The sequence below is a fragment of the Ammonicoccus luteus genome (assembly GCF_050880385.1).
Classification (GTDB): Bacteria; Actinomycetota; Actinomycetes; order Propionibacteriales; family Propionibacteriaceae; genus Enemella.
Genome location: NZ_JBNZCI010000002.1, coordinates 396,181 through 452,929, shown reverse-complemented (window position 1 = coordinate 452,929; position 56,749 = coordinate 396,181). Strand labels below are relative to the sequence as shown.

The 56,749-nt window shown below is 67.9% G+C and carries 52 protein-coding genes, 3 tRNA genes and 1 other RNA gene (2 of these 56 running past the window's edge); 34 read left to right on the top strand and 22 right to left on the bottom strand.

All coding sequences use genetic code 11. The features are described from left to right. From ACQ260_RS07465 to ACQ260_RS07445, 5 genes are all read left to right on the top strand, one after another. Positions 1-511, top strand: the 3' portion of a protein-coding gene (locus ACQ260_RS07465; RefSeq protein WP_432558786.1) for a tRNA adenosine deaminase-associated protein. 215 nt of this gene lie to the left of the window's left edge; the window shows 511 of its 726 coding nt (coding positions 216-726); its start codon lies beyond the left edge, outside the window; the stop codon is at positions 509-511. A 4-nt stretch (positions 512-515) separates the two neighbouring features. Then, the gene (gene tadA, locus ACQ260_RS07460; RefSeq protein WP_432558785.1) at positions 516-980 is read left to right on the top strand and encodes a tRNA adenosine(34) deaminase TadA; all 465 of its coding nucleotides are present in this window, start codon (positions 516-518) and stop codon (positions 978-980) included. Between the two features lie 81 nt (positions 981-1,061). Beyond that, a complete protein-coding gene (locus tag ACQ260_RS07455) occupies positions 1,062-2,249 on the top strand; it encodes an amino acid aminotransferase (RefSeq protein ID WP_432558784.1) in 1,188 nt (395 codons plus the stop codon). A 46-nt stretch (positions 2,250-2,295) separates the two neighbouring features. Further along, positions 2,296-2,383: transfer RNA gene (locus tag ACQ260_RS07450), tRNA-Ser, on the top strand. A gap of 208 nt (positions 2,384-2,591) precedes the next feature. Beyond that, entirely contained in the window at positions 2,592-3,506 is a 915-nt protein-coding gene (locus tag ACQ260_RS07445; protein ID WP_432558783.1) for a catechol 2,3-dioxygenase, read from the top strand. Positions 3,507-3,684: 178 nt separating this feature from the next. On the opposite strand, the gene ACQ260_RS07440 is transcribed toward ACQ260_RS07445, so the two are convergent. Together ACQ260_RS07440 and ACQ260_RS07435 are read right to left on the bottom strand one after the other, a co-directional pair. After that, complete coding sequence (locus tag ACQ260_RS07440; RefSeq protein ID WP_432558782.1) at positions 3,685-4,206, bottom strand: LytR C-terminal domain-containing protein; 522 nt, start codon at positions 4,204-4,206, stop codon at positions 3,685-3,687. Positions 4,207-4,276: 70 nt separating this feature from the next. Continuing rightward, on the bottom strand, positions 4,277-4,570 hold the full coding sequence (locus ACQ260_RS07435) for a type II toxin-antitoxin system VapB family antitoxin (protein ID WP_432558781.1): 294 nt from the start codon (positions 4,568-4,570) through the stop codon (positions 4,277-4,279). Positions 4,571-4,669: 99 nt separating this feature from the next. On the opposite strand from ACQ260_RS07435, the gene ACQ260_RS07430 reads away from it, so the two are divergent. From ACQ260_RS07430 to ACQ260_RS07415, 4 genes are all read left to right on the top strand, one after another. Beyond that, positions 4,670-6,313: a helicase HerA-like domain-containing protein gene (locus ACQ260_RS07430; RefSeq protein ID WP_432558780.1), complete on the top strand. Its 1,644-nt coding sequence runs from the start codon at positions 4,670-4,672 to the stop codon at positions 6,311-6,313. Between the two features lie 317 nt (positions 6,314-6,630). Then, entirely contained in the window at positions 6,631-7,038 is a 408-nt protein-coding gene (locus ACQ260_RS07425) for a hypothetical protein (RefSeq protein WP_432558779.1), read from the top strand. Continuing rightward, positions 7,038-7,418, top strand: coding sequence for a PNPOx family protein (locus ACQ260_RS07420; protein WP_432558778.1), 381 nt, complete (start codon positions 7,038-7,040; stop codon positions 7,416-7,418). Before ACQ260_RS07425 ends, ACQ260_RS07420 begins: the two co-directional genes overlap by 1 nt. Before the next feature lie 45 nt (positions 7,419-7,463). Next, positions 7,464-8,792, top strand: a complete 1,329-nt coding sequence (locus ACQ260_RS07415; RefSeq protein ID WP_432558777.1) for a TrpB-like pyridoxal phosphate-dependent enzyme — start codon at positions 7,464-7,466, stop codon at positions 8,790-8,792. 65 nt (positions 8,793-8,857) lie between these two features. On the opposite strand, the gene ACQ260_RS07410 is transcribed toward ACQ260_RS07415, so the two are convergent. Together ACQ260_RS07410 and ACQ260_RS07405 are read right to left on the bottom strand one after the other, a co-directional pair. Beyond that, a complete protein-coding gene (locus ACQ260_RS07410; RefSeq protein WP_432558776.1) occupies positions 8,858-10,297 on the bottom strand; it encodes a GntP family permease in 1,440 nt (479 codons plus the stop codon). 143 nt (positions 10,298-10,440) lie between these two features. Further along, positions 10,441-11,454 (bottom strand): pirin family protein, encoded by a 1,014-nt coding sequence (locus ACQ260_RS07405; RefSeq protein WP_432558775.1) that lies wholly within the window; start codon positions 11,452-11,454, stop codon positions 10,441-10,443. An 85-nt stretch (positions 11,455-11,539) separates the two neighbouring features. Between ACQ260_RS07405 and ACQ260_RS07400 the strand changes: the two genes are divergently transcribed. Both ACQ260_RS07400 and ACQ260_RS07395 read left to right on the top strand, forming a co-directional pair. Then, positions 11,540-12,721 carry an amidase gene (locus tag ACQ260_RS07400; protein WP_432558774.1) on the top strand — a complete coding sequence of 394 codons (1,182 nt, stop codon included), beginning with the start codon at positions 11,540-11,542 and terminating at the stop codon, positions 12,719-12,721. Positions 12,722-12,791: 70 nt separating this feature from the next. Next, positions 12,792-13,559 (top strand): alpha/beta fold hydrolase, encoded by a 768-nt coding sequence (locus tag ACQ260_RS07395; protein WP_432558773.1) that lies wholly within the window; start codon positions 12,792-12,794, stop codon positions 13,557-13,559. A gap of 83 nt (positions 13,560-13,642) precedes the next feature. On the opposite strand, the gene ACQ260_RS07390 is transcribed toward ACQ260_RS07395, so the two are convergent. Beyond that, positions 13,643-13,730 (bottom strand) — tRNA-Ser (locus ACQ260_RS07390). Positions 13,731-13,817: 87 nt separating this feature from the next. Here ACQ260_RS07390 and ffs point away from each other — a divergent pair. After that, positions 13,818-13,913: signal recognition particle sRNA small type (ffs, locus tag ACQ260_RS07385), an RNA gene on the top strand. A gap of 43 nt (positions 13,914-13,956) precedes the next feature. Next, positions 13,957-14,691, top strand: a complete 735-nt coding sequence (locus tag ACQ260_RS07380; protein WP_432558772.1) for a DUF1345 domain-containing protein — start codon at positions 13,957-13,959, stop codon at positions 14,689-14,691. 19 nt (positions 14,692-14,710) lie between these two features. On the opposite strand, the gene ACQ260_RS07375 is transcribed toward ACQ260_RS07380, so the two are convergent. Then, positions 14,711-15,325: a protein-L-isoaspartate O-methyltransferase family protein gene (locus ACQ260_RS07375; RefSeq protein ID WP_432558771.1), complete on the bottom strand. Its 615-nt coding sequence runs from the start codon at positions 15,323-15,325 to the stop codon at positions 14,711-14,713. Continuing rightward, positions 15,322-16,500: a hypothetical protein gene (locus ACQ260_RS07370; protein WP_432558770.1), complete on the bottom strand. Its 1,179-nt coding sequence runs from the start codon at positions 16,498-16,500 to the stop codon at positions 15,322-15,324. Before ACQ260_RS07370 ends, ACQ260_RS07375 begins: the two co-directional genes overlap by 4 nt. A gap of 242 nt (positions 16,501-16,742) precedes the next feature. On the opposite strand from ACQ260_RS07370, the gene ACQ260_RS07365 reads away from it, so the two are divergent. The 3 genes from ACQ260_RS07365 (at position 16,743) to recR (ending at position 20,705) form a co-directional block, all read left to right on the top strand. After that, positions 16,743-19,142 carry a DNA polymerase III subunit gamma and tau gene (locus ACQ260_RS07365; protein ID WP_432558857.1) on the top strand — a complete coding sequence of 800 codons (2,400 nt, stop codon included), beginning with the start codon at positions 16,743-16,745 and terminating at the stop codon, positions 19,140-19,142. Between the two features lie 629 nt (positions 19,143-19,771). Beyond that, positions 19,772-20,089, top strand: a complete 318-nt coding sequence (locus ACQ260_RS07360; protein ID WP_432558769.1) for a YbaB/EbfC family nucleoid-associated protein — start codon at positions 19,772-19,774, stop codon at positions 20,087-20,089. Between the two features lie 16 nt (positions 20,090-20,105). After that, positions 20,106-20,705 carry a recombination mediator RecR gene (gene recR / locus ACQ260_RS07355; protein ID WP_432558768.1) on the top strand — a complete coding sequence of 200 codons (600 nt, stop codon included), beginning with the start codon at positions 20,106-20,108 and terminating at the stop codon, positions 20,703-20,705. Between the two features lie 3 nt (positions 20,706-20,708). On the opposite strand, the gene ACQ260_RS07350 is transcribed toward recR, so the two are convergent. Then, positions 20,709-21,911, bottom strand: coding sequence for a hypothetical protein (locus tag ACQ260_RS07350; protein WP_432558767.1), 1,203 nt, complete (start codon positions 21,909-21,911; stop codon positions 20,709-20,711). A gap of 286 nt (positions 21,912-22,197) precedes the next feature. Here ACQ260_RS07350 and ileS point away from each other — a divergent pair, with 286 nt between their 5' ends. Continuing rightward, positions 22,198-25,359, top strand: coding sequence for an isoleucine--tRNA ligase (gene ileS / locus ACQ260_RS07345; protein WP_432558766.1), 3,162 nt, complete (start codon positions 22,198-22,200; stop codon positions 25,357-25,359). Between the two features lie 108 nt (positions 25,360-25,467). On the opposite strand, the gene ACQ260_RS07340 is transcribed toward ileS, so the two are convergent. Continuing rightward, complete coding sequence (locus ACQ260_RS07340; RefSeq protein ID WP_432558765.1) at positions 25,468-27,639, bottom strand: MMPL family transporter; 2,172 nt, start codon at positions 27,637-27,639, stop codon at positions 25,468-25,470. A gap of 38 nt (positions 27,640-27,677) precedes the next feature. On the opposite strand from ACQ260_RS07340, the gene ACQ260_RS07335 reads away from it, so the two are divergent. Next, positions 27,678-28,217, top strand: a complete 540-nt coding sequence (locus ACQ260_RS07335) for a MarR family winged helix-turn-helix transcriptional regulator (RefSeq protein ID WP_432558764.1) — start codon at positions 27,678-27,680, stop codon at positions 28,215-28,217. A 75-nt stretch (positions 28,218-28,292) separates the two neighbouring features. Here the strand turns inward: ACQ260_RS07335 and pta are convergent, their stop codons facing one another. Next, a complete protein-coding gene (gene pta, locus ACQ260_RS07330; RefSeq protein WP_432558763.1) occupies positions 28,293-30,416 on the bottom strand; it encodes a phosphate acetyltransferase in 2,124 nt (707 codons plus the stop codon). A gap of 1 nt (position 30,417) precedes the next feature. Continuing rightward, positions 30,418-31,638 carry an acetate/propionate family kinase gene (locus tag ACQ260_RS07325; protein ID WP_432558762.1) on the bottom strand — a complete coding sequence of 407 codons (1,221 nt, stop codon included), beginning with the start codon at positions 31,636-31,638 and terminating at the stop codon, positions 30,418-30,420. 312 nt (positions 31,639-31,950) lie between these two features. Between ACQ260_RS07325 and ACQ260_RS07320 the strand changes: the two genes are divergently transcribed. From ACQ260_RS07320 to ACQ260_RS07305, 4 genes are read left to right on the top strand one after another with little or no spacing between them, the layout of a single operon-like run. Further along, complete coding sequence (locus ACQ260_RS07320; RefSeq protein ID WP_432558761.1) at positions 31,951-33,240, top strand: aspartate kinase; 1,290 nt, start codon at positions 31,951-31,953, stop codon at positions 33,238-33,240. A 2-nt stretch (positions 33,241-33,242) separates the two neighbouring features. Further along, positions 33,243-33,647, top strand: coding sequence for a hypothetical protein (locus ACQ260_RS07315; RefSeq protein ID WP_432558760.1), 405 nt, complete (start codon positions 33,243-33,245; stop codon positions 33,645-33,647). Between the two features lie 25 nt (positions 33,648-33,672). Then, positions 33,673-34,173, top strand: a complete 501-nt coding sequence (locus tag ACQ260_RS07310) for a hypothetical protein (RefSeq protein ID WP_432558759.1) — start codon at positions 33,673-33,675, stop codon at positions 34,171-34,173. Then, positions 34,170-34,466, top strand: a complete 297-nt coding sequence (locus ACQ260_RS07305; protein WP_432558758.1) for a hypothetical protein — start codon at positions 34,170-34,172, stop codon at positions 34,464-34,466. The genes ACQ260_RS07310 and ACQ260_RS07305 overlap by 4 nt, the downstream gene beginning before the upstream one ends. Before the next feature lie 92 nt (positions 34,467-34,558). Here the strand turns inward: ACQ260_RS07305 and ACQ260_RS07300 are convergent. The 3 genes from ACQ260_RS07300 to ACQ260_RS07290 all read right to left on the bottom strand — a co-directional run bounded on the left by ACQ260_RS07300 (position 34,559) and on the right by ACQ260_RS07290 (position 38,166). Next, positions 34,559-34,635 (bottom strand) — tRNA-Pro (locus ACQ260_RS07300). Positions 34,636-34,746: 111 nt separating this feature from the next. Then, a complete protein-coding gene (locus tag ACQ260_RS07295; RefSeq protein WP_432558757.1) occupies positions 34,747-35,658 on the bottom strand; it encodes a metallophosphoesterase in 912 nt (303 codons plus the stop codon). A 3-nt stretch (positions 35,659-35,661) separates the two neighbouring features. Next, positions 35,662-38,166 carry a transglycosylase domain-containing protein gene (locus ACQ260_RS07290; protein WP_432558756.1) on the bottom strand — a complete coding sequence of 835 codons (2,505 nt, stop codon included), beginning with the start codon at positions 38,164-38,166 and terminating at the stop codon, positions 35,662-35,664. Between the two features lie 305 nt (positions 38,167-38,471). On the opposite strand from ACQ260_RS07290, the gene ACQ260_RS07285 reads away from it, so the two are divergent. Then, complete coding sequence (locus ACQ260_RS07285; RefSeq protein WP_432558755.1) at positions 38,472-38,753, top strand: WhiB family transcriptional regulator; 282 nt, start codon at positions 38,472-38,474, stop codon at positions 38,751-38,753. Here ACQ260_RS07285 and bagB read toward each other — a convergent pair. Further along, complete coding sequence (gene bagB, locus ACQ260_RS07280; protein ID WP_432558754.1) at positions 38,712-39,875, bottom strand: ArsA family ATPase; 1,164 nt, start codon at positions 39,873-39,875, stop codon at positions 38,712-38,714. The two genes, ACQ260_RS07285 and bagB, sit on opposite strands and share 42 nt — an antisense overlap. Beyond that, on the bottom strand, positions 39,872-40,861 hold the full coding sequence (gene bagA / locus ACQ260_RS07275) for an ATPase BagA (RefSeq protein ID WP_432558753.1): 990 nt from the start codon (positions 40,859-40,861) through the stop codon (positions 39,872-39,874). The genes bagB and bagA overlap by 4 nt, the downstream gene beginning before the upstream one ends. Before the next feature lie 239 nt (positions 40,862-41,100). Here bagA and ACQ260_RS07270 point away from each other — a divergent pair, with 239 nt between their 5' ends. The 4 genes from ACQ260_RS07270 to ACQ260_RS07255 all read left to right on the top strand — a co-directional run bounded on the left by ACQ260_RS07270 (position 41,101) and on the right by ACQ260_RS07255 (position 43,875). Next, complete coding sequence (locus ACQ260_RS07270) at positions 41,101-42,300, top strand: 4-hydroxybenzoate 3-monooxygenase (RefSeq protein WP_432558752.1); 1,200 nt, start codon at positions 41,101-41,103, stop codon at positions 42,298-42,300. A gap of 135 nt (positions 42,301-42,435) precedes the next feature. Then, positions 42,436-42,600, top strand: coding sequence for a Sp36 family protein (gene sp36 / locus ACQ260_RS07265; RefSeq protein ID WP_502219704.1), 165 nt, complete (start codon positions 42,436-42,438; stop codon positions 42,598-42,600). Beyond that, entirely contained in the window at positions 42,597-43,055 is a 459-nt protein-coding gene (locus ACQ260_RS07260) for a RidA family protein (protein ID WP_432558750.1), read from the top strand. The genes sp36 and ACQ260_RS07260 overlap by 4 nt, the downstream gene beginning before the upstream one ends. Before the next feature lie 13 nt (positions 43,056-43,068). Beyond that, the gene (locus ACQ260_RS07255) at positions 43,069-43,875 is read left to right on the top strand and encodes an MBL fold metallo-hydrolase (protein WP_432558749.1); all 807 of its coding nucleotides are present in this window, start codon (positions 43,069-43,071) and stop codon (positions 43,873-43,875) included. Here the strand turns inward: ACQ260_RS07255 and ACQ260_RS07250 are convergent. Further along, complete coding sequence (locus ACQ260_RS07250; RefSeq protein WP_432558748.1) at positions 43,835-44,515, bottom strand: Crp/Fnr family transcriptional regulator; 681 nt, start codon at positions 44,513-44,515, stop codon at positions 43,835-43,837. The genes ACQ260_RS07255 and ACQ260_RS07250 overlap by 41 nt on opposite strands. A gap of 131 nt (positions 44,516-44,646) precedes the next feature. Here ACQ260_RS07250 and nth point away from each other — a divergent pair, with 131 nt between their 5' ends. The 4 genes from nth to ACQ260_RS07230 all read left to right on the top strand — a co-directional run bounded on the left by nth (position 44,647) and on the right by ACQ260_RS07230 (position 48,486). Next, a complete protein-coding gene (nth, locus tag ACQ260_RS07245) occupies positions 44,647-45,375 on the top strand; it encodes an endonuclease III (RefSeq protein WP_432558747.1) in 729 nt (242 codons plus the stop codon). Beyond that, positions 45,372-46,013: a TlpA family protein disulfide reductase gene (locus ACQ260_RS07240; RefSeq protein ID WP_432558746.1), complete on the top strand. Its 642-nt coding sequence runs from the start codon at positions 45,372-45,374 to the stop codon at positions 46,011-46,013. The genes nth and ACQ260_RS07240 overlap by 4 nt, the downstream gene beginning before the upstream one ends. Before the next feature lie 122 nt (positions 46,014-46,135). After that, entirely contained in the window at positions 46,136-46,705 is a 570-nt protein-coding gene (locus ACQ260_RS07235) for an NUDIX hydrolase (RefSeq protein ID WP_432558856.1), read from the top strand. Positions 46,706-46,752: 47 nt separating this feature from the next. After that, entirely contained in the window at positions 46,753-48,486 is a 1,734-nt protein-coding gene (locus ACQ260_RS07230) for a glycerol-3-phosphate dehydrogenase/oxidase (RefSeq protein ID WP_432558745.1), read from the top strand. Positions 48,487-48,608: 122 nt separating this feature from the next. Here the strand turns inward: ACQ260_RS07230 and ACQ260_RS07225 are convergent, their stop codons facing one another. Further along, positions 48,609-50,495: an MFS transporter gene (locus ACQ260_RS07225; RefSeq protein ID WP_432558744.1), complete on the bottom strand. Its 1,887-nt coding sequence runs from the start codon at positions 50,493-50,495 to the stop codon at positions 48,609-48,611. Positions 50,496-50,868: 373 nt separating this feature from the next. On the opposite strand from ACQ260_RS07225, the gene ACQ260_RS07220 reads away from it, so the two are divergent. Beyond that, positions 50,869-51,243 carry a hypothetical protein gene (locus tag ACQ260_RS07220; protein ID WP_432558743.1) on the top strand — a complete coding sequence of 125 codons (375 nt, stop codon included), beginning with the start codon at positions 50,869-50,871 and terminating at the stop codon, positions 51,241-51,243. Between the two features lie 10 nt (positions 51,244-51,253). Here ACQ260_RS07220 and ACQ260_RS07215 read toward each other — a convergent pair whose 3' ends face one another. Continuing rightward, positions 51,254-52,126, bottom strand: a complete 873-nt coding sequence (locus ACQ260_RS07215) for a CPBP family intramembrane glutamic endopeptidase (RefSeq protein WP_432558742.1) — start codon at positions 52,124-52,126, stop codon at positions 51,254-51,256. Between the two features lie 116 nt (positions 52,127-52,242). On the opposite strand from ACQ260_RS07215, the gene ACQ260_RS07210 reads away from it, so the two are divergent. Both ACQ260_RS07210 and ACQ260_RS07205 read left to right on the top strand, forming a co-directional pair. After that, positions 52,243-53,406, top strand: coding sequence for a sensor histidine kinase (locus ACQ260_RS07210; RefSeq protein ID WP_432558741.1), 1,164 nt, complete (start codon positions 52,243-52,245; stop codon positions 53,404-53,406). Beyond that, positions 53,403-54,071, top strand: a complete 669-nt coding sequence (locus tag ACQ260_RS07205; protein WP_432558740.1) for a response regulator — start codon at positions 53,403-53,405, stop codon at positions 54,069-54,071. Before ACQ260_RS07210 ends, ACQ260_RS07205 begins: the two co-directional genes overlap by 4 nt. Positions 54,072-54,096: 25 nt before the next feature. On the opposite strand, the gene dprE2 is transcribed toward ACQ260_RS07205, so the two are convergent. The 3 genes in view from dprE2 to ACQ260_RS07190 are tightly spaced (at most 20 nt apart) and all read right to left on the bottom strand, a layout consistent with a single transcriptional unit that may run on beyond the window. Next, positions 54,097-54,858 carry a decaprenylphospho-beta-D-erythro-pentofuranosid-2-ulose 2-reductase gene (dprE2, locus tag ACQ260_RS07200; protein ID WP_432558739.1) on the bottom strand — a complete coding sequence of 254 codons (762 nt, stop codon included), beginning with the start codon at positions 54,856-54,858 and terminating at the stop codon, positions 54,097-54,099. Between the two features lie 20 nt (positions 54,859-54,878). Continuing rightward, positions 54,879-56,300, bottom strand: coding sequence for a decaprenylphosphoryl-beta-D-ribose oxidase (gene dprE1, locus ACQ260_RS07195; RefSeq protein WP_432558738.1), 1,422 nt, complete (start codon positions 56,298-56,300; stop codon positions 54,879-54,881). Positions 56,301-56,310: 10 nt separating this feature from the next. Continuing rightward, a protein-coding gene (locus ACQ260_RS07190; RefSeq protein WP_432558737.1) for an ROK family protein crosses the window boundary here: on the bottom strand, positions 56,311-56,749 show its 3' portion. 410 nt of this gene lie beyond the right edge of the window; the window shows 439 of its 849 coding nt (coding positions 411-849); its start codon lies off the right edge, out of view; the stop codon is at positions 56,311-56,313.

Below are 56,749 nucleotides of genomic sequence, written 5' to 3'. Positions count from 1 at the left end.
CGATGATGACGACTTCGACGACCTCGAGGACGCCGGGGAGGACGAGATCGACCTCGTGGTCGCGATCTATCGCGAGGACGGCCTGCCGATCGCGACCGCGCTGACCAAGGATCTCGCCAACGATCTCGATGAGCTCATCACCCAGTTGCGGCGCCAACCGGCGGATGCGGGGGCGATCGGGATGGTGTCGCTGGTCGGCGATCTGTTCGTCATCGTGCGCGTCCGCGGCCGCAACGTGCAGGCCATGCTGTCCGACGCCGCCGCGGCGGGCGACTGGCCGATTGCTCGCGATGTCGCCGACTTCCTCGGCGTGGACGAGATCCCGGATCCGGATGACGACTCCGAGCCGATGGGTGACTTGGGCCTGCTGGCGGATCTCGGGGTGAGTGATCTGGCCATGGAGGCGTACTGCAACAATTTCGACGACAACTCCGACGAGATCCTCGCCCAGATCGCCGAGCGGATCGCGGTCGGCCAGGCGTTCCGCAAGGCGGCCGATTCGTTCGGCTGAGGCCATGACGCGATGGGACGCGGCGTTCGATCGGGCGTTGGTGGAGGCGTACGCAGCGTCTGCGCATGGTGACGTCCCGATCGGCGCCGTCCTGCTCGATCAGGCCGGCAACATCGTCGCCGTCGGGCACAACGAGCGGGAGCTCACCGGGGACCCGACGGCGCATGCCGAGGTGCTGGCCCTGCGGCGCGGAGCGGCGGCGGTGGGCGAGTGGCGGTTGACGGGGCATACGTTGGTCGTCACGCTCGAGCCCTGCACGATGTGTGCCGGCGCGCTCGTCCTCGCGCGGGTGGAGCGCGTGGTGTTCGGGGCGTACGACCCGAAAGCGGGCGCCATCGCCTCGCTCTTCGACGTCGTCCGGGACCCCCGGCTCAACCACCGTCCCGAGGTGATCGGCGGGATCCGGGCCGACGAGTGCGCGGCACCCCTGCACGAGTTCTTCGACGGACAGCGGGGCGTGCCTTCTTGACCCGCCCCGCGGGTCAGAACGCGAGCGCGATTCCCTGAGCAGGAGCAGCGCCCGCAGGCGACGGGTGAGAAGATCAGCAGTGTGAGTGTGCTGACCAATATCGAACTTGCCCCCCGCGACCCGATCCTCGGCCTGACCGAGGCCTTCAATGCCGACGACCGTGCGGCCAAGGTGAATCTGGGGGTCGGGGTCTATACCGACGAGAACGGCAAGGTGCCGTTGTTGGAGTGCGTACGCCGCGCCGATGAGCTGATCGCCGAGAGCCGCAAGCCCTGGGGCTATCTCCCCATTGATGGGTTGAAGACCTATGACGACGCCGTTGCCGAACTGGTGTTCGCCGACACCGTGCCGCGTGAGCGGGTTGCGGTCGTGCAGGCGCTCGGTGGCACCGGTGGCCTGAAGGTTGCCGCGGACTTCCTCCACCAGGCCGATCCGAGCGCGCCCGTGCTGATCTCCGACCCGAGCTGGGAGAACCACAAGGCGCTGTTCACGCGGGCGGGGTTCACGGTGGCGAGTTATCCGTACTATGACGCCGCGACCCGGTCCGTCAACTTCGCCGGCATGCTCGACGCGCTCAAGGCCGCGGACGCCGGGACGATCGTGATCCTGCATGCGTGCTGCCACAACCCGACCGGCTATGACCTGACGCCGGAGCAGTGGGAGCAGGTCCGGGACGTCGTCGTCGAGCGCGGTCTCGTGCCGCTGCTGGACATGGCCTATCAGGGCTTTGCGCACTCGATCAGCGAGGACGGCGCCGCGGTGCGCATCTTCGCGGGCGCGGGCATCCCGGTCTTCGTGACCACCTCGTTCTCCAAGACCTTCAGCCTCTATGGCGAGCGGGTCGGCGCGCTGTCGGTCGTCTGCGCCGACGCCGACGAGGCGAAGCGTGTGCTGAGCCAGCTGAAGATCATCGTCCGCACGAACTATTCGAACCCGCCCACCCATGGCGCGCAGATCGTCGCGCACGTGCTCGGTGACGAGGAACTCCGTCAGCTCTGGGAATCCGAGCTCGGGGCCATGAGGGATCGCATCAAGGCGATGCGCGCCGGCCTGCGGGACGGTCTGGTGGCAGCGAATCCGGGTGCGGATGCGGACTACATCGTCGCGCAGAACGGAATGTTCTCCTATTCCGGTCTGAGCAAGGATCAGATGGTGCGGTTGCGTGAGGAGTTCGGCATCTATGGGCTCGATTCCGGCCGCATTTGCGTGGCCGCGCTGAACGAAGGCAACTTGCCCGGTGTCGTCGAGGCCATCGCCCAGGTGTGGTGATTCGCCGATTGGCGCAACACGGTCCCCGCTTGCTACCTTTGTCGGCGGTGACGTGTCTGAGCGGCCGAAAGAGCTCGCCTCGAAAGCGAGTGTAGGGCGACCTACCGCGGGTTCAAATCCCGCCGTCACCGCCAAGTGAAACTCCCCGGGACAACAATCCCGGGGAGTTTCTGTGTCCGGCGTCACTTCCGTCTCACGTTCCGGCACGCGGAACGGGCCGCCTTGTCAGGCGATTGTGTCGTGAGGATAGAGTCATAGTTCTGAGGGGGCAGAAGCCCGCTACGAAGAAGAAGCAGTGGGGTCCTGCCGGGCCTCAGAGAAAACGGGCAAAGGAGCTTGAGTATGGGCATTCTTCGAATGGGGTACGCGGAGATCCGCGTCACCGACATGGAGGAAGCCAAGTCGCATTACGAGCGCACCTTGGGCATGCGTCACGTTGAGGACAAGGACGGCAAGGCCTATTACCGGGGTTGGGACGAGTGGGAGCACCACAGCGTCGTCCTCGATCCCACGGGCGTTGGCGTGACCAAGTTCGGTTTCAAGGTGAAGACGCCTGAGGACCTCGACTATTTCGAGCAGAAGGCCAAGACCTTCGGCGCGAGCGTCGAGCGCATGAGCAAGGGCGAGACCCATGAGGTCGGCGACGGCATCCGCATCACCTCCCCGAGTGACCACGTCTTCGAGCTCTACAACGAGATGACCGTCACCGGAAACGATGTCGGCTTCATCAACCCCGAGGTCTTCCCGCGTGACTTGGTCGGCGTCGGCGTTCCCGGCATCGACCACGCGCTGATCTCCTGCGAGGACCCGAACACGACCAACAAGTTCTTCGAGGACGTCTTTGACTTCTTCGCGGCTGAGCAGGTCGTCACCAGCCTCGACGACGATGCCGACATCATCGGCTCGTGGCTGTCCACCTCGATGAAGGTCCATGACATGGCCATCATCAAGGGCCCGCAGGGCAAGCTGCACCACTTCGCCTTCCAGCTCTCCGACTGGAGCGCGGTTGGCCGTGCGGCTTCGCTGTTCTCGATGGACGAGGTCTCTGTCGACATCGGCCCGACCCAGCACGGCATCACCCGTGGCACCACCATCTATTTCTTCGACCCGTCGGGCAACCGCAACGAGGTCTTCGCCGGTGGCTACCACGCTTATGCCGACCGTCCGTGCGTCAAGTGGACCCCGGACATGCTCGGCAAGGGCATCTTCTACATCGACCGCGAGCTCAACGAGCGTTTCACCACGGTCTTCACCTGATCGGCCGCGTCGGCAAGTCCGGCGCCAGGATCCAGACACCCGGAGGGCGTCACCGCGACAGCGGTGGCGCCCTTTGGCGTTCGGAGCACTCGGGAGACGTCAGCGAATCCGACGAGCAGCGACGAGTGAGCCCTTGGAACTCAGGATGTGCGACCCGGGTTTTGCGCCGGCTGTCGGATCAGACGGGCGCGGCAGTCGGTGCCTGCGGGAGACAGATCGTCGTGCCGTCGATCTGGAGCTCGGTCGGCGCATCGCCGATCATCGACTCGTAGTTCTGCCCGATGCGGACCTCGACGCTGCGGTCCTTGCGGTTGTCGCCCTCGGTTTCGAAACCACTGAACTGGGCCGCCACCAGCTCGACTTCAGGCGAGTCCGCGGAACCGCCGATGACGACGGACTTCGCCTGGTTCTCATCGGCGTTGCCCACCCGGGTCACCTTGAAACCCTGCCGCTTCAGCTGCTGGGAAACCTCGGCGGCCTTGCCGCGCTTGTTGCTCGCGTTGAGCACGCGCACGGAGATCATCTCGGACTTCAGTTTGCCGTCGGGCACAGGTTGTTCCACGCACGGCGCGACGTAGGGCGGCGGCAGCGGAGCGGTCACGGCCCGATAGCCCCAGAACCAGGCCACCGCGACCAACGCCAGGAGGGACAGCAGGATCACGGGGGTCTTGGCAATGCGCCAGATCCGGCCATAGTCCACGATGCGTTCTCCCTCGGTCCGCTGGGCAGGGCGGAATTCCCGCGTCGAACGACGCGAATGCCCGTCGATCCTACTTCAGTTCCAGCACCCGAGCGTGCATCGTCTGCCGTTGCTGCAGGGCGGCTCGGAGTGCACGGTGCAGACCGTCCTCCAGATAAAGCTCACCGCGCCAGGCCACGACATGGGCGAACAGGTCGCCATAGAAGGTGGAGTCCTCCTCCAGCAGCGCTTCGAGATCGAGAGTGCGCTTTGTCGTGACCAACTGGTCCAACCGCACCTGGTGCGGTGCGATGGCGGCCCACTGCTTCTGGACATAGCCATGGTCCGGGTATGGGCGGGTGTCGCCAACACGCTTGAAGATCACGTGGCCACTGTAGGTCAGAAGCAGCGCCGGTTCCCCGGCCACCGCATTACGATTTGGCTCCGAAATGCTCGGCACAGGCGGATATGTCAACCTTGTGCCATGACTGACACCGCGCCCGAGGCCCTGTCGACCCACGCAGCCGCGATTCGTGACGGATATTCCTTTGATGAGCCGGCGATTCAGTTGGGGGTGTTGATGGCGGACGGTACGCCCCAGCCCGACGTCCCGGTGCGCATTCCGCTGAGCATGCTCAATCGCCACGGCCTGGTCGCCGGCGCCACCGGCACCGGAAAAACCAAGACCCTGCAGGTGCTGGCGGAGCAGATCTCCGCGGCTGGCGTACCCGTCTTTGCCGCCGACATCAAAGGCGACCTCTCTGGGATCGCCTCCCCGGGCGACGGCAACGAGAAACTGCTCGCCCGAGCCGGCGCCCTCGGTCAGGACTGGCAGGCCACCGCGTGCCCGACGGAGTTCTATGCGCTTGGCGGCAACGGCATCGGTGTGCCCGTCCGCGCGACCGTGACCGCGTTCGGGCCGATCCTGCTGGCCAAGGTGCTGGGGCTGAACGCCACGCAGGAATCGTCGCTGCAGTTGGTGTTCCACTACGCGGACAAGCTCGGGCTGCCCCTGCTGGACCTGTCGGACCTGCGGGCTGTGCTGACCTATCTGACCTCCGATGAGGGCAAGGCGGAGCTCAAGGACATCGGCGGCCTCAGCGCGGCCACCGTGGGTGTCATCCTGCGGAAGCTGATCGGTTTCGCTGATCAGGGCGCCGAGGAGTTCTTCGGTGAGCCCGAGTTCGACTCCGCCGATCTCATGCGCGTGACGACCGACGGGCGCGGCATCATCTCGCTGCTGGAACTGCCGAACCTGCAGGCCCAGCCCGCGGTGTTCTCCACGTTCCTGATGTGGCTGCTGGCCGACCTGTTCTCGACGCTCCCTGAGGTCGGCGACATCGACAAGCCCAAGCTGGTGTTCTTCTTCGACGAAGCGCATCTGCTGTTCAACGACGCATCGAAGACGTTCCTCGATGCGATCGCCCAGACCGTCCGGCTGATCCGGTCCAAGGGCGTCGGTGTGTTCTTCGTGACCCAGACGCCGAAGGACGTCCCCGACGATGTCCTGGCCCAATTGGGGTCCCGCGTGCAGCACCAGCTCCGGGCCCACACCCCGAACGATGCGAAGGCGCTGAAGCAGACCGTCGCGACCTATCCCAGGTCCGACTATGACCTCGGCGAAGTCCTGCAGTCCCTCGGCATCGGCGAGGCCATCGTCACCGTCATGGACCCGGACGGCGCGCCGACCCCGGTGGCGTGGACCCGCATCCTGGCGCCGCAATCACTGATGTCCCCGACACCGGAGGACCAGCTCCGGGCCGGGGTGGCGGCGTCGCCGCTGATGGCGAAGTACGGTGAAGCCATCGACCGCGATTCCGCCCGCGAGATGCTCGCGCGGAAGCTCGAGGAGGGCGCGCGTGCCGCGGAGGCCGAGGCGGCCGCGGCGGAGCAGGCCAAGCTCGAGGAGGCCCGCGCCAAGGAGGCCGCGAAGGCCCAGGCCGCTGCGGAACGGGCCGCTGAGCGGGAGGCGCAGGCGGCCCAGCGCTCGCGATCGACCAGCCGGAGCCGCTCCAAGGACAAGGGGTTCCTGGAGCAGGTCATGGGGTCCCCGGTCGTGCGGGACATGGCTCGGACCGCCGGGCGCGAGATCGTCCGGTCGATCTTCGGGACCGGGCGTCGTCGCTGAGTCCTCGCCATCACTCACACGGAAACCCGTGAGCTATCCCTTGGACTTTGGGGAAGGCGTTCGGGCACTCACCCTTTGACCCGTGGGGCGGGTCAAGTCCTCACCCTTTGACCCGTGGGGCGGGTCAGGTCCTCACCCTTTGAACCCGTGGGGCGGGTCAAAAGGTGAGGACGTCGACCCACTCCCCAAAGGGACGGCATCCTTACCAGGCGTGAGGTCGGTGATCTTGGAAATCAGGTCGCGCCCGACTGCGACTCCGGAGCGCTTGAGCCTGACGCATCCGCCGAGCAGCCGTCGGCACCAATAGAGTGCTGTCCATGAAGATCCTGAAGGGCCTCTTGCTCGTGGTCGGACTCGTCGTCCTGGCCGTGGGCGGCTATTTTCTCTTCGACGCGTGGCTCGAGGTGCGCAACATCTGGGCCATCGCCAACTCGATGCGCAGCACCACCTCCACCAACCCGGTTCCGACCGTGTTGATCGCTGCCGCCGTGGCCGCTCTCGGCGGGCTCATCCTCGGCATCGGCATCGGTTTCCCCACCAGATCGCAGCGGTCGATCCGCAGGCAGGCCCTGCAGGACGCCAGCGACATGCGTGAGGCAGCCATCCGCCAGCGCGTTGGCGGCTCGGACTCCGAGGTCGAGCGCGCGGCCGAGCCGAAGTCGATTGACTCTGGCGACCGCCACGATCCGGGCGGCTCCAGCTCGTCCGACAGGGGGCAGAACTGATGGGGCTGAACTCTGCTGAGCACATCCTCCTGACGACGTTCAACCCGGATCTCAAGTCCGTCGAGCGGGTCGTGCGGCTCGCCGATGGGCGGATCGGCGTCTGGACAGCGGACGGCACGGACCTGCAGAAGCGCCTGCCGGCCGCGGCGACCGTGATCGTCCGCATCTGCGATCGCGGCGGCAAGGTCGATCTCGAGCAGCCGCTGTTCGAGGGGCGCGCCGAATATGTGGCTTCGGGATCGGTGTTCGACGAGATCAAGGCGCTGACGGCCGAGAAATACGGCCGCAAGGTCGTCATCGCGAACGTCGTCGATCGTGCCAAGGAACTGTTCGGGGGCAAGACCCCCGAGGGTGCGGTGGTCATCAACATCATCGGCTGAGCGCGTGGATAGGCTCTCGCTGTTGCCTGACGAGAGGACCCAACGATGACCTCGATTGACGCCGTTCCGAACCTGGTGAAGGCTCAACTGCCGGAATCGGAACTGCCGCGGCGGTGGTACAACATCGTGCCCGACCTGCCCGAGCCCCCGGCGCCGCATCTGCACCCGGGCACGCGCGAGCCGCTCACGGTCGAGGACATGCTCGGGATCTTTCCGCGTGGCCTGGCGGAGCAGGAGCTGTCGACCGAGCGCTGGATCGACATCCCCGAACCGGTCCTGGACGTCTATCGGATCTGGCGGCCGTCTCCGCTCATTCGCGCCCGCCGGTTGGAGGCGGAGCTCGGCACGAGCGCCCGGATCTATTACAAGTACGAGGGCGTGAGCCCCATCGGCAGCCACAAGACGAACAGTTCGGTGCCGCAGGCGTACTTCAACTCCATCGAGGGCGTCCAGCGACTCACCACCGAGACCGGCGCCGGCCAGTGGGGCAGCGCGCTCGCGTTCGCGTGCGCGGCGTTCGGCATGGGCTGCGAGGTGTGGCAGGTGGCGGCGTCGTTCGAGGGCAAGCCGTACCGCCGGATGCTCATGGAGACATTCGGTGCGACCGTGCATTCCAGCCCGTCGGAGCTCACCGAGGCCGGGCGGAAGATGCGCGCCGACTTCCCCGACACCTCCGGCAGCCTCGGCATGGCCGTGAGCGAGGCAATCGAGGCGGCGGTGGGTTACGGGGACGCGAAGTACGCCCTCGGCAGCGTCCTCAACCATGTCGTGCTGCACCAGAGCGTGATCGGGCTCGAGGTGCTCAAACAGCTCGCGATGTTCGGCGAGGAGCAAGCCGATGTGGTCTATGGCTGCGCCGGCGGCGGCTCGAACCTCGCCGGCCTTGCGTTCCCGCTGCTGGCGGAGAAGCTGGCCGGTCGGGCCACCACGCGCTTCGTGGCGACCGAACCGGCGGCCTGCCCGTCGCTGACGCAGGGTCGCTTCGACTACGACCACGGCGATGTGGCGGGGCTGACGCCGCTGCTGAAGATGTATACCCTCGGCAACGACTTCGTCCCCGACCCCATCCACGCCGGTGGACTGCGTTATCACGGGATGGCGCCGCTGCTCTCGCACACCGTCCACCTGGGGCTCATCGAGGCGGCCGCGGTCGGCCAGGTCGAGGCATTCGAGGCCGGTGTCCTGTTCGCCCGCACCGAGGGGCTCGTGCCCGCGCCGGAGTCGTGCCACGCGATCGCGGGCGCCCTCGCCGATGCCAGGGCGCGGAAGTCAGAGGACGAGTCCGCGTCGATCGTGATCGGGCTCTCGGGGCATGGCCAACTGGACCTGCCGGCGTACTCCTCTTATCTCGCCGGAGACCTCGCCCACACCTGATCGCCGAACAGAAGAACGCGCCCCTCCTCCCTGGCCGGGAGAGGGGCGCGTCGCGTTCGAGGGGCTCAGAACCCGCCGAACAGGGTGCCCAGGATGATCACGACGATCGTCGCGAGGACCGGGATCGCCAGCGAGACGATGCCGACGTCCTTGTAGGACTGGCGGTGGGTCAGCCCGCAGATGGCGAGCAGCGTGATCACCGCGCCGTTGTGGGGAAGCGAGTCGAAGCCGCCGGAGGCCATCGCGGTCACGCGGTGCATGACCTCGAGGCTGATGTTCTGCTGTTCGGCGATCGTGCGGAACTGCTCGCCGAGGGTCTGCAGGGCGATGCTCATGCCGCCGGATGCGGAGCCGGTGATGCCGGCGAGGACGTTGACCGCGACGGCGAGGTTGACCAGCGGGTTCGGGGAGATCGCGAGCACGGCGTCGCGCACGATGCGGAACGCCGGCAGTGAGGCGATCACGCCGCCGTAGCCGACCTCGGACGCCGTGTTGAAGATCGGCAGCAGGGAGCCCATGGTGCCTGCGTTGAGGGACTTGACCTTCGACTCCAAGAACTTCCAGCACGTCAGGATCAGCACGATGATCGCGACCACGAGTGCCACGATGATCGCCCAGATGCCACCGACGGTGGCGATGTCGGTGTTGCCGTAGGCGTCCTCCGCCAGATAGGCGAAGTCCAGCCGCGGGAACACCAGGCGCACGAGGACGAAGTTGATGGCGATGACGAGGACGATCGGGAGGTACGCCAACACCACCGGCGGCATGTTGGACCGGTCAGTGACGATCTCGTGGTCGGGCTTGGGCCCGCCGTCGGCGCCCTGGATGGGGGTGCCGCCCTTGCCCGGCTGCATCAGGGGTCCATCGGAATAGCCCTCACCGCCGGCCATGGCCTTGCGGGACCGCATGGTCAACCACGCCATGCCGCCGCCGAACATGATCAGGCCGCCGATGATGCCGAGGACGGGCGCGGCGAACGCGTTGGTGCCGAAGAAGGGGTTGGGGATCGCGTTCTGGATCGCGGGGGTGCCGGGCAGCGCGGTCATGGTGAACGTGAACGAGCCCAGCGCGATGGCACCGGGGATGAACCGCTTCGGCACCTTGGCTTCACGGAACAGTGCCGCGGCGATCGGGAAGACCGCGAAGGCCACGACGAACAGGGAGACGCCACCATAGGTGAGGATGCCGCAGGCGAGCACGATCGCGAGGATCGCCTGCTTCGAGCCGATGCGGTCGACGATCGAATAGGCGATCCGCCGCGCAGCGCCCGAGTCGTCCATGAGCTTGCCGAAGATGGCGCCCAGGAGGAACAGCGGGAAATAGGTGACGATGTATTTGCCGAGCGCCGGCATGAACACCTGGGTGTAGGTGGCCAGCAGCGGCCCCGCCGCGAACAGTGTCGCCACCAGCGCCATGATCGGCGCGAGGATCAGAACGTTGATGCCCCGATAGGCGAAGAAGATCAGCAGGGCGAGGGACAGGATGATGCCGATTAGACCCAGCACGTGCTCTCCTTTGAGTCGTCGCGGGTGGGGTGGATCGCGCGCAGGTTGCGCGAGAGTGATCCTGTCACAAGGCGCCGACGCGGGAGCGGTTCATCGAAAATCCGCAAAATCCGCGCCCGGCTGGGTGCCGGGCGCGGTCCGCCTCAGCTCTGGGGCGTGCGGACGGTTCCATCGGGATAGCGGGCGAACCGACCGTGGTCGCGCGGCAGGACCGGGTCGGGCTGCGGGTGGATCCAGCGCCCGAACACTCCGTTCTGATAGTCGGTGAACGCGGCGATGACATCGTCGCGGGTGTTGCCGACGAACGGGCCGTGCTGGACCACCGGCGCACCGATCGGGCGTCCCTGCAGCAGCAGGAACCGCACCCGGCCTGCCTGGCCGGCGGTCACCGGCAGGGATTGCGTCGGGTCGATCACGACACCTGAGTCGGTGATCCCCTGACCGTCGACGTCGAGGGAACCCTCGTAGACGTAGAGCGTGCGGATCGCGGAGGCGTCCCCCGCAGGCAGTGTCAGCGTCGCACCGGCGTCGAGCTCGGCGTGCCAGATCGCCACGTGGTTCTCCGGTCGCGCGGCCCAGGAAGCTGGCGGCGGGGACGGCGGCGTACTCCCCTCGAACTCCCCGGCCACCACCTTCACCTTCGTCGTCCGGCCCGACTCGTCGACCTGCTCGACGACCGGGGTCTCGTCGGCCCACAGCATCGTGAAGTGCGCGGGCGCGGTCTTGTCCTCGGGCGCGAGATTCAGCCAGATCTGGAACAGGTGGAGCGTGTTCGGCGCATCGGTGTTGACCAGGGGGAACATCTCGGAGTGGGCGACCCCGTTGCCGGCGGTCAGCCACTGGGTGTCGCCGCGGCCATAGCGCGCCTCCGCGCCCTCGGAGTCCGCATGGTCGACCAGGCCCTCCTCGACGACCGTCACGGTCTCGAACCCGCGGTGAGGATGGGCGGGGAAGCCGGGGACGGTGGCGCCGTGATACATGTTCCACCCGTCGCGGCCGGCAAAGTCCTGCCCGATCTCGCGACCGACAAGGTCGGCCTTGGGCGTCATGTCCGGGTTGGCGACCGGGTAGCGATCGAGGTGATGGGCGATGAACAGGAACGGATCCGCACCGGGCCACTGGGGGCCGAGCGGGAATTGCTGCAGGATCGCGGACATGGCGTGCTCCTCACGATTTCGGTAGTTGACGCCTCATGCAACAGCGCGGACGACGACTTTAGTCCACCGTGGTTGACTGCGGTCCATGACCACGCCCCCGCCGGATCCGCTCGCCCGTGACGCAGGGATTCGCGCTTTCGTCCACCTTCCTGCGGCCGCCGCAGCCGCCCCAGCCGCCGCAGCCGCCCCAGCCGCTGCGGGCGAGGCCGGACTGACCGCCGGCATCAAGGACGTGATCGAGACCGCCGACATGCCCACAGCGCTCGGGTCGGAGCACTATCGGGGACGCGGGACCGGACGCGATGCGGCGGTGGTCGCGATGCTGCGGGCCGCGGGAATCCGGATCGTGGGCAAGACAACGACCGCCGAGTTCGCCTATCGCGATGCGCCGGCGACGATCAATCCGCTCGATCCGGGCCGTACGCCGGGGGGCTCGTCCTCCGGGTCGGCCGCGGCGGTGGCGGCCGGGCTGGTCGACTGTGCGCTCGGCACCCAGACCGGTGGTTCGATCATCCGTCCGGCCGCGTACTGCGGGGTGGTGGGATTCAAGCCGACCTTCGGCCTGGTGCCGACCTCGGGGGTCATGCAACTGGCGCCGAGCTTCGACACCGTCGGAGTGCTGGCCAAGAACGTCCCGCTCGTCGCGCGCCTGGCCGAGATCATCGCCGGCCTGCCCGCGCTCACCGTTCCGGAAGGACCGCCACGGGTCGGCGTGCTCCCGGAACACGAGCTCACCCGCTGCGAACCGGAGATGGTCGGGGCGCTGAGCCGTGCGAACGAGCTGATCAGCGCCGCCGGCGGTGAATTCATTGCGCTTGAGCTGCCGGTGGGGCTCGACCGGTTGCGGGAGCTGCATGCGCTGATCAACGCCTATGAGGGGGCCCGCTCGCTCGCTGCCGAGGTGGCGCACTGCCGCGCGCAGACTGCCGGGCTGATCGAGCGCGGATTGCGGCTGGAGCCGGCTGATTATGCCGCGGCGGTGGCCGAGCTGGAACAGCTCCGGCCGCTGTTCGATGACGCCCTGCGCGCTGTGGACGTCGTGCTGAGCCCGGCGTCCCTCGGCCTGCCTCCGCTGGGGCTGACCCACACCGGCGGCTCGGACTTCTGCCAGCCGTGGAGTGCCGCTCGCGTGCCCGCGGTCACGATCCCGTTGCGTCCGGCGCGGGAGGGCCTGCCGCTCGGCATGCAATTCACTGCGCCGCGCTGGCAGGACGCAAGCCTGCTCGGCTGGGCGGCGTGGTTGGAGCAGGTGTTCGCGGGCGCCTGACCTCCCGGTGGCGGCCCGCGGAGTGTAGCGTTTTGGGTGTCGGTGCCGGCGTCGTCGATCGGACTGTGCCATGACGGTTGAGCCTCTTGCAGCCCTCGATAGCGGAGGTGACCTGCCCGCCATCCTTTTCGTGCACGGACTCACTTTCGCGAAGGAAACCTGGGACCCGATCTTGGCCCGGCTGGCCGATCGATTCCGTTGCTTGGCGGTCGACCTGCCCGGTCACGGTGGGTCCGGGGGATCCGGGGCCGATGCGCTGGAAGTGGTGGACCGGATCCACGCGACCGTGGTCGCCCACGACGTGGTTCGGCCCGTGGTCGTGGGCCACTCGTTCGGGGCCCTCCATGCGACGTTCTATGCGGCCGCCCATGACGCCGCCGGCGTGGTCAACGTCGATCAATCCTTGCTCGTGGGGCCCTTCATGGGCCTCGTGCAGCAGTTGGCGCCCGCGCTTCGGGGGCCGGACTTCGCCGCCGCCTTTGCGCCGTTCGTCGCCAGCATCGGGGTTGGGCAGTTGCCCGAATCCGAACGGCAGCGAGTGCTCGGGACACAGCGCATCGACCAACAGCTCGTCCTCGACCACTGGAGCCGACCGCTGAACGACAGCCCTGCCGACGTCCAGGCCGAGATCGACGGACTGCTTGCTCGCGTCACGGTGCCCTATCTGTGGCTGACCGGGAACGCGGTGGGGGAGGCCGACAAGGACCACCTCATGGCGCAGGTCCCGCGAGCGCGCGTCGAAACCTGGCCCGGTCTGGGTCATATGGTCCACCTGGCGAACCCCGACCGGTTCGCTGAGCGAGTGCAGGCGTTCGCGTACGCTGCGGACCCGCCCTGACAACGCCCCGGGGTCCGTTCGGCAGTTCGGCGGGGGGGCCGGAAAAGGCGAAATCCCGCCCTGATCGGAGCGGGAATCGCGGCTGGCGGAGGATGGGGGATTCGAACCCCCGAGGGCTTGCACCCAACCCGCTTTCCAAGCGAGCGCCATAGGCCACTAGGCGAATCCTCCGCCGATGACCTTAACAACAACGGTGGGTAAACGCCAAACAGTTCACGCCGGGTTTGGGCGGCGGCCCGGGAGGTGGGTATGCTCACCGGAGGTTCTCCGCGCGGCGTTATCTCGCCCAACCCCCCAGGGCCGGAAGGCAGCAAGGGTAAGTGAGCTCTGACGGGTGCGCGGGGAACCCCTTTTTGTCTCCGCGGGCGGTGGCCTGCCGATCGGCACAATGACCCCCATGCGAATCCTCAAGCGACTCCCGGTCCGCTGGCGCTCATGGCAGCGGACGGAGGACGGCCGGGCTTGGGCGGCCACGGGGGGCTCCGTAGTTGTCGCCGCAGTCATCCTGAGCATCTGGCTCCCCGGCCCGTTCACGCCGTGGCAGATCGGGTGGGTCTCGACGCTGCTGACGTGGTCCCTGCTCACCGGCTTCCACGCGCTGCTGACCTGGCTGGCCTGCCGCAACCTGCGCGGTCGGCAGCTGGCGACCGCCTTCGTCCGCGACGTTCGAAAGCTGCGCCGCTCCTCGCGGGCGGCGACCTGGTTCTCGAGCGGCTATTCCGGCGCGATCTCCTTTGCTGCCCAGATGGCAGGGCTCGCGCTGATCGGAGTTCTCGGGCTCCTCGTCTTCGGTGAGCTGCGGAGGACGCCCGTGCTGCTGATCCTCGGTGCCGTGCTGGTGGTGACGTCGTGGTTGGACGTGCTGATGGTGTACGCGGTGCACTATGCCCGACTGGATCATCATCCGGGGAACCTGAGCGCCCGGGTCGTCTTCCCGGATGATGACGAACGGGCCTTCTCCGACTATGTCTATTTGGCCACGTCGCTGCAGACCACCTTCGGGCCGCCCGACCTCGTCGGTGCCGGGCGGGACCTGCGCCGTGTGATGACCGCGCACGCGCTGCTGGCGTTCGTGTTCAACACGGTGATCATTGCGGTCATCGTGTCCCTTGCGTTGACGGTCAACACCTGACGCGTCGCGCGCGCCTGTCCTAGTCGGTGACCAGCGGCACGAATCGATAGCGGCCATAGCGACGCACCCGCAGCTCGATCTCATCCGGGTCGTCGCGCTCACTGCGGATGACCCGCACCATCCGCCCATCGACGGGGATCACCATCACCCCACCCGGAGCGAGCTGTTCGACCAGTTGGGGCGGGAGTTCGGTGGCCATCGCGGAGACCAGGATGCGGTCGAACGGCGCGTGCTCGGGCGCGCCGAGGATCCCCGGTCGGGCGGGTTCGATCCGGGCCCAGTCGCGACCCGATGCGGCCAGGTTCGCCGCCCCCCACTCCGCGAGTTCCGGCACGCGCTCGACGCCGAGCACGCTCCCGCTCGGGCCCACGAGATGGGCGAGGATCGCGGTCGTCCAGCCTGATCCGGCACCGACATCGAGGACGCGGGCGCCGTCGGGCACGTCGAGCAGCTGCAGCATCGTCTCGACCGTGGACGGCTGCGAGTTCGTCTGGCCGCTGAACAGCGGCAGCGGCAGGTCGTCGTCGGCGAAGGCGCGATGATCGGGGGTCAGATGGCGCACCCGGGGCGAGGCGGCCATCGCCTCGGTCACTCGACGTTTGTTGGCCATGGCCCGATCCTGCTGGAGGGTCAAGCCGAGGTGGTCGTCGATGCGGCCTCGATCAGCGCAGTGTCCGCGGCAAGCAGCTGATGGAGCCCGCGGCGTTGCTCGGTCGACATGTGCAGGACGTCGAGGCCGAGGCGTACGTCCGCGGCCACCGCGCGCGCCTGCTCCGCCCGGATCAACCCGAGCCGGAGAGCGTGGGCGGCGGCGCCGGCATAGGTGTCGAAGACGTGTACGCCTTTCGCCGCCCACTCCTGCTTCGCTGTGTCGTCGAGGCCGGTGACGTTGTGCAGGAACGTCCCGACGATGACCTTCGGGTCGCGGGCATGCATCTCGGCGCCGACTTGGCCGTCCGCCTGGCCGCTGTCGCCGATGAAGACCATCCGCGTCTCGGGGAACAGCAGCCGGTCCCGTTCCATGTTCTGGATCTTGCGCTCGGCGATGGCCGGTTTGGTGTGGATGTTGAGGAAGGAGCCACCCATGACCGTGTGGGGCGGCAGGCCGAGCCCCGAGAGCCGTCCTCGCGTATAGCCCTCGATCAGGCCGCGCGGCCCGCTCGGCCGCGCCGTCACGAACGTCAGGTCGCCCGCGCGATCGGCCTCTTCGGCGGCGCCGTGATCGAGCGCCTTCAGAAGTGCGATCGCACCGGGATAGATGGTGCCCCGCGGATAGCGGCGGTCGTGGAGCATGCACTTCACGGTGTCGTCGATGTCGCACAGGATCCGTGTGTCCGCGCCGCTGCCGTCGTCGGCCTGGTCGGCGATGTGCTCCAGGAGCCGGTCGCTCAGGTCTTCATCGAGGTCCTCGAACACCAGATGCTCGAGGTCGTGCAGGTCGCCGGTTGAGTTGAGCCGGTATTTGAGTTCGTTGAACCCGCTGCCCGTGCGCGCGGTCATGACCTCCACGATCGCTTCCTGCGCATAGCGGGACGTGCATCCGCGGTGGAACGCGGAGATGGTCCGGGCCAGCGAATCATCGGAGAGTTCCCCGAGGCGTTCGCGCAGGAGCAGGTCCACGGCGCGATGGCGCCCCCCAGGGCTGTTGCGCACGCCGGCGATCACGCGCGGCACGTCCACGATCGACAGCACGTCATCGAGGTCACCGGCAGGGGTGTGGGCCAGCAGGTCGAGGACCCGGTGCCCCTGGCGGGGGAGCGTACGGATCCCTTTGGTGAGATGGCTGATCTGGGCGGCTATTGCATGCATTGATGAGGCCCCGGGGTGGCGGCAGGACCGCAGGAACGCTCCCGCTGGGTGGACGATGGAGCTCCACCGTATCGACAGGGCCGTTGTCCACAGACTTCACGGTCAGGGCGACGTTGTCAGTGGCACCTATTAGGGTCGAGATCGTGGACGCAGAAGACACGCACGTGGCGCTCGGCGACGGCGCCGATGGGGACGTCGAGGGCTATGGCTTCGAGCCCTTCGACCAGGAGGGGGAGTCCCTGCTGGGCGACGATGAGCCTGCCGACGCGTCCCCCGGCCCTCCGCCCGCCCCGGAGCGAGGGCCTCGTCCCGATCTGCCGACCGCCCCACTGGCGCTCTATCGCCGTTATCGCCCGGACACGTTCGCCGAGGTGATCGGGCAGGAGCACGTGACCGACCCGTTGCAGCGGGCGCTGACGAACAATCGGGTCAATCATGCGTATCTGTTCTCCGGCCCCCGCGGCTGCGGCAAGACCACGTCGGCCCGGATCCTCGCGCGCTGTCTCAACTGTGAGCAGGGGCCGACGCCGACGCCGTGCGGGGAGTGCCAGTCCTGTCAGGATCTCGCCCGCGGTGGCCCGGGATCGATCGATGTAATCGAGATCGACGCGGCCTCGCACGGCGGCGTGGACGATGCGCGCGATCTGCGGGAGCGGGCGTTCTTCGCGCCGGTGCACAGTCGCTACAAGATCTACATCATCGACGAGGCCCACATGGTCACCACGCAGGGCTTCAACGCCTTGCTCAAGCTCGTCGAGGAACCGCCGCCGCACGTGAAGTTCGTGTTCGCGACCACGGAACCGGACAAGGTGATCGGCACCATCCGCTCGCGCACCCATCACTATCCGTTCCGGCTGGTGCCGCCGAAGACGCTGCAGGGATACCTGGCGGCGCTGTGCGAGGCGGAGGGCATCGCGGTCGAGTCGACGGTCCTGCCGCTCGTCGTGCGGGCCGGCGCCGGCTCGGTCCGCGACTCGCTGTCCGTCCTCGACCAGTTGCTCGGGGGTGCGGCCGAGGCAGGGGTGTCGTACGCGCAGGCGGCGGCTTTGCTGGGATATACGCCGGAGTCGCTGCTCGATGAGATCGTCGATGCCTTCGCGGCGGGGGACGCGGCGGGGGTGTTCGCCTGCATCGACAAGGTGATGGAGGTCGGCCAGGATCCGCGGCGATTCGGGGAGGACCTGCTGCGCCGCCTGCGGGATCTGGTGATTGTCGCGGCGGTCCCCGACGCCATGGCGTCCGGGCTGGTGGACGTCGCCGGTGACCAGGCCGAGCGCCTGATGACTCAGGCGGGCGCGCTCGGGCGTGGTGAGCTGACCAGGGCGGCAGAGGTGATTGCGACCGGTCTGACCGAGATGCGGGGCACCACCGCGCCCCGACTGCATCTCGAGCTCATGTGTGCCCGGGTGCTGTTGCCCGGGGCGGATGTGGACGAGCGTGGCTTCCATGCGCGACTCGACCGGCTCGAACGCCGTCTTGCCGGGCTGCCGGCCGCCCCGCCGGGGGATGACCGGGCAGCGCCGCAAGCGAACACTGCAGCCTCCGGCCAGCCCGGGAGGCCGACGGCGCCGGAGATGTCCGCGCCGGAATCGCCGACAGCGTCGGCACCACCCGCTGCGTTTGCGCCCGCAGCGGTTGCGCCCGCAGCGGTTGCGCCCGCACCGGGTCTCGCCCCGCCGCTGGCGGCGTACTCCCAGACGCCCCCACCCAGCGCGCCGCCTCCGCAGAGCCCCCCTCCGCAGACGGCGGCCGGATCCGGTGGCCCCGGCAGGGGCGCACCCTCCCCGGGTCGTGGAGACGCCCCCGCTGCGAGTGGCGGGCTCAAGGTTGCCGATGTGCGCCGCATGTGGCCGGATGTGCTCGAGGAGGTGAAGAAGCGCCGCCGCTACAGCTGGATCCTGATCTCCCAGAATTCCCAGGTGGCCGACGTCCACGACGGTGTCCTCGTGCTCGCCATGAAGAACGAGGGCGCTCGCGACAACTTCGCCAAGGGCGGCAACGAGGACGTCCTGCGTGACGCGATCGTCGAGGTCCTGCGGGTGGATCTGCGCATCCAGACGATGGTCGACGGCGCCCAGCCGCCGGCGAACCGTCCCGCAGGCCAGGTCCCGCCGTCGGGTGGGGCTGCATCCGGCCAGGTTCCGCCGTCGGGTGGGACTGCATCCGCCCAGGCTCCGCCGTCGCCTCCGTCCACCGGCCCCGAGCCCAGGCCCGCTCCACCCAGACCCGCAGCTGCCCCCGACACCGGACCTCCGGTGGGGGAGGGGCCGGCGACGGCCCCGGAGGAGATAGCGGCGGAGCGTCCGGCACCGAGTGCCGCCCCACCGATAGCGCAAGCGCCGCCGCCGCGCGGTGTGCCCGGCGGTCCGGCCTCGCCGCCGAGTGCCGCCGAGCGCCCGTCGCCCGGCAGCCCACCCTTGGCCAATCCGACGGTGGCGGAGCGTTCGGCCGCGGCGCTCGCGCGGGATCGGATCATGCCGACCCGCGGGCACACTCCCGACGAGCCGCCACCGGAGGACGAGCCGCCGTACGACCCCTATGACGACATCGATGAGGGTGAGGCAGATGCCGACCCACACGTGCTGCTGACCAAGCATCTCGGCGCCGAGCAGATCGCCGAGGAGGGCGAGGGCGAAGCCTGACCGGAACCGGCTGAGCAGGGTGCCTGCGCACCCGCTGAACGACTGGTGTCGGCGTAGTTGGCCGGCTGGCGCCATGTGGACGCGGCTGGGGTAGGCGTACCCGGAGTTCCTTGGGCCGCGCCGTCGCGTGTTGCGGCCCCCACCCGCAACAAGAACGTGGATGCTAGCCCGAGCGCATTCCCCGGCCTCGCGCGGGCCGTTGAGCTGTTTGCTCCCTGAGATGTACCCGTGCATCGGGTGCCAACACGCATGGCGACCTCGCACCCCTTCTGGTGGTACATCCCAGGGACTGAGACGCTGCGAGCCCGCCCGAGCGCATTCCCGGCCTCGCGCGGGCCGTTGGGCTGTTTGTTCCCTGAGATGTACCCATGCATCGGGTGACAACCCGCATGGCGACGTCGCACCCCTTCTGGTGGTACATCCCAGGGACTGAGACGCTGCCAGCCCGCCCGAGCGCATTCCCCGGCCCCGCGCGCCGGAAACACGTGGTCCGGCCAGCCCAACAAGGCAGGCGGCCCAGCCCGACAAGGCAGCCGGCCCAGCCCAGCAGGCACATTGGTCCGGTCCATTAGGCTGGGAGCTCGACTGCTCGGCGTACCCCCCACTTCCACCGAACCCAAGGAGCCCGAATGATTCCCGAAGGCATGGACATGAACATGCTGCTGCAGCAGGCGCAGCAGATGCAGGCGCAGATGCAGCAGGCCCAAGAAGAACTGGCGAACTCGGAGTTCACCGGATCCGCGGGCGGTGACCTCGTCACCGCGACGCTGTCCGGCACCGGTGAGCTCAAGACCGTGACCATCAAGCCCGAGGCGTGCGACCCCGAGGACACGGAGTCCCTCGCCGATCTGATCGTCGCGGCCGTCCGCGACGCGCAGCACAAGGCCAACGCGATGACCGAGGCGAAGCTCGGCGGCATGACCCAGGGTCTGGGTCTGGGCTTCTAGTTCGAGTCCAGAAGACGTGTACGAAGGTCCAGTCCAGGATCTGATCGACGAGCTGGGTCAGCTCCCGGGCATCGGTCCGAAGAGCGCCCAGCGCATCGCGTTCCACATCCTGTCCACCGAAGCCGGCGAGGTGCAGCGGCTCATCGACGCACTCCAACGGGTGAAGCAGACCGTGAAGTTCTGCGAGGTGTGCTTCAACATCGCGGAGGAGGCCCGCTGCCGGGTGTGCCGCGACCCGCGTCGCGATCCGACGACCATTTGCGTGGTCGAGGAACCCAAGGACGTGGTCGCGATCGAGCGTACGCGTGAGTTCCGCGGCACCTATCACGTGCTCGGCGGCGCGATCAGCCCGATCGACGGCGTCGGCCCGGGAGACCTCCACGTGCGCGAGCTCTGCCAGCGCCTCGCCGACGGCTCCGTCACCGAGGTGATCCTCGCGACCGACCCGAACCTCGAGGGCGAGGCGACCGCCACCTATCTCTCCCGTCTGCTTCTCCCGATGGGGGTCAAGGTCGCGCGGTTGGCGAGCGGGTTGCCGGTGGGCGGGGATTTGGAGTACGCCGACGAGGTCACGCTCGGTCGCGCGTTCGAGGGTCGGCGCTACGTGGAGGCGTGACAGTCAGCGGCGGGTGAAGGGCGACACCGGGTGCCCGAGGTCCTTCCAGACGAACGACGGGACCCGGGCGAAGAACTGCTCGAAGAACTCCAACGTGTTCGCGACGTTGCGGACTCCGTGTGCGACCACGGGCCGGATCCGACCCCCTTCGATCGAGAACGCGGGTGGGCGCCTCGCCTCCAGGAATTCCATCATCCGGGGATGGATGACGTCGTGGGCGAACTTCGGGTGGGGACTGCGCACCTTGAAGTCCTGGTTGAACCGGATGCCCTCGAACCGGATCACGCCGCGCATCGACCACGCATTGATCGACAGGTCCAGGAACCCCGCGGGAGCGGTGATCTCGAACAGATCCTCGTTATGGGAAAGGATCACCGTGCGGGTCTCGCCCTTCGAGTTGGTGCGCGTGTGCCGCGTCTTCCAGTGGTGGCTGAGGGCGACGAACGGCAGCGGCCCGTCGATGCGGAAGATCACGCGCCGCGCCTGATGGTCGAAGCCGTCGGTGGTGTGCCGGACGCGGTGGAGCAGCGCATCGTCCCGCTCCCGGAACGTCCATTCGGGGTGCCGGTGGACGCTCAGCTCGCGCGGGACCATCGGCACGGGGAACCGGGCCAGCCGATCCGCGCGGCGGTCGATCGCACGGACGACCGCGGCCCCCGTGCGCAGGACGGGCTCCATGTCCTCGGCGCGGTCGGGGAGACGCGTGATCGTGAGGTGCTCACCGTCGACGGTGAGCACCGCGTCCGGGGGAAGGGTCGGGTGCGCATCGAGCACGGGATCCACGATGGGGGCGAACGCCGCGCCGAACCGGAGGTCGCCGCTCATCCCGCGGCCCACAATCCCGGGCGTACCGACCCCGGAGCCCGCTGCCAACTCTGCCGCATCCGCCACCTGCAGCGCCGGATAGGCGCGCGGGAGCCGGAACACCGCGACCCGGCCCCCGAACCGTCCCGCGTGATAGTTGAGCACGCGGAACCCGACCCCATCGATTTCTCCCGTGACCATGTCCTTGACCACCCGGGTATTCCCGAGCCCGAAAGGGGGTGAGTTGAGACCGTACGCCGCAGAGATGTCGACCCCGTCCTGGAAGGACCAGCCCCGGTCGGTGAACTCCTTGATCCACCGACCGCGGAGGCTGAACCAAGCACATCCGCCGGCGATCACCAGGGCCAGGATGAGGATCAGCGCAATTGTCCCGGGTTCCATGGGCCGCATGGTCGCAGCCGCGCACGTGGCTTCCGGCGTCCATTCGAGCCACGGTCAGCGGGTCGGATTGCCGTTCCCCATCGGCTATCATTCCTGCGTCGCAAGGCGTGGATGGGGCCATCACCCCGGAGTTGCCGGAAGAACGGCGGAGCGATCCGCTCATTAGAACCGGCCGCGGCGGAGAACGAAGTGGGTCGGCACGGCCGGCCAATGAGGGTGGTACCGCGGGCATCGTCGCTCGTCCCTCGTCCCGAACACTGAACTTTTTCGCGTGACGAGGATTGCCATGACCACCGACCCGACCCCGAGCACCCGCGCCTATCGCGCCGTGCCCCCGCAGGTGAACCTGTCGGAGATGGAGCACGGCATTCTCGAGCTGTGGGCTGACCAGGACACCTTCGCCAGGTCCGTCGATCAGACCTCCGACGGCGAGCCCTGGACCTTTTATGAGGGTCCCCCGACGGCGAACGGCATGCCGGGCACGCACCACATCGAGGCCCGCGTCTTCAAGGACGTCTTTCCCCGGTTCCGCACGATGCAGGGCCGCTATGTGGGCCGCAAGGCCGGCTGGGACTGCCACGGTCTGCCGGTCGAGCTCGCGGTCGAGAAGGAACTCGGGATCAACGGCAAACCCGAGATCGAGGCCTATGGCGTGGAGGCATTCAACGCCCAGTGTCGCGAATCCGTGAAGCGGCACGTCGGTGCGTTCGCCGAGCTCACCACCCGGATGGGCTACTGGGTGAACATGGACGACGCCTATTGGACGATGGACGCCAGCTATATCGAGTCGGAATGGTGGGCGCTCCAGCAGATCTTCAACGCCGGCTGGCTGACCGAGGACCAGCGGGTGGCGCCCTATTGCCCGCGCTGCGGCACCACACTGTCGGACCACGAGCTCGCCCAGGGCTATGAGGACGTCACCGACACGACCGCCTATGTCCGGTTCCCGCTGACCTCCGGCCGGTACGCCGGCAAGGCCGACCTCGTCATCTGGACCACCACGCCGTGGACGCTGCTGTCGAACGCGCTCGTTGCGGTCGGCGCGGACATGACCTATGTCACCGCGACCGACGGCACGACGACCGTGATCGTGGCCGAGGACAACGTCGAGTCAGCGCTCGGGGACGGCTGGGAGATCCAGGACCGCTTCTCGGGTTCGGACATGGTGGGTTGGGAATATCAGCGCCCGTTCGACGTCGTCGACCAGCCGGGCAGGGCGTGGTTCGTCGTGACCGAGGACTATGTCACCGCCGGTGACGGCACGGGCCTCGTCCACCAGGCGATGGCGTTCGGTGAGGACGACTATCAGTCCTGCAAGCGCCACGGGGTCGAGTTCGTCAATCCGATCGGTCCGGACGGCCGGTTCCACGAGGGCATCGGCCTGATCGGCGGCGAGTTCTTCAAGGACGCCGACGCGATCGCGCTCGCCGACCTCACCGACCGCGGCCTGCTGTTCCGCGCGGTCAAGCACGAGCACTCCTACCCGCACTGCTGGCGCTGCCACACCCCGCTCATGTACTACGCGCAGCCCTCCTGGTATATCCGCACCACCCAGTTCAAGGACGCCCTCCTGCGGGAGAACGAGGCGACGAACTGGTACCCCGACAACATCAAATGGGGCCGCTACGGCGACTGGCTCAAGAACAACGTGGACTGGGCGCTGTCCCGGACGCGTTATTGGGGTACGCCGCTGCCCATCTGGCGCAACGACGAGGACCCGAGCCTCATGGTCTGCGTCGGGTCGCTCGCCGAGCTGTCGGAGCTCGTCGGCGCCGACGTCACGGACATGGATCCCCACCGCCCGTTCATCGACGACGTGACGTTCACCAAGCCGGGCGTGCCCGGCACGTTCCGGCGCGTACCCGAGGTCATCGATGCGTGGTTCGATTCCGGCGCGATGCCGTTCGCGCAGTGGGGCTATCCCTGGGCGGAGGGCTCCAAGGAGAAGTTCGAGACCCACTTCCCGGCCGACTTCATCTGCGAGGCGACCGACCAGACCCGCGGCTGGTTCTATTCGCAGATGGCCGTCAACACGGCTGTCTTCGACCAGAACAACTATCGGAACGTGCTCTGCCTCGGCCACATCCTCGCCGAGGACGGCCGCAAGATGTCGAAGCACCTCGGGAACATCCTCGAGCCGATCCCGCTGATGGAGCAGCACGGCGCCGACGCGGTGCGGTGGTTCATGGCGTGCTCGGGCTCGCCGTGGATGGCGCGTCGGGTGGGCCACGCGTCGATCCAGGAGACCGTCCGCAAGGTGCTGCTCACGTTCTGGAACTCGGTCAGTTTCCAGGCCTTGTACGCCGGCGCGAACGGCTGGACGCCCAATGGAGAGGCGCCCCCCGTGGCGGACCGTCCCGTGCTCGACCGCTGGTTGGTCTCGAAGACCCACCTGCTGGTCCGGGAGGTCACCGCGGCGCTCGAGGTCTTCGACACGCAGCGAACGGGCGCGCTCATTTCGGAGTTCGTGGACAGCCTGTCGAACTGGTACGTCCGTCGCTCCCGCCGCCGCTTCTGGGACGGCGATCCCGCCGCGCTCTGGACGCTCCACGAGTCGCTGCACATCGTGACCCGCTTGATGGCTCCGCTCGTGCCGTTCATCACCGAACGTGTCTGGCAGGACCTGTTCGTCGCCACCGACCCGGAGGGCCCGCAGTCGGTCCACCTCGCCGCCTGGCCGGTCCCCGAGGAGGCACTGATCGACGAGGACTTGGACGAAGCGGTGGCGCTGACCGAGCGACTCGTGGAGCTCGGCCGGTCGGCGCGGGCCGAGGCGAAGGTCAAGGTGCGCCAGCCGCTGTCGCGGGTGTTGCTCCCGAGCCGGGCGTACGCGATCCTCAGCGACGAACTCCGCGGGGAGATCGCTGCCGAACTGAATGTGCAGGGTGTCGAGTCCTTCGCGTCTGCCGGCGACCTCGTCGACTATTCGGCCAAGGGCAACTTCCGCAATCTCGGCAAGCGGTTCGGCAAGCAGACGCCAGTGGTGGCCAACGCGATCGCCGCGGCTGATGCGGCGGCGATCGCGGAGGCCCTGCGGGCCGAGGGCAAGGCCGTGGTCGAGGTGCCGGTCGTCGACCCGAACGGGGTCGAGGTGACCGCGGATGATGTGTTGATCTCCGAGCGTCCGCGCGAGGGCTGGTCGGTCATCAACGATCAGGGCGAGACCGTTGCGCTCGATCTCGAGATCACGCCGGAGCTGCGCCGTGCCGGTCTTGCCCGGGAAGTCATCCGCCTGGTCCAGGAGACGCGCAAGAACTCCGGTTTCGAGGTGTCGGATCGGATCGATCTGACGTGGTCCGCCGAGGGCGACCTCGCAGACGCGGTGCGAGAGCACGCAGCCCTGATCGCGGACGAGGTGCTTGCGGTCGAGATGGCCGAGGGCGATATCGGCCCGGACTGGGTCCGCGACGAGGATCTCGGCCTGGCGATTCAGGTGGTGCGCCACTGAGCCCTGCTGCTCATATCGTCTTCGGGCGAACGAAGCGGCCCTCCCCTTTGGTCGATCCGGGGAGGGCCGCTTCCTGCATGGCCCAGGGCCATCAGCGTGCGCTGACGGTCACGCGGTTTCGGGCATCTCGGTGTCCGCGGTGCGCCCGGTGTGCTCCGGGTCCCGGACCCGGGCGAGTTTGGACGGCCACCAGACATGGCGCCCGACGATTGTGAACAGGGCGGGGATCACGATGGTCCGGACGACGAAGGTGTCGAGCAGGATGCCGATGCCGACGACGATGCCGAGCTGGGTCAGCGTGATCAGGGGCAGGACGCCGAGCACGACGAACACCGCCGCGAGCACAACGCCGGCACTGGTGATCACGCCGCCGGTGACGGCCACCGCTCGGACCATGCCTTGCCGGGTGCCGTGTGCAGGTGTCTCCTCCTGGGCCCGGGTGACCAGGAAGATCGTGTAGTCCACGCCCAACGCGATCAGAAAGAGGAACGCGAACAGCGGCACCGAAACATCGAGTGCGGGGAAACCGAAGATCCGGGTGCTGACGAACGTCCCGGCACCCAGGGCGGCGAACGAGCTCAGCGTGGTCGTGATGATCAACAGCAGCGGGGCCCACAGCGCGCGCAACAACAGGAACAACACGATCAGCACCACGCCGAGGATCATCGGCAGGATGACGAACAGGTCGCGTTGAGCGGCATTGCGTGAGTCGAGCTGTTGGGCATCCGGCCCGCCCACGAGGGCCTCCGCGCCGGCGATCGGGGCCAGATCGGCTCGCAACCGTTCGATGGTCTCGAAGGCCTCCGTGGAAGCGGGCTCGCCCTCCAGCACGACCCGCCAACGCGTCAGGCCCGTGTCCGACTGCCCGCTCTGCTGGGCCTGCTCCACGCCCGGTGCCGCGCCGAGCACGCTGTCCACCTGCGCTGCGGCGTCGGTGCGCGCCAGCACTGTCGTGGGGCCCGAGAGGCCCGGCGGATAGTGGGTGCGCAGAGTCTCGAATCCCTTGGCGGACTCCGCCTCGACGCGGAACTGTTCGGTCTGCTCCAGGCCGATGCGCGTGCCGAGAATGCCGGCCGTCAGCACGGCGAGGATCGGAACGGTCGCCAGCAGGATGAGCACCGGCCGGCGGGACACCGCCGAGGCGAGTCGGAACCACCCGCCGGACACCGATCGGTCCTTGTCACCGGGGCGCGGAATGAACGGCCAGAACAGCCCACGACGGCACAGTGCCAGCGCGGGGGGCAGGACGAGGAGACCGAAGGCCAGTGCGACGAGCAGCCCGACGGCGCCCGCGAAGCCGAGCACCCGCGTGTTCGGCAGGGTGGCCGCCAGCAGCGTCAACAGCGCGAGCACGACGGTGACGTTGGAGGCGAGGATCGCTGGACCCGCATAGCGGACGGCGATGGCGAGCGCCTTGCGGTGATCCTCCTGCCGGCGCAGTTCCTCGCGATAGCGCGAGACAAGGAGGAGCGCATAGTTCGTGCCGGCGCCGAAGATCAGGACCGAGGTGATGCCGGTCGTGGAGCCGTCCAGGGTGAATCCGAACGGCTCCGCGAGGCGGGTGGCGACGATGGCGGCCGTGCGGTCGGCGATGCCGACCACCAGCAGCGGCACGATCCACAGGATGGGGGAGCGATAGGTGATCAACAGCAGCACCGCGACCACCAGCGCAGCGGCCGCGAGCAGCGTGAAGTCGGCGCCCTCGAAGGCGGCCGCGAGGTCCGCTCCGAAGGCTGGTCCGCCCGTCACCTGGACCGTGAGCTCAGCGGGCAGCCCGTCGTTGGCGGCGGCGCGGACTTCCTGCATGGCTTCGTTGAGCGGTACGCCATCCATCTCCGCGTCGAACATCACCGTCGCAAGCGCCGCCCTGCCGTCCTCCGACGGGATCACCGGCGGACCCTGCGGCTCTTCGGCGACGCCGCGATCGACCCCGAGCATCCGCTGCTTGGCCTCGGCGGCCGCCCCGAGGTCTGCCGGGGTGAGCTCGCCGCCATCGGCGCGGGTGAAGACCGCGAGGGACGGGGCGACACCGGCGTCCGGGAACTGCTGCTGCAGAGCCGTGACGCGCGCGGCTTCGGCGTCGTCGGGGAGAGAGTTCGGGGCTGAGCTGGCTCCGGCGCCGCTGCCGATCCCCATCAGTGCGCCGCTGACCAGCAGCGCTGCAACGAGGAGCAACCACGAGAAGCGGCCGGAGACGAAGCGGCCGAAAGCGGCCCACCCGCTTCTGTCCGTTTCAGTGGACGAATGGTCTGCGCGCGTTGCGCCGGGAGTTCTTAGCACGGCGCGAAATATACCTCAGTGGGTTAACAATCAAAATAATGAATGAACATGTCCGGTCGCTGAGCGAAGAGGACTATCCTGCGCTGGTGGACGATGGTGCGGCACCTCTGCGGGAGAGGATCGAGCTCGAGCGGGAGCTCGGTCAACTCATCCGTGGCCTGACTGCCGTCTCGACGCAGCTGGGGCATGAGTTCGCCGGTCGTCACGATCTGCGCGAGCCCGACATGCGGGCCCTCATGCTCGTCTATATGGCCGATGTCGAAGGCCGGCCGCTCTCCACGACCCAACTCGCTCATGCGCTCGGTCTGACGTCGGCCGGTGGCACCTATCTCGTCGAGCGTCTAGTCACCTCGGGACACGTCCGGCGCGAAGCGCACCCGACCGATCGACGCAAGATCCTCCTGCGGTACGCCGACGCCGGCCTGGCTGTCGCACAGGACTTCTTCGGGCCCTTGTTCCAAGCGAACCACCGCGCCCTGACTCACCACGACGACGACGCTCTGCGCACAGCGCTCGCCGTCCTGCGCGACATCATCACGTCGATGGATGGTTATCGCAGCGCCCTGCGCGACGGCTGACCCAAACCGGTTCGCCGGTCGGCCGCACCCGCAGAGCGGGGCAACCGACCGGCGACTTCGGCGTACGCGAAGAAATCAGGCGCTGACGGTCTCCGGCGTCCGATCCGCGGCGTCCTGGCCTTCACTGTCCTTTGCGGCGGCCTGGATGGCGGTGAGAGCGATCGTGTATTCGATGTCCTCCACCAGCGCACCCCGCGACAGGTCGTTCACCGGAGCCGACAAACCCTGCAGCATCGGGCCGATGCTGATGACGCTGGCGGAGCGCTGAACGGCCTTGTACGTGGTGTTGCCCGTGTTCAGATCCGGGAACACGAACACGGTCGCGCGGCCCGCGACGTTGCTCTCGGGGGCCTTGCTCTTCGCGACGGAGGCGGTGGTCGCGGCGTCGTACTGCAACGGACCGTCGATCAGGATCTCCGGGCGCTTGGCCCGCACGATCTCGGTCGCCTCGGCGACCTTGATGACATCCGCGCCCGCACCCGAGGTGCCGGTCGAGAACGAGATCATCGCGACCCGCGGTTCGATCCCGAACGCTGCGGCCGAGTCGGCCGACTGGATCGCGATGTCGGCAAGCTCCTCGGCGTTCGGGTCCGGGTTGATCGCGCAGTCGCCATAGACGACCACGTCGTCCGGCAGGCACATGAAGAACACCGAGGACACGAGCTTGGCGTCCTGCTTGGTGCCGAGCACCTGCAGGGCCGGACGCACCGTGTTCGCGGTGGTGTTCACCGCACCGCTGACGAGGCCGTCGACCTCACCCAGATAGACCATCATCGTGCCGAGCATCGTGGGATCGGACAGCTGGTCGCGGGCCTTCAGTTCTGTCATGCCCTTGTGCTTGCGGCGCTCGACGAGCGCGTCGACATAGCGCTGGTCGATCTCGTTCGGATCGATGATCGTGATCCCCTCGGGGATCGCCAGGCCGCGGCTGACCGCCGCTGCGGTGACCTCCTCGGGCCTCGCCAGAAGCACACAGTCGGCGATGCCCTTGGTCTGGCAGCTGAACGCCGCCTCGACGGTCCGCGGCTCGGCCCCCTCCGGCAGGACGATGCGCTTGTGCGCCTGCTGGGCCCGCGTGGTGAGCTGGCGCCGGAACGCGGCCGGGCTCAGGCGCAGCGGCGCGTCCTCGGACGGCAGGCTGTGGAGCCACTCCCGGTCGAACGCCTTGCCGAACGTGGCGGTGACGATCCGGGTGCGGTCGACGTCGTCGACAGGGATGCCCTTGTCGCGGTCGATCACGCGGTTCACCGCGGCGAAGGTGGTCTCGTGGGTGAGCAGCACGGGCAGGCCCGCGTCGAGCGCGGGCTGGCAGAGCTGGCGGACCTGGGGATCGGGGCGTACGCCGGCCGTCATGAGCAGGGCCGCCGGCTTGACGCCGGTCATCTCGGACAGACACACGGCCATGATCGCGTCGTGCCGGTCGCCCGGGACCACCGCGAGCACGCCTTCCTCGATCCCAGCGACACAGCCCGGGACGCCCTGGGCAAGGATCTGCGTCGACCTGATGCGACGGTCCTGATGCCCCTCGTGGATCACCTTGAGCCCGAGATCCTCGGCGACATCGCGGACCCGCGGCCACAGCGTCTGCGGGGTCTCCTCCGCGACACCGACCAGGCGCAGGCCTTCGGTGTTGAGCGCCTCGGAGAACTCGTGCATCGTGGCGGAGTTGCGCGACGAGTCGTGTCCGGTCAGGAACACACCGACCACGCGGCTCTGCTCGCCGACCTGATAGAAGCCGGCCGCCCCCGCAACCTTCGAGATCGTGGACGGCAGCGTGGCCGAGTTCACACCGGCGATCAACAGGACCTCGGCGTCGAGCGCCTGGGCCAGATCGTGGTTCACGCGACCGGAATAGGTCTGCTCCTCCGTCGGGAGCACGCCCTCGATGATGACGACGTCGTGGTTGTTGAGGACGTCCTCGGAGGCGGCGAGCACCTTCTCCATCAGGTCGTCGTCCTCACCGCGGGCGAGGTCACGCTCGACCTCCTGGACGCTGATGGGGTCCGGGACGTCGATGTTGGACAGCACGCGCTCCATGAGATCCGCGGCCTGACCGATCCGGCCGTGCTGGATCTGCGCGAGGGGCTTCAGATAGCCGACCTTGGCCCCGATCTCGTCGAGTGCGTGGACCAGGCCGAGGCTGGTCGAGGTGAGATCAGCCTGGTGATTGGTCGGGATGAGCAGAATGCGGCGTGCCATGTCAGGACTCCAGGAGGGACGTGGTGGTTGAGGCAAGTCGATGGGCGTCGCGGGCGATCACGAGCTCTTCGTCGGTCGGCACGACGAGCGCGATCGCGCGCGAGTCCGCGGTGGTGATCGGGCCGCTGAGGCCACGAACCGTTCGTTCGTTGGCGTCGTGGTCGAGCTCGAAGCCGAGGAAGGCGAGCTGCTCGAGCACGCGGGCGCGGACCGGCTGGCTGTTCTCGCCGATGCCGCCGGTGAAGACGAGGGTGTCGATGCCGCCCAGTGGGACCGCGAGCGCGGCGATGTATTTCGCCAGCCGAGTGCAGAACACATCCAGTGCGAGCGCGGCCTGCTCGTTGCCGGTCTCGACGGCCGCGATCAACTCCCGCATGTCGTTGCTCAACCCGGAGAGGCCGAGAAGTCCACTGCGCTTGTTGAGGTCGTTGGTGATCTCGGCCAGCGTGGCGCCGGTGCGGTCCGCGATGTAGCCGAGAATGCCCGGGTCCAGGTCGCCCGAGCGGGTGCCCATGACGAGACCCTCGAGCGGGGTGAGGCCCATCGAGGTGTCGACGCTGACCCCGTCGCGGATCGCGGCGAGGCTCGATCCGTTGCCGAGGTGCGCGGTCACCATTCTCAGCTCGCTCAGCGGCCGACCGAGCAGCTCGGCGGCAGCGCTCGAGACGTAGCGATGGCTGGTGCCGTGGAACCCATAGCGACGGACGCCGAGGTCGGCGTACCACTCGGTGGGAACCGCATAGCGATAGGCGACCGGCGGCATGGTCTGGTGGAACGCCGTGTCGAAAACACCGACCTGCGGGATGTCGGGCAGGGCCGCGCGGGCCGCCTCGACGCCGGCGATGTTGGCGGGGTTGTGCAGCGGAGCGAGAGGGCTGCACCGTTCGACGGCGGCCATCGCCTCGTCGTCCAGGAGCACCGAGCTCGCGAACTCCTCGCCGCCGTGGACCAGCCGGTGGCCGACGGCCGTGATCGTGAGATCGTGCTCGGCGCGCCAGTCCTCCAGCTCGTCCAGGATCCGCGCGAGGACACCGTGGTGATCGGTCTGGTCCAGGTCGCTGATCGTGAGCGGTGCGTTGGGGAACTTGATCGTGATGGCTGCGCCGGGCGTGCCCACGCGCTCCGCCAATCCGTTGAGCAGGCGATCCCTGGACTCCGGGTCATAGAGCGCAAACTTGACAGAGGAACTGCCGCAGTTGAGGACCAGTACAGCTGACGCCACGAGGGACCTTTCGACGTAAGGATCGGCAGGCTTGCAGAACCGCTCCGCCGATGGACCTGTCGATTCCCTTAAAAAGATACCCGCCAGTATCCCTGGGCCACCTTTCGGTTCCATCTCACGGAACGGACAGCTCCTGCCGTTCGGCTGCATGTTTACTGTCGTTCATCTTTCTGTCGATTCCGGGGTCTGTCGACTCCCGGGTGAACGGTTTGCGCTTCCGGGAAACGGTGTGATCGGAACGGCACGCACGACGATCGTCCGACGGATCCTGCCATTAGGGTGTCCCCTGGAGTTCCAGACGTTAGGAGAACCGTGAGCCGCGTAGTCCAGAAGTTCGGTGGATCGTCCGTCGCCGATGCCGACAGCATCAAACGCGTCGCGAAGCGGGTCATGGCCACCAAACAGTCCGGCAAGGACGTCGTCGTGGTCATCTCCGCCATGGGGGACACCACCGACGATCTGCTGGACCTTGCGCTGCAGGTTTCGCCCATGCCCGCCCCGCGCGAGCTCGACATGCTGATCACCACCGGTGAGCGGCAGAGCGCCGCGCTCCTGGCGATGGCGCTGCACGATCTGGGGGTGACGGCGCGGTCCTATACGGGGTCGCAGGCCGGCGTGATCACCACCGGCAAGCACGGCGACGCCCGCATCATCGACATCACCCCGGGCCGGATCGAGTCCTCGCTGGACAGCGGCGACATCGTGATCGTGGCCGGCTTCCAGGGCGTCTCCCAGGACACCAAGGACGTGACCACGCTGGGTCGCGGCGCCTCCGACACCACGGCGGTCGCCCTGGCCGCGGCGTTGGGCGCGGACTATTGCGAGATCTACACCGACGTCGACGGCATCTTCACCGCCGACCCGCGCATCGCCCCCAAGGCTCGCCAGGTCCCCGAGATCTCCTATGAGGAGATGATGGAGTTGGCCGCATCGGGGGCGAAGGTGCTGCACCTGCGGTGTGTGGAGTACGCACGCCGCGAGAACGTGCCGATCCACGTCCGTTCCTCGTTCTCCGAGCGCCCCGGCACCTGGGTCAAGGACTTGGCCGACATCAAAGCTCCCACCGACAAGGAAGGCAACCCGATGGAACAGCCGCTGATCTCCGGCGTGGCCCACACTCTCAGCGAGGCCCAGATCACCGTGGTCGGCGTGCCCGACCGCGTCGGCGAGGCCGCCCGGATCTTCGACGCGATCGCCGGCGCGGGCATCAACATCGACACGATCGTCCAGAACGTCTCGCGCATCTCCAGCAACCGCACCGACATCTCCTTCACCCTGGCCAAGACCGATGCCCGGTCGGCGATGGAGACGCTGTCCGCGATCAAGGAGCAGGTCGAGTTCCAGGACCTGCTGTTCGATGACCAGATCGGCAAGGTCAGCGTCATCGGCGTGGGCATGAAGTCGCATCCTGGCGTGACCGCCCGCTTCTTCCGTGCGCTCGCGGATGCCGGGGTCAACCTGGGCATGATCTCCACCTCCGAGATCCGCATCTCCGTGGTCGTCGACGCCGGCTCGGTCCAGCAAGCCGTCCAGGCCGCCCACGAGGCGTTCGGTCTGGATGCGGACGGCGAGGCAGTGGTCTACGCGGGCACAGGTCGCTGAACGTGACCGCCAGTGGGCTCGGTGTCACGCTCGCGATCGTCAACCTCCTGTTCCTGGCTGCCCTCATCGGCGTCGGGATCTGGGGACTGGTGAGGACCAGCGGCCGCACCCGCGCGCTCATCGGCGGCGGCGTCGGTGTGCTCGTGGTGGGCCGAATCGTCGGCATGATGCTGCCCGCGCTGTTCAGCGCAGTGGGCACGGGTGGCCAGAGCTCCTTCTTCGTCCTGCAGATGACGCTGAGCGTGGTCACCAACCTGCTCACCCTGTTGGGGATGGCCCTGCTCGTCGGGGCTGCCGTGGCGGCGGTCGCACACCGTTCGCCGAATCCTTATGCCGGCTTCCACAACCCGCCCCCTCCCGGGCCGCAGAGCCACCCCGCCGGACCGCCGTCCGGCGGCTGGCGCTGAGCCGGTCTGATCGTCCCCGCCCCCCATGGACTATCACTATGACCCCCTGCAGGCCGTCTTCGACGGCTGGATCGTGCTGCTCATGGTGGCACTGTTCGTCATCTCCGCGGTGCGCTTGACCGGTCCCCGTCGATCGCTCGTGGCAGGCGGTTTCGGGCTGTGCGCGATCGCCACGATTCTGTGGCTCCCCGCGGTCTCCGGGGTCGTCCTCGCACCTCTGATCAGCGTGCTGGGCGCGGACATGGTGTGGCACGTCCCGACGCTGCCATGGGTTATCGGCATCGTCCTCGTGGCGGTGGGGACCTTCCGGGCCCCGCGGGCGCGCCCAGCGGCAGCGAGCTCCGGCACGCCCGGCAGCGCGTTCCCGCCGCCAGGCACCCCGGGGCCGCCCACCGCGCCGGACGGGCCGACCGCGTCGGGCACAGACTCGGCGTACTCTCCGGAAACCAACCCGAGCGCCCCCGACTTCACTCCGCCACCCGGGCCCCCGACCCGAACGGTCGACAACGGGCGGGAGCGGCCATGACCAGCATCCTGCTCATGACGGCGGTCGGCATCGTCCTCACGCTGCTGGCGCTCGTCGGTCTCGTTCGCCTGCGGGGGCCGGTGCAGCTGATCTTCTGCGTCGGGATGCTGTTCCTCGCCGCAACCTGGTTCATCCCGGTGATCGTGTCGATCCTGCTCCAGTCGGGGATGGAGGCACTGCCCTGGCCGGCCAACGCGATCCTCAACGTGATCCTGCATTCCGCCGGAGGGGGGCTGCTGCTGCTCGCGGCCCTTCAGCGAGGCCGCGGTGAGCGGCAACAGAAAAGCCGCTGACTACCAACCCCACAGCCGCCCCACCGCACAAAAAAATAGCCCGAACCTACAAAACATAGGTTCGAGCTATTCCAATGTCCTGCGACATCACATGGTCGGGGTGACAGGATTTGAACCTGCGACCTCTTCGTCCCGAACGAAGCGCGCTACCAAGCTGCGCCACACCCCGAAGTGCCCTGTCGGACACCGTGTGCCCTCGCTGAGCACCCGATGAATCATAGCGGCATTCGCGTGCGCCACCAAACCCAAATGGTGTGTGGACCAGCGACCGCCCAGCCCGTCAGAACCGGTGATCGCGCGCGACGAGCGTGAGCAGGGAGGCCTCGGGTCGGCACGCGAAGCGATAGGGCGCGAACGGTGACATCCCGAGCCCGGCAGACACGTGCATGGCCGATGTGTGGCCGCCAGCGGTGTGCTGGGACACGCCCTTGACGCGGCGGGTGTCGAGGTCGCAATTGGTAACGAGCGCGCCGTAGCCGGGCACGCACACCTGTCCGCCGTGCGTGTGGCCCGCGAGGATCAGGTCCATCCGGTCCTGCGCGAAAGCGTCCAGGAGCCGCAGATAGGGCGCGTGCGTGACGGCGATGTTGATGAGCGCGTCATCGGGTGGTCCGGCCACCAAGTCGTACTGGTCACGCTGCAGGTGGCCGTCATCGGTGCCGCGGAATGCGAAGGGTGAACCGTCGATCGAGAGCGTTGCCCGGCGGTGGGTCAGGTCGGTCCAGCCGGCCCTGTCGAAGTGTTCCCCAAGAGTCCGCCAGGGGAGTTCCCGTTCCGGATGGTCTTCGGGCTGGTCGGGCCGGCTCGGACCGTTGAAATAGCTGAGGGGGTTCTTGAGGATCGGGTTGAGATAGTCGTTCGAGCCCCACACATAAACCCCGGGCAGGTCCAGCAGGCGTCCATAGGCCTTGAGGACCCAGGGCCAGGCCTTGCGGTGCGAGTGGTTGTCCCCGGTGTTGACGACCAGGTCGGGCTGCAGATCGGCCAAGCCCTGCACCCAAGCCACCTTCGAGTGCTGACGGGGGAGCAGGTGCAGGTCGGACAGGTGCAGCACGCGCACGGGATCGGCGCCGCGGGGCAGCACCGGCAGGGTGAAACGTCGCAGGGCGAAATTGCGCGCCTCGACCAAGGCGCCATAGGCGACGCAACCGATCCCTGCGACGGCGGTGGTCGTCAGGAGACGCTTCAGCACCCGTCAGCCCGGCTCTTCATCCTGGCCCTCGTCGCTCTGTCCGGGTGGCTGCCCGCCCTGGCCGGTGGGTTCGCCACCCTGAGCGCCCGGCGGATTCCCGTCGGGATTCTCGCTGGGCGCGGGCTCGCCGGGCTGGGTCGGTTCCTGAGTCGGCTCCGTGGCTTGCGTGGTGGTCGGCGAGGGCTGCGGCGCCGGACCGGACGAATAGACGAGATAGATCATCGTGCCCATCGGCGCGGTGCCGGTGCGGCTGATGCCGAGGTACGCTCCCCGGGGGCTGCTGCTGGTCCGCGTGGTCCGACCCACGGAGAAACCGGCGTCCTCCAGCGCCGCCTTGGCGGCCTCGGGGCTCATGCCCCGCACGTTCGGGATCTGCACCGCGCGGCCTTCGGTGACGTCGCTGCCGGGTGCGGTGAACTTCGTCTTGGGCTTGCCGCGGAGTGCGGCCGCCATCGACGGACGATAGATGTCCTGGCCGGCGTCACCGCCGCCGGACCCGGACATGTAGTAGCGGGAGCTCGGCAGGCGCAGGCCCTTCAGCGTGGGCCGGTTGCGGTTCTCCCAGAACGGGTTGGTCTTGTCGATCGCGATCATGGCGACACCGGCAACCTCGGGGGTATAGCCCGCAAACCACACGGCCTGGTTGCCGTCGGTGGTTCCGGTCTTGCCTGCCTGCGGGTAGCCGCCGGGAATGGTGGCGGGCCGACCGGTGCCGCTCATGACGTTCGACAGCAGCCGGTTCATGCCATCGGCGACCGATGGCTCCATCACCTGACGACAGTTCGCATCCGGCACCTTGATCTCGTTGCCGTCCTTGTCGATGATCCGCTTGAGGATGATCGGCTCACAGTGCACACCGCGGGCGGCGAACGTGGCATAGGCCTCGGTCAGCGACAGGGGCGCGATCTCGGCAGCACCCAGGATGAAGGCCGGCTTGTCGTTGAACTGCTCGACGATGTCACCCTTCGAACCGAGCTTCACCCCGGTCTTCTGCGCCATCTTGGTCGTCTCGCAGCCGCCGACATCGCGGATCAGCTGGGCGAAATAGGTGTTGACCGACATCGACATGGCACGCGACATGTCCATCTGGCCGTGGACACCGGTCGAGTTGCTCACCTTCCAAGAGCGCTGGACCTGACGTCCCTGACACGTCTTGAAGCGCTGGCCGCCGAACTCCATGGTCGATGCGGCGTTGTAGCTCTTGCTCAGCGGCATCCCGGCCTCAAGGGCTGCTGCGGCCCCGAAGGCCTTGAAGGTGGAGCCCGCCTGATATCCCTCGGCGCCGCCCATGTCGTTGTCACTGAGGGAGCCGCCGACGGCGTAGTTGTAGTAGGTCTCACCCGCAGCCGCGTTGTCGCCCATGACCGGACGGTTCTGGGCCATGGCCAGGATCAGGCCGGTGCCCGGCTGGATCATCGTCATCGTGGAAATGACCGGGTCCTGCGGGTCGAGGTTCCTGTCGATGGCGGCCTGCGCCGCATCCTGGGTGGACGGGGCGATCTCGGTCTCGATCGTCAGGCCGCCCCGCTTGAGCGTGTTGAGGCGCTCATCCGGCGTGTTGCCCAGCGCCGGCATCTTTTCCAGCGTGCGCTTCACATAGTCACAGAGGAATGGATAGCGGGTCCCGACGCAGCCGTTCGGGAAGCTCTGCACTTTGCCCGGGTCCCAACCGACCGCCTTCGCGTCCGCGGCGTCCTGGGTGCTGATGATCTCGAGCTCGGCCATGCGGTTGAGCACGACATTGCGGCGATCCAGCGCGATCCGGGTGTTGCGCACGGGGTCGGTGGCCGCCGGGTTCTGCACCAGTCCCGCCAGCAACGCAGCCTGATCGAGCGTCAGATCCTTGGCGGAGGTGTTGAAGTAGTGATGTGCGGCGGACTGGACGCCGTAGGCGCCGTCGCCGTAGTAGGCGATATTCAGATAGCGCTCGAGGATCTCGTCCTTCGTGAGGCGCTTCTCGAGTGCGATCGCGAACCGCAGTTCCTGGATCTTTCGGCTCAGCGTGCGTTCCTGCGCGCTCTGGATGCCGGCATCGTCGCCGCGGATCTTGGCCGATTCGATCTGGACCATCTTGACGTACTGCTGAGTCAGGCTCGACCCGCCCTGGGTCCCGGCGGCGCTGGAAGTGTTGCGCACCAGCGCGCGAAGGGTGGCTCGCACATCGAGCGCGCCGTGTTCATAGAACCGGTGGTCCTCGATGGCGACCTGAGCCTTGGCCATGATCGGGGCTATCTCGGACAATGGCCGATAGACCCGGTTCTCCTCCCAGAACGTCGCCAGCACCTCGCCGTTCGCCAGGAGCACGCGCGAGCGTTCCGACTGGGGTGGCGTCTCGAGCTCGGCCGGCATGTGCTCCATGCCGGTGGACACCGCGTTCGTGGCTGCGCCGGCCATGCCTGCGACCGGGATGAAAAGACCCGCGACCAAGACGCCGGCGACGACGCTCACCACGACGAACATGATGGCGCGATAGACAAGGCGCCCGGTGTGCGCGGGAGTTTTGGCCATGGCCGCCAGCGTACGCGACCGCGTCGGCGCCCGGAAAATCCCGTGCCGACAGCGCTGGAAGCGTTTGGAGGCTATCCGATCCGAGGTCCAGGCGGCTCTGCCAGGGGACCGGGAATCGCGCCAGCACGCGGAATTCCGGGGGTGAAAAGGGCCGAACGGGTCATTTTACCCGTCAGTAGCGTGAGATAGGCCTCAAAGGACCCTCAATTACTGGACGTGGAAAGATAGGGCACCTTAGTATTCCAGGTAACTCATCCCTACCCACCCCGTCGCTGCAGCGTCGCACACCACAGGGGGTTCGCAAGTTGACTCTCGCACCATCGGATTGGACCTTGCAGGCACGTTGTCAGGGAACAGCTGACGACCTGTTCGTTGAAGGTGCCCAACAGAAGAAGGCCCGGCTCGTCTGCCGGGGTTGCGCAGTGCGCCCGCACTGCTTGGCCGAAGCTCTTGACAACCGCATTGAGTGGGGCGTCTGGGGCGGCATGACCGAACGTGAACGCCGCTATCTCCTGCGCGTCCGCACGGACGTCGAGTCCTGGGCGTCACTCCTGCTCGGCAAGAAGGGCGCCAACCCGCCGAAGTGACGCCAGGTCGTTGACGTCCTGGGTCTGAGCCGGCACCTCGGCCATCGGAATCCGCGGATTCGTGAGCTTGAACTTCTCGATGAGTTCACGCTCCCGCTCCACCGTCTGCATGCGCCGCGCGTGGCGTGCGAGCGCCAGGCGCTCCAGGCGGTGGGCATCCTCCGCGTCCGCACCCGCGGGCGTGAGTTCCTCCACGAGGGCCGTGGCGCGCGCCGCCGAGACGTCGAGGCTGCTGCCGTGCACGCGATTGATCGCAACGCCGCGCAGTGGCATGCGCTCCTCCCGGAGGCGATCGATGAAGAACGACGCCTCCCGCAGCGCATCGCGCGTCGGGGTCGCCACCACCACGAACCGTGTGTGCGGCGACGACAGGTTGCGCAAGGTCGCCTCCGCGCGCTGCCGAAAGCCGCCGAAGAGCGTCTCGAACGCCGCGACGAAGGTCTGGACGTCCTTCAGCACGGTGGCGCCGAGGATCTTGGTCATGGCGGTCATGACGACGTTGACACCCATGGACATGAGCTTGAACGGGCCCTTGGCAGGCGCCATGAGCATGCGAAGCATCTTGCCGTCGAGCAGATCGCTGAGATGCTCCGGGGCGTCGAGGAAGTCCAGCGCCGAACGTGATGGCGGTGTGTCCACCACGATGAGATCCCAGCGGCCCTCCGTGCGCGCCTCGTCGTGCAGCTGGCCGAGCTTCTCCATGGCCATGTATTCCTGCGTCCCCGAGAACGACGTCGACAGCGCCTGATAAAAGCGGTTGTTGAGGATCTGTTCAGCCTTGGCAGGACTGGCGTGCGCCTCGACGACATCGTCGAACGTGCGCTTCATGTCGAGCATCATCGCGTCGAGGCTGCCGCCCCCCGAGGTGTCGACCCCCACGACCGCGCGAGGGGTGTTGTCCAGTTCGGTCAGGCCGAGCGATTGCGCGAGCCGGCGGGCGGGGTCGATCGTGAGGACGACCACCTTGCGGCCGTGTGTCTCGGCCGCCCGCAGGGCGAGTGCGGCCGAGGTGGTGGTCTTGCCGACGCCGCCGGACCCACAACAGATGAGGATCTGCACCGTCTTGTCGGCGAGCAGTTCGTCCACGTTGGGTTTCGCGACCTGAATGGGCGTACGCGTCATGACTCGTCCTTCCACACCGGGGTGAGCAACTCCGCGAACGCGAAGAGGGAAGCGGTGTCCACCCCGGTCGGATCGCGGGGCACGTCCACCATCGGCAGGTTGAGCTGCTCCAGCTCCGCGCGACACGCGCGCTCGTCCGCGATCCAGGCCGCCTCGGCCGCGAGTTCGCGGCGCAGCGCAGCATTTTCCTCCGCGCTCAGGTCGGTGACCTCGATCGGCAGGTCCTCGGTGGCAGCCCGCGCGATCTCCTCGTCGCTGAACTGCGAATCGCTGACGAGGTTGCAGATCACCGAGGCGACCCGGATCTGCGTCGGTGCGAGGTCGGTGACGGCTTCGATCGTCTCGGTGACGGGCATGTCCTCCAGCAGCGTGACGAGGTGCACCATCGTGGACGGCGAGCGGAACACCCGCCCGATCGATTCGGCCTGCTGGTGGATGGGCCCGACCTTGGCCAACCCGGCGACCGCCTCGTGGACATTGAGGAATCGCGTGATCCGGCCGGTCGGTGGCGCATCGAGCACGACCGCGTCATAGGCATTACCCATGCCTTTCGCGCAGCGCCGGACGGCCTCATAGACCTTGCCGGTGAGAAGGACGTCCCGCAGGCCCGGCGCGATGGAGGTCGCGAAGTCGAACACCCCGAACTTGTCCATGGCCTTCCCGGCCACCCCGAGACGGTAATAGGTGTCGAGGTATTGCTGCAGTGCGGACTGCGCGTCGATCGAGAGCCCGAAGACCTCGCCGCCCTGCGGGGTGCGGCACAGCCGCCGTTCCTCCTGCGGCCCCAGCGACGAGATGCCGAACAGCTCGCTGATCGCGTGGCGGCCCTCGACCTCGCACAGCAGGACGCGTCGGCCCTTGGTGGCAAGGCTGCAGGCGAGCGCAGCCGCCATGGTCGTCTTGCCCGTGCCGCCCTTGCCGCTCACGATGTGCAACATCGACTCGGCATGCTGGTGCGGGTCTGCCCCCGACTTCCCTGTCCGCATGCCGCAAGGCTAGTGGGCCGCCCGGTGGGCGGGAATGGCGGTCGGTGTGCGGGGTCCCCTACGCACTATTGCCTAGCTCATGAAGCAGGCCGGCCCTGTTATCGGTGGGCGGCCCGCTGCTACCGTGACGCGACGAGCAGGCTCGCGCCCGGGAGGTCAACGAGGATCCCGCGAGTGGCCCGCCGAAACGAACCACTGCCGGCTCGTGAGCGGGTCGGCCCCACACAGGAGGCACCCACATGGCCGAGACCACCCGCACCCAAGTGGTCATCGTCGGAGCCGGCCCCGCTGGCTTGATGATTTCCCAGATGCTCGCCAACCGCGGGGTCGAATCCGTGGCGATCGACATCCGCAGTCGTGAAGAGATCGAGAACACCCACCGCGCCGGCATTCTCGAGGCCCAAGCCGTGCAGATGCTGGACGACGAGAACGTGTCGGACCGCTATCGCACCGACGGCTATGAGCACGACGGCACCTATCTCCGCGTCAACGGCGTCAGCCACCACATCAACTTCAAGGAGCTCGTCGGCGCGTCGGTGTGGCTCTATCCGCAGACGGACGTGTTCATCGACCTCGCGAACGCCCGAGAGCGTGACGGCGGTGACGTCCGCTTCGGCGTGTCCGACGTGCAGGTCGTCGACGAATACAGCGACAACCCCGGCGTCCGGTTCGTCGACGCGGACGGCAACGAGCAGGAGGTCCGCGGTGACTTCCTCGTCGGCTCCGACGGCTCCCGTTCGATCTGCCGATTCCTCATCCCCGAGGAGGGCCGGACGCAGTATTTCCGGGAATATCCGTTCGCCTGGTTCGGCATCATGTGCGAGGCGCCGATGAGCGCCGACGAGCTGATCTATGCCACCAACGAGCGTGGCTTCGCGTTGATCTCCCAGCGCACCGAGTCCATCCAGCGGATGTATCTGCAGTGCAACCCCTCCGATGACATGTATTCGTGGTCGGAGGACCAGCTGTGGGAGGAATTCCAGTCGCGCATGGAGGGCCCCGACGGTTTCCAGCTCAAGACGGGACCGATCTTCGAGCGCACCCTGTTGCCGTTCCGCAGCTTCGTCCAGGAGCCGATGCAGCACGGTCGCATCGTGCTGGCCGGCGATGCCGCCCACACGGTTCCGCCGACCGGCGCGCGCGGTCTCAACCTGGCGCTGTCGGACGCGCGTGCGCTGGCGACCCGGCTGGCAGAGGCCGCCAAGGCCAATGACGTCGCCAAGCTGGACGGTTATCAGGAGGCGGCGCTCAAGCGCATCTGGCGGGCCCAGAACTTCTCCTACTGGATGACCCAGATGATGCACAGCATCCCCGACGAGAACCCCTACGACGCCAAGCGCCGTGCCGGTGAGCTCGAGATGGTGCTCGGCCACAAGTCCGGCCAGACCCACCTCGCGGAGGCGTACGCCGGTTGGCCCAACGAGAAGGATGGCCTCTGATCTGCGCCGCCCTGCGCGGACCCGCATCGCACGCACGCCCGTTCGGCTGTCGTTCTCGACGGTCGGCGGGCGTGCGTACGCACAGTGAGCGGGGCGCTATTCACAGCACCAGGCCGGGTTTATAGGGTGGTCCGCATGACCAAGTGGGAATACGTCACCGTGCCGGTCCTCGTGCACGCGACCAAGCAGATTCTGGACAACTGGGGCGCCGACGGCTGGGAGCTCGTCCAGATCGTCCCGGGCATGAACCCGGAGAACCTCGTCGCCTATCTGAAGCGCCCCATCCAGGAGCAGAAATGACCGTCTCGCAGCGGCTGGGTGAGTTGGGCATCAGCCTTCCCGAGGTGGCCAAGCCCCTCGCGGCCTATGTGCCGGCGACTGTCGTCGGCAACCAGGTCTGGACGTCCGGCCAGTTGCCGGTCGTCGCGGGCACGCCAATCCACACGGGAAAGCTCGGAGGTGACGTCAGCCTCGAGCAAGGGGTCGAGTGCGCCCGGACCTGTCTGCTCAACGCGCTCGCGGCGATCGCTCAGGCCGCCGGTGGGGTCGACCGCATCACGCGCATTCTGAAGGTCGTCGTGTTCGTGGCGAGCGTCCCGGAGTTCACCGATCAGCCCAAGGTGGGCAACGGCGCCAGCGAGTTGGTCGGCGAGATCTTCGGTGAAGCCGGCTCCCATGTGCGCAGCGCCGTCGGTGTGAGCGTTCTCCCGCTCGACACGCCGGTGGAAATCGAAGTCATCGCCGAGATCGGCTGATCGGCTGGCAGGCATGCTGACTCCGACTCGTCTGCTCGCGCCCAACCATGGGTCGATGACCCTCCAGGGGACCAACACCTGGGTTGTCACCCCAGGGGACGAGAAGGCGATCGTCATCGACCCCGGCCCGCTCGATCTTGCCCACCGGGATGCGATCGAACAGGCCTGTCCGCTCGGGATCGCCGAGGTGTGGGTCACCCACCGGCACGACGACCACATCGCGTCCGCGCCGGACCTCGGCCACGACTTCGGCGCACCCGTGCGCACCTTCGACCCGAACCTCAGCACCGGGCGTCCGCTCCAAGTGGGGGAGACCCGGGCCATTGGCGACGGGGAACTCGAGATCCTGCATCTCCCCGGTCACACCTCGGACTCGGTCGGGTTCCTGTTCAACCGGCCCGAGCACACCGACCTGCTCACCGGCGACATGATCCTCGGTGAGGGGACCACGGTGATTATGTATCCGGATGGCAACCTCACCGACTATCTCGAGTCCCTGCGGCGGCTGGCGGACCTGGTGGCCGAACGGAACGTGCGGCAACTGCTGCCCGGTCATGGCCCGGTTGTCGATGACCCCGAGGCCTGGATCGCCTTCTATGGGGACCACCGTGCGGAGCGACTGCAGCAGGTGCGGGCAGCGCTCGCGGAGGGCGCCAACACTCCCGATGAGGTCGTCACGTGGGTCTATGGAGACCTGTCCCCCGTGCTGCGCCGAGCCGCCATGGCCTCAACCTTGGCCCAGCTCGACTATTTGAAGGCGACGCCCGGGGAGGGACAGATCAGCGCGCCCGGCGCTCCACGCGTTCCGGATCAAGAATGATCACCGACCGTGGCTCGAGCCGCATCCAGCCTCGGGCCGCGAAGTCGGCGAGCGCTTTGTTCACCGTCTCGCGCGAGGCACCGACGAGCTGAGCGAGCTCTTCCTGGGTCAGCTCGTGATGCACCACGAGGCCCTCGTCGGTCTGCTTCCCGAACCGCGACGCGAGATCGAGCAGCGCCTTAGCGACCCGGCCCGGCACATCCGAGAAGACCAGGTCCGACACCACATCGTTCGCCTTGCGCAAGCGACCGGCCAACTGGCCCAGCAGGCCCTTGGCGACCTCGGGGCGCCCCGCGAGCCACGGCGAGAGGTCGGCGTTGTCAAGGACTCGCAGTCTGCACGCGGTGACGGCCGTCGCCGTTGTCGAGCGCGGTCCCGGGTCGAACAGCGACAGTTCGCCGAACATCTGGCCGGGCCCGAGGATCGCGAGCAGGTTCTCCCGCCCGGAAGCACCGTGGCGGCCCAGCTTGATTTTGCCGTCGATCACGACATAGAGCTGGTTGCCGGAGTCGCCCTCGTGGAACAGCACCTGTCCGCGGGCCAACTGAACCTCGCCCATGGAGGAACTCAGGGCCTGAAAGGCTTCATCATCGAGCCCGCGAAACAGGGGCGCCTGCTTCAGGATCGCCGTTGTCTCCACGCCTTGTCCCTCCCATATGTGACTGCCGACAGGCTAGCGGGACCAATGCACCCAAGGGAATTCCCCGGGCCGCGTCCTGTCGCCCCGCATGATTCTTCGCACGCGTGCGCAGGCCGCATAGGATCGCGTGCATGACCACGCTCGCCCCGGACGTCGCCCCTGGTGACGGTCGGCCTTCCGTCGCCTTGGTCCGCCGCGCGCGGAAGATGAATCGGCTCATGGCGGAGACATACCCGGAGGCCGAGTGCGAGCTGGACTTCACTGATCCTTATCAGCTGTTGATCGCGACGGTCCTGTCGGCGCAGTCGACCGACAAGCGGGTCAATCAGGTCACCCCCATCCTCTTCGCCCGCTATCCCGACGCGGTCGCGATGGCGGGGGCTGATCGGGCGGTGGTCGAGGAGATCGTCCATCCCACCGGCTTCTTCCGGGCCAAGACCGACTCCGTCATCCGGCTCAGCCAGGAGATCGTCGAGCGGTTCGGCGGGGAGGTGCCGCGGCGGCTCAAGGACTTGGTGACTCTGCCCGGTGTGGGCCGCAAGACCGCCAACGTCGTCCTCGGCAACGCCTTCGGCGTGCCCGGCATCACCGTCGACACCCACTTCAAGCGTCTGGTGACCAGGTTCGGCTGGACCACCCAGACCGACCCCGACCGGATCGAAGCCGAGGTTGCCGCGCTGTTCCCCCGCAAGGAGTGGACACAGCTGAGCCACAACATCATCTGGTTCGGACGCCGACGCTGCCACGCGCGCAACCCCGCGTGTGGCGTGTGTCCCCTCGCGCGCCTGTGTCCCGCCTTCGGCGAGGGCCCCACTGATCCGGCCAAGGCCGAGAAGCTGATTCGGGAGCCGAGAGGATGAGGGGGAGTACGCGAGGTCTCGCGGCACTTGCGCTCGCCCTGTCCGTCGCGCTCGCGGGGTGCGGCGGCGCGCAGGTGCAGCAGCGCGCCGGCGGCACCGGCAGCGAAGCCCCCGAAGAACGCGGCGCGGACTCCACCGCCCACGTGCTCGAACAACGGCGCGCAGCGGGCATCGCCGACTGCCCGGCGTCCGATCCCGACGTCCCAGCGCGTGCCGACGGGCTGCCGGACATCACGCTGGACTGCCTGGGCGCCGACTCCCGCGTACGCCTCGCGGGACTGCGGGGCACCCCCCTCGTCATCAACGTCTGGGCCCAGTGGTGCGGACCGTGTCGGGACGAAGCGCCCTATCTCACAGAGGCAGCCGACGCGGCCGGTGACCGCGTGCAGTTCCTGGGGATCGACTATGTCGACCCGCGACCCGAGTTGGCGGTGGAATTCGCCGACCACGCGGGCTGGCGTTATCCCCAGCTCGTCGACCCGGTCAAGGCAATCGCCCCCGACCTGCGGATCATCGGGCCGCCCCAGACCATCCTCGTCGACGCCGACGGCCGGGTCGTCCACCGGCACCCCGGCCCGTTCACCTCGACCGAGCAACTCGGCAATCTCCTCGACACCCACCTGGGGGTGACCCTGTGACCGACGACCCCATCACGCCGGAAGCGCTCAGGCGTCTTGAATGCGGCCTCACCAAACCCGACCTGGGGGCGAAGCTGGTCGCCGAGCGCCCGGGGCTTGGGCAGGCTGCCCGGCAGGCTGCGGTGCTGGCCCTCTTCTCCGTCCACGCGGACGACACGATCCTGACCGTGCTCGAACGCGCCCACAGCCTCCGGCACCACGCGGGCCAGATCGCGTTCCCGGGCGGGGGCGTGGACCCGGGGGACGTGAGCGTCGAAGCTGCTGCCCTCCGCGAGGCCGACGAGGAGATCGGCCTCCGTCGTGACAGCGTGCGGTTGCTCGGCTCGCTGCCCGCCGCCCACGTCGCGGTCTCCGGATTCGACGTCACCACGGTCGTCGGCTGGTGGGTCGATCCGCACGAGGTCTATGCGCGGGATCGTCGGGAGGTCGAGTCCGTCCATCACATCCCCGTCAGCCACCTCGTCGACCCGGCGAACCGTCGGATCGCCCGACATCCGTCCGGTTATCGCGGGCCGGCCTTTGTCGCTGACGACCTGTTCATCTGGGGGCTCACCGCCCACCTCCTCGACGGTCTTCTCGACCTTGCGGGCTGGTCCAAGTCCTGGAACCGGGCCAACCAGGTCGAGATTCCCGCGCGGTTCATGCGCGACCGATCCCGATCGGAACCGGGCACGGACACGGCAACGCATTGAGTTGTGCGGTGACTCCGCGGCCCCTGTGGAAGTGAAAGGATCGGACCGTGACCCCCGGCGCACTGACCAGGCAGACCCGAGCCGCGGCCCTGGCCGCGATGAGCGATGACGAGGGCCTCGATGTCCTCGTGATCGGGGGCGGTGTGACGGGCGCCGGGATCGCGCTGGACGCCACCACCCGCGGTCTGCGGACCGGCATCGTGGAGATGCAGGACTGGGCGGCGGGCACCTCCTCCAGGTCCTCGCGGCTGGTGCACGGGGGTTTGCGGTATTTGTACAACCTCGACTTCGGGCTCGTCGCCGAAGCACTCAGCGAGCGGGGTCTCCTGCTGGAGAAGCTTGCCCCCCACCTCGTCACAGCGCAGCCTTTTCTCTGGCCCCTCAAGACCCCCGTCGTCGAACGCAGCTATTCCGCCGTCGGTGTGGGCCTCTATGACACGCTCGCCCAGGTCGGCTCGCACGGTGCCCGCGTGCCGCTGCAGAAGCACTATTCCCGCTCGCAGGCGCTCGGCCAGTTCCCGGACCTGCGCCCGGATCAGCTGGTCGGCGCGATCCGCTTCTATGACGCCCGCGTCGACGACGCCCGCTTGGTCATCGGCCTGGTGCGGACCGCGGCGCGGTTCGGGGCGTACGCGGCCGCACGGACGCAGGTCGTCTCCCTCGACCGTGACGGTGACCGGGTGATCGGGGCGACGGTGGTCGACCTCGAGACCGGCGACCAACACACGATCCGCGCCAGCCGGGTGATCTCGGCCACGGGCGTCTGGACCGAGGACACCGAGCGGCTCGCGGGAGTGGGGGAGACCGAGGGCCTCAAGGTGCTGGCCAGCAAGGGCATCCACCTCGTGTTCGACAAGAGCCGGATCCGGGGCAACACGGGCCTGTTCCTGCGGACCGAGAAGTCGGTGCTGTTCATCATTCCGTGGCAGCGATACTGGGTCATCGGCACCACCGACACCGTCTGGGAGCCCGACCGGCTGCATCCGGTGGCGACGGCCACGGACATCGATTATGTGCTCGAGCAGGCCAACTCGGTGCTGGCGAGCGACCTCACCCGGGCCGACGTGATCGGCAGCTGGGCCGGGCTGCGGCCACTGCTGCAACCTGCGGACCCCACCGCGTCCACGAAGGTCTCCCGCGAGCACACGGTCAGCGAGCTGGCCCCCGGATTCATCGTGATCGCCGGCGGGAAACTCACCACCTATCGGGCGATGGCCGAGGATGCGGTCGACTTCGCGCTCGGGACCATCGGCGCCAAACAGAACCCGTCGATCACCCACGAGACCCCGCTCGTCGGCGGTTCCGGCGTCGCCGCCGCGCGTGCGGACCTCCAGCGACGCGCGCCCGGGCTGGGATGGGACCAAGCGCGGGTGGAGCATCTGATCGGCCGCTACGGCAGCGAGGCCGGCGAGCTGATCGGGATGATCGAGGAGCAGCCGGATCTCGGTCGGCCGCTGGCTGCAGCGCCTGCGTACCTTCGCGCCGAAGTCGCCTTCGCCGCCCTCCGCGAGGGTGCCCTGCACCTGGAGGACGTCCTGCTCCACCGCATCCGGCTGGCGATGGAGACGCCCGACCGCGGGGTCGCGGCGATGGCCGAGATCTGCGAGGTCGTCGCGCCCATCCTCGGCTGGTCCACGGACGATGTCGTGCGGGAACAGGCCGCCTGGCGGGCCCGGGTCGAGGCTGTGGCGGCCGCGGCGGGGGAGCGGGATGATGCGGCGGCCGCGAGGGTACGCCTCAGCGCCCCCGATCTCGTGCCGCTGGTGGGGCATCGGGACTGACAGACCCATCGCGGGCGCGGGCGCGGACGTGGACCGCACTCCGACTCCGCGGCGAGCCAAGAAACACATCAGCCCCCGACCTTGCGGCCGGGGGCTGATGTGGTGCTGGACTCAGTCGAACATCACTGGGTCGAGCGGGCGATGAGAACCGCCATCTTCGGGTTGTGGCGAGCCACCTGTTCGGCGAGCTCGGCCTTTGCGCGCTGGCCGCCTTCCTCGGTGTTGAGGATGATCAGGTCGGCGTGCAGCTGGTCGGCCAGATCGACGACGGCCTCGCCGCGGCCATAGAGGGTCGCGGTGAGCACCTGGCCGGTGGACGGGATGCCCTCGGTCGTGGTCCGGTCGACATAGTCCTGCAGGTTGGCGACGTGACGGGGGTCGATGACCGCGTCGTTGTCGCTGACCTCGCCCGCGATGACCAGCTCGGGAGCGAGATAGACCAGGTGGACCTTCTTGCCGGTGAGGGACACGAACTCGGACACGCGCTCACGGGTGAGCTCGTTGCCGGTCTCGTCGACGACGACCATGATCGTGTCATAGAGACGCGAACCGGTGACTGCGGGCACATCCGCAGCCGCGGCATGGGCGCCCGTGGAGGGATCGAGCTGCTCGGCGACGGCCTCGACCTTGGGCTTCGGAAGCAGCAGGGTGAGGATCATCGCGAAGAGGGCGATCGCGGCGAGGACATAGAAGATGTTCTCGATGTTGGCGGCGAAGGTGGCGGCCAGGATGCCACCGATGATCGGGCCGAGAACACCGCCGAGTCGGCCGAAGCCGCCGGTCCAGGCCACGCCCGCGGCGCGGACGTTGGTGCGGTAGTAGTTGGCGGCCATCGCATAGATCAGCGACTGGACACCGGAGGTGCCGACACCGACCAGGATGATGGTCAGCCACAGCAGAGCCAGGGTCCCACCGCCAACGGTGGCCGTTTCGCCGGCCTTCTGTGCATCGGCGCTCGGCAGATCGATGCCGGAGACGAGCAGGCCGATGGCGCCGATGGCGAGGACGCCGACGACGAAGCCGATGGCCACGACGCGCTGCGGGCTGAACTTGTCAGCGAAGCGCGAGCCGAACATCGTGCCGGCCATCGCGCCACCGTTGAGGACCAACAGCAGCGCCAGGCTGACGGTCGGGCCGACAACGCCCTGCATGATGCGCGGCACCCAGGTGTTGAGGGTATAGACCAGCAGGAGGCAGGAGGCCGAGATGAGGCCGATGAGCACGGTCGCGACGAAATAGGAGCCGAACAGGCCGGCCCAGCCGGAGCGGGAGTCGCTGGCGCGGGCGGCGGAGTCGGTGCGGACGGGCGGAGCCTCCGGGATCGGCACGCCGGTCTTCTGGGACAGCGCGATGGCCTTGTCCATCTTGCCGCGCGACGCCAGCCAGGCGATCGACTCGGGCATCTTGAAGATGGCGAGCGGGAGGATGGTGACCAGCGGCAGGGCGCCGATGATGAACAGGATCTGGAACGCACGGCGCTGATCGGCGAGGTCGGCGGTCATCGCAGGCAGAACGTTCATGGCGATCAGCGCGGAGACCAGCGAGCCCATGGGAACACCGGTATAGACGAACGCGGTCGCGAGGTTCTTCTTGCCCGGAGGGGCGAACTCGGCGACGATCGCGCCGGTGATGCCGACAAGGGCGCCGACACCAAGGCCGGTGAGGAAGCGCCAGATGCTGAACATCAGGACGGTCGACGACAAGGCGCTGAGCAGCATGCCGATCGAGAACCAGGCCAGCGAGCCCAGGACGACCAGGCGTCGGCCGATGATGTCACCGATGGTGCCGGCGACGAGGGCGCCGATCATGACGCCGATCATGGCGTACGAACCAACGACACCGGCTTCCGGCGCCAGCATCTGACGGCCGAGAACGCCGGTGGATTCGTCGCCCAGCATGAAGCGGGGCAGGACCGCGCCATACACGACAAGGTCATAGCCATCGAAGACGAGGCCCATGAAGGCCAAGCCGATGACCCACCCCACGGTGCTGCGGCGCTTCTTGGTCATTTCTGGACTGTCGTAGTCCATAGCAGGTGGTGCAGCAGTTGCCTGCGACATTGTGCCTCCTTGCACTTTCTGTGTTGGCCCCGGAACTTTCCCCGAGTGATCGCTCCTAGGGTGCCAGGTGTCTTTGGCTAGGGCATCCGGACAATTGCCTAGCGGGCACCCCGGATGTCTTGAACATGTTGCGACAAAGCGCCTCCCACAGCGCCTTACGCCGGGAATGTCTCGAATTCCCCCCGCGGCTCGTAGTTTGCCGCCGTTCCGGTGGACGGCACAAGGAGGCGCTGGGCATTGTCCCAAACCGAGACGCATTCGTTGTGGACCTGATTCAGGAGACTGTTTCCCCTAGTGGTATAGGTGTGGAAGGCTCAGGGCCATGGAGGGCGTGCTCATCCGTCAGGCCGGTGGCGCCGACGCGCTGCTGGTGGCGGCGCTGACCCTCCAGGCCGCCCGTGCAGAGGGTCTTACTCCCGTGCCCGGCTTCCTTGACCGCTTCGCCGACGCATGGCTCGGTGCCCGGGAGTTCCATCCCGCCTGGTGGGCCGAGGCCGATGGCTCGCACGCCGGGCTCCTGGTCACGACCTGGTTCCGGCCGCTGCCCTGGCCGGGGCGCACGCGCGGGGGCACCCTCCGCACCGAGCGGCTGTTCGTGCGGGCGGACTGCCCGCGCGCACCCATTGAGACAGCACTGCGCGCAGCCGCCCGGGAATGGGCGACCGCGCGCGGGGTGGAGGAAGTTCTGCTCGACTGAAACCGGGCGATCAACGTTCCAGGCTCACGGGCCTGGACCAGTCGATGCCACGGAGCGCGACCAGACCGGCGGCGGCGAACACTAGGCCCAGGCCAACCCAGGCAGTGGGATCGCTGGTGTTCACACCGGTGAGGGTGGTGATCAGGTTGCCGACGTGGAACCCGGCATGGATGCCGACGGCGGGCCACAGCGAGCGCAATCGGAGCGCCAGCACGCCGGCGAGGAAACCGAAGCCGGTGGGCGTCGCGAGATAGACAAAGCGCTCGGCCAGGTTTGCCTGGCCGCCGGTGGAAACAACGTGGATGACGCCGAAGAACACGGTGCTCACCACGAGGGCCAGCCGCGGACGCTCGCGCAGGGTCTGCATCAGATAGCCACGGAACAGCAGCTCCTCGGGAATGCCCTGCAGCAAGAACGCCTGGGCCAGCCGCGTGGCGATCGTGACGGCGACGGCGGCGACCCCGAGTTCCGCCCAGGGCACCTCCACCCGCTCGAGGTGGCCGAGCGCGGCGAGGAGTTGGGTGGTGGAGACGACGATCAGGGCGGCGAGGCCGACCCCGGCGCCGAGCAGCCAGCCGCTCGAACGGGTCCACCGCCACCCGGTCTCGCGCATCGGCCGCCGGTCGACCAGGCGCATCAACGCCATGGTGACCAGCACGGCGAGGATGCACACGATTGCGCACATCGCGATGTTGATCAGCGCTGCGCGCGTGGTGTTCTCGGCCATCATGGCGCCGAGCGGCGTGACGGAAATGCCGATCATCGGCACATAGAGAGCGATCAGCAGAGCCGGCAGGCACAGCAGCACCCGCAGCGGCCACGGCAGTCGCGGTCGGTCGGCGGAGGTCCGGCCGGTGTGAGGGGAAACCTGTTGGGTGCTCATGAGTCCACCGTGCCGGATTCGCCCGACCGCTCCCAGGGCCCGCGGTCATGACCTGGCGCACGACCCATGACCTTCGTCATGGGGTGGGTGGAGCGCGGGCGGCCTACGATCAGCACATGTTGACGACGCGACGCGCCCGGATCCTCGTCGATGTATTCGTGGGTCTGCAAGTGCTGCTCACGCTGGTGTCCGCCGTCATCGTGGCGGCGGAGGGCATGTGGCGCGAGGTGGGCCTCGGTCTGGCCGGCACCGTTGTGGTGATCGTGGCCTGGGTCAGTTACCGCCGAGGGCGGTCGCGGGTGGCTCCGCCGCTGCTGCTCGTCGGCGCGTTCGGCACGGCTTTCACCGACACCGGCGTCGTCAGCGTCGGTTTTATGATGCTGGCACTGGCGATCATGGTGCTGGAGGTTGGTCTGCGCGCGGGGCTGTGGGCCGCGGGGGCCGTGGTGGTCGGGCTTGCGGCCTTGACCTGGTCCGTCCGGGAGAGCTGGGCGGCGGTGTTGTTCCAGACGATCGGCAACGTCGTCGTCATGACCCTCGGCCTCATCGTGGGGCTGACCCTGCGCCAGATTCGCGCCGAGCAGGTGGAGAACCAGCGGTTGCTGCGGGAACTGCGGGCGGCGATCGACACGGAGAAGGAGCTGATGCTGGCCGATGAGCGGGCACGGTCTGCGCGCGAACTGCACGACGGCCTGGGCCACCGGTTGACGTTGATTTCGATGAGTCTGGAGTACGCCCGCCGCGTCCGTGGTCGCGACGACGCCCAGGCGTGGTCCGAGGTCGAGAACGCACAGGTCGAGGCGAAGGATGCGCTGGCGTACATGCGGCGCTGGGTCCGCGCCCTGAACCCGCCCCGCGAACCCAACCTCGAGGGGATCGCTGCGCTGGAGGCCATCGCGGACAGTTTCCGCGGGACCGGCCTGACCGTCCGGGTTGCCCAGAACGGGGACGAGCAGCAGTTGGGCAAGGATGCATCGCTGTTTGCGTACCGGCTCGTCCAGGAAGGCCTCACCAACGTCCTGCGGCATTCGGCGGCCGACCAGGTGGCGATCACCGTCAACTGGCGCGAGGGGCGGATGGAGATCGAATTGCGGGACAACGGTGGAGCTGTGGGGGAGGGTACGCCGGAGTCCCCGCCCCCCGGCCAGGCCGCCGACGGCGGGTTCGGGCTGCGGTCGCTGTCGGAGCGCGCCCGCGAGCTCGGCGGCTCTTTCGAGGTGAAACGGGACGACGACGGGGTCGTGTTGCAGGGCTCGATCCCGGTGGGGAGCGGAGTGTGAACGGCCAGCGCCAGCCCAATATGTCCAGTTCGGAGGTGATCCGCCTGCTCGTGGTGGACGACCAGCAACTGTTGCGGCGGGGGCTGCGGATGCTGCTGGAGACCGAGGATGACTTGGTGGTCGTGGGCGAGGCCGCGGACGGACGGGAGGCGCTGGCGGTCCTGCCGCGTTGTGCCCCGGACGTGGTGCTGACGGATGCCCGGATGCCTGGGATGGACGGGTTGGAGCTCACCAGGGCGGTGGTCGCGGATCATCCGGGGACGGCCGTCATGGTCCTCACTACTTTTGATGACGAGGCCATCGTCCGGGGCTCGCTGGGCGCCGGTGCATCGGGGTTCCTGCTGAAGGACGTCTCGACCGACCGGCTTGCCGAAGCGATTCGCGCGGTCGCCGAGGGCGGGATGGTCATCGACCCGCGCGTGGCGCGGATCGCTCTGACATCGGAAGCAGCCGATGTGGAGGACCCACTCGCGATGCTGACCAGGACCGAACGTCTGGTTGCCGAGCGGGTGGCGCGCGGGTTGACCAACTCGGAGATCGCTGCCGAGCTCGTGATTGCCGAGGGCACGGTCAAGAACCACGTGTCGAGCCTGCTGCGCAAACTCGGCCAGCGCGACCGCACCGGCTTGGCCTTGGCGCTCTATCGAGCGCTGTCCGGCGAGTGAGGCCCGTCCGTGGCGCCGTGGATTCTCAGATCGGGAGCTTCCGGAAGATCGGTCGGGGGATGTGCCGCAGGATGAGCATGACCAGCTCGAACAGCGGCGGGGTCCAGATGACCGGCTTCTTCTTGTTGGAAGCCTCGACCGCGAGCTTGGCGACTTCGCCCTTGTCCACGGTGAGTGGGGCCTCCTTGATCCCGGCGGACATGCGAGTGCGCACCATGCCCGGGCGGATGACCGTGACCGAGGGGCCGAATGGTGCCAGCGCCTCGCCGAGGTTGAGATAGAAGCCGTCCAGCCCGGCCTTCGTGGAGCCATAGACAAAGTTGCTGCGCCGGACGCGCTGGCCGGCAGCGGAGCTCATCGCGAGGATCCGGCCATAACGCTGGGTCTTCATCTTCTGGCCGAGCAGCACCCCGACGGAGACGGCAGCCGTATAGTTCACCTGCGCCTCGAACACGGCCTTCGGCTGGTCCTGCCAGGCCTCTTCCTGGTCACCCATGACGCCGAACGCGACGATCGCGACATCGACGTCCCCACCGGACCAAGCCGCATCGATCGTCGTGGGATGCGACGCGAAGTCAAGCGCGTCGAAGTCGATCCACTCGACGTCGGTCGCGCCCGCGGCGCGGGCCGCGGCGAGCGCGGCCTCCCGCTCGGGGTCATCGGACAGCCCAGCGAGCACCACCCTTGCGGGGTGTTTCGCGAGATATTCGGCCACGATGGCGAGGCCGATCTCGGAGCTGCCCCCGAGCAGGAGCAGTTTCTGGGGATTCCCGACGGCGTTGATCACTGCATTGTCCAATCGTTGGGTCACACGAGTTCGAGACGTCGTGCCATGTCGGACACGAACACGGAGTTGGGATCGACCCGGCGGCGGGTGGCGATGAATTCGTCGGTCCGTGGATACATCCGCCGGAAGTTTTCAGCCGAGACGCGGGAGTCCTTTGCCGTATAGATCCGGCCGCCGAATTCCATGATCCGTCGGTCGAGTTCGTCGCAGAACTCCCCGAGCCCCTTCTTGATCGGGAAATCAACGCACACGTTCCAGCCGGCCATGGGGAAGGAGATCGGGGCCTTGTTGCCCGGGCCGAACAGCTTGAACACGTTGAGGAAGGAATAGTGTCCGGACTTCTGGATGTCGCGAATGATCTGTTTGAACGGCTCGACGGCATCCATCGGCACGAGGGTCTGATATTGCAGGAATCCCGCGGGACCCATCGCCCTGTTCCACTCACCGAAGAGATCGAGCATGTGATAGAACTGCGTCAAATTCTTGATCTTGTTGCGGCTCGTCCCGCCCATTCGATAATAGGCCTCGCCGACCAGCGAGAACGTCCACTTGTTGGCGAGGCCGTTCGGGAAGATATCGGGGAACGTCAACAGCGTGGGCGCGTTGAACGCCAACGGGTCCTTGGCAAGCTTCGGTGCATATTCCTCCAGTTCCGCGAGCGTCGCCAGATTGCCGCGGGAGATCGCCGCGCGGCCAAGCTTGGGCGGTGCCGAGATCGCGTCGAACCAGGCACTTGAATAGGTGTAGTTGTGTTCCGACCCGTCGCTGTGGAACGCCACTGTTTCGTCCAGGGAATTGGTGCGGTCGTCGTCGGCGAGGAAATAGGCGGTCTCGGTCCTGGTCATCCGGATCGTCGCGCGCAGGATGATGCCGGTCAGGCCCATGCCGCCAACGGTTGCCCAGAAGATCTCGCCGTCCGGGTCGTCCGGGGTGCCGTCCGGCCCCACCGTCAGCACCCGCCCGTCGGCGACGAGAAGCTGCATCTCGGTGACGTGGTTGCCGAAGGAGCCGGCGCTGTGATGGTTCTTGCCGTGGATGTCGTTGCCGATCGCGCCGCCGATCGTGACTTGACGCGTGCCCGGCAGGACAGGGACCCACAGGCCGAACGGCAGCGCCGCCTTCATCAGGGTTTCGAGATCGACGCCGCCGTCGAGATCCACCAGGGCGGTGGTGGCATCGATGCTGTGGATCCGGCGCAGCGCGGTCATGTCCACGACGAGGCCGCCGGCGTTCTGGGCCACGTCGCCATAGGACCGACCGAGCCCGCGGGCGATGACACCGCGGCGCAGATGGCTCGGCTTGGCGTCGTTGTCCTCCGCGACCCGGGCGACCGCCGCGGCGATCACCTCCACATCAGGGGTGGACAACACTTGGGCGGCGGTCGGGGCCGTCCGCCCCCAGCCGGTCAGTTTCTGGTTCGTGGTTTTGATCTCGAGTGCCACGCCCTGCAGGCTACTCCACCGACTGGGCGGCGACCCGTGCGGCACCGAGCAGCGCGATCTGTTCGGTGTCCACCACGTGCGCCACCCGCAGTCTCTCTTCCGTGTGGCCGGCGAGCCGCTGGGTGAAGGCGTCCCCGAACAGGTCCCATGCGTGACACACCCCGCCGCCGCACACCACGGTGTCGGGCCGAAAGGTTCGCAGCCAAGGGGCGAGGGCATCCGCCAGCGCTTGGAATTCGGCACGGGTCCAAGCGGCGGTGGTGGGATCGGTGCGCGCGTGCTCAGCAAGGGCGCGGAACGAGTCGAACCCTCGGGCGCCGGCCAGGGCGGCTGGTCCGAACCGTGATTCGATCGTGCCTCCCCCCGCCGGCAGGCGATAGACCTCCCCGGCCGGCGGGACGCGGTCGTCGAGCACAACGGCACCGTCCTCGATGAAGGCCGAGCCGATG

What these genes read in the sequence shown, in the direction of transcription:
- ACQ260_RS07395 (WP_432558773.1), top strand. Translation starts at nt 12,792, where the DNA reads ATGACGGTTGAGCCTCTTGCAGCCCTCGATAGCGGAGGTGACCTGCCC.
- nth (WP_432558747.1), top strand. Translation starts at nt 44,647, where the DNA reads ATGACCACGCTCGCCCCGGACGTCGCCCCTGGTGACGGTCGGCCTTCC.
- ACQ260_RS07425 (WP_432558779.1), top strand. Translation starts at nt 6,631, where the DNA reads ATGAAGATCCTGAAGGGCCTCTTGCTCGTGGTCGGACTCGTCGTCCTG.
- ACQ260_RS07240 (WP_432558746.1), top strand. Translation starts at nt 45,372, where the DNA reads ATGAGGGGGAGTACGCGAGGTCTCGCGGCACTTGCGCTCGCCCTGTCC.
- bagB (WP_432558754.1), bottom strand. Translation starts at nt 39,875, where the DNA reads ATGACGCGTACGCCCATTCAGGTCGCGAAACCCAACGTGGACGAACTG.
- ACQ260_RS07310 (WP_432558759.1), top strand. Translation starts at nt 33,673, where the DNA reads ATGGACTATCACTATGACCCCCTGCAGGCCGTCTTCGACGGCTGGATC.
- ACQ260_RS07445 (WP_432558783.1), top strand. Translation starts at nt 2,592, where the DNA reads ATGGGCATTCTTCGAATGGGGTACGCGGAGATCCGCGTCACCGACATG.
- ACQ260_RS07305 (WP_432558758.1), top strand. Translation starts at nt 34,170, where the DNA reads ATGACCAGCATCCTGCTCATGACGGCGGTCGGCATCGTCCTCACGCTG.
- pta (WP_432558763.1), bottom strand. Translation starts at nt 30,416, where the DNA reads ATGGCACGCCGCATTCTGCTCATCCCGACCAATCACCAGGCTGATCTC.
- ACQ260_RS07255 (WP_432558749.1), top strand. Translation starts at nt 43,069, where the DNA reads ATGCTGACTCCGACTCGTCTGCTCGCGCCCAACCATGGGTCGATGACC.
- ACQ260_RS07360 (WP_432558769.1), top strand. Translation starts at nt 19,772, where the DNA reads ATGATTCCCGAAGGCATGGACATGAACATGCTGCTGCAGCAGGCGCAG.
- bagA (WP_432558753.1), bottom strand. Translation starts at nt 40,861, where the DNA reads ATGCGGACAGGGAAGTCGGGGGCAGACCCGCACCAGCATGCCGAGTCG.
- ACQ260_RS07290 (WP_432558756.1), bottom strand. Translation starts at nt 38,166, where the DNA reads ATGGCCAAAACTCCCGCGCACACCGGGCGCCTTGTCTATCGCGCCATC.
- ileS (WP_432558766.1), top strand. Translation starts at nt 22,198, where the DNA reads ATGACCACCGACCCGACCCCGAGCACCCGCGCCTATCGCGCCGTGCCC.
- ACQ260_RS07400 (WP_432558774.1), top strand. Translation starts at nt 11,540, where the DNA reads ATGACCACGCCCCCGCCGGATCCGCTCGCCCGTGACGCAGGGATTCGC.
- ACQ260_RS07370 (WP_432558770.1), bottom strand. Translation starts at nt 16,500, where the DNA reads ATGCATGCAATAGCCGCCCAGATCAGCCATCTCACCAAAGGGATCCGT.
- ACQ260_RS07405 (WP_432558775.1), bottom strand. Translation starts at nt 11,454, where the DNA reads ATGTCCGCGATCCTGCAGCAATTCCCGCTCGGCCCCCAGTGGCCCGGT.
- sp36 (WP_502219704.1), top strand. Translation starts at nt 42,436, where the DNA reads ATGACCAAGTGGGAATACGTCACCGTGCCGGTCCTCGTGCACGCGACC.
- ACQ260_RS07350 (WP_432558767.1), bottom strand. Translation starts at nt 21,911, where the DNA reads ATGGAACCCGGGACAATTGCGCTGATCCTCATCCTGGCCCTGGTGATC.
- ACQ260_RS07220 (WP_432558743.1), top strand. Translation starts at nt 50,869, where the DNA reads ATGGAGGGCGTGCTCATCCGTCAGGCCGGTGGCGCCGACGCGCTGCTG.
- ACQ260_RS07210 (WP_432558741.1), top strand. Translation starts at nt 52,243, where the DNA reads ATGTTGACGACGCGACGCGCCCGGATCCTCGTCGATGTATTCGTGGGT.
- ACQ260_RS07335 (WP_432558764.1), top strand. Translation starts at nt 27,678, where the DNA reads ATGAATGAACATGTCCGGTCGCTGAGCGAAGAGGACTATCCTGCGCTG.
- ACQ260_RS07380 (WP_432558772.1), top strand. Translation starts at nt 13,957, where the DNA reads ATGCGAATCCTCAAGCGACTCCCGGTCCGCTGGCGCTCATGGCAGCGG.
- ACQ260_RS07225 (WP_432558744.1), bottom strand. Translation starts at nt 50,495, where the DNA reads ATGACCAAGAAGCGCCGCAGCACCGTGGGGTGGGTCATCGGCTTGGCC.
- ACQ260_RS07215 (WP_432558742.1), bottom strand. Translation starts at nt 52,126, where the DNA reads ATGAGCACCCAACAGGTTTCCCCTCACACCGGCCGGACCTCCGCCGAC.
- tadA (WP_432558785.1), top strand. Translation starts at nt 516, where the DNA reads ATGACGCGATGGGACGCGGCGTTCGATCGGGCGTTGGTGGAGGCGTAC.
- ACQ260_RS07420 (WP_432558778.1), top strand. Translation starts at nt 7,038, where the DNA reads ATGGGGCTGAACTCTGCTGAGCACATCCTCCTGACGACGTTCAACCCG.
- ACQ260_RS07270 (WP_432558752.1), top strand. Translation starts at nt 41,101, where the DNA reads ATGGCCGAGACCACCCGCACCCAAGTGGTCATCGTCGGAGCCGGCCCC.
- ACQ260_RS07415 (WP_432558777.1), top strand. Translation starts at nt 7,464, where the DNA reads ATGACCTCGATTGACGCCGTTCCGAACCTGGTGAAGGCTCAACTGCCG.
- ACQ260_RS07430 (WP_432558780.1), top strand. Translation starts at nt 4,670, where the DNA reads ATGACTGACACCGCGCCCGAGGCCCTGTCGACCCACGCAGCCGCGATT.
- ACQ260_RS07260 (WP_432558750.1), top strand. Translation starts at nt 42,597, where the DNA reads ATGACCGTCTCGCAGCGGCTGGGTGAGTTGGGCATCAGCCTTCCCGAG.